Origin of the sequence: Paenibacillus typhae (assembly GCF_900099765.1) — a bacterium.
GTDB lineage: Bacteria > Bacillota > Bacilli > Paenibacillales > Paenibacillaceae > Paenibacillus_AQ > Paenibacillus_AQ typhae.
Window position 1 is genome coordinate 1 of the sequence record NZ_FNDX01000049.1, and the last position, 46,568, is coordinate 46,568.

The following is a 46,568-nucleotide window of genomic DNA, read 5'->3' on the forward strand; positions in this document are numbered from 1 at the left end:
ACCCCTTGAAGACGACGAGGTAGATAGGTTGGAGGTGGAAGTGCAGCAATGCATGGAGCTGACCAATACTAATCGGTCGAGGGCTTATCCAATAGTAATTCGCAGATTCGTTTCGGATTCAGTTTTCAGGAATCAAGTTCCTGAAAAACCTTGAATGTTTTTGAAGGTTGGTTATTTTCCTGAAGGATTTCAGAGAGTGACACGACCGGAAAAAACCTGTTTGGTGGCGATAGCGGAAGGGTTCCACGCGTACCCATCCCGAACACGACCGTTAAGCCTTCCAGCGCCGATGGTACTTGGACCGAAGGGTCCCGGGAGAGTAGGACGCCGCCAAGCACATGAAGCCATTGTTGAGCAATCGACGATGGCTTTTTTGTTGTCTATTATCCTAAGAATAAATGTGGCTTTCTCCCCGCCAAATGTCCACTGTGAATGGACTTAAGTCCAAGAATTCGCTTACGCGGCAAGCTTTTTTTGAAACCTTTCCAGGATGATGTAATATTCTTGACAGGCTAAAAGGCCTTTGCTAAGATGGCAATAATATATTTTTGGACAAGCATCTCAAACCTTAATTGAAGATATTTATTCATGCAGCTTCGCTACTCCTGACGGTGTCTATCGGATATGGACTCTGGCCTGACCGAAGTTTCTTCATTTATAAAGTTTGCGGACGTTTAGAATGACAATTCGAGGAGGAATGACCCAGGTGTGGGAAGATAAGTTTGGCAAAGAAGGACTGACTTTTGATGATGTGCTGCTGGTACCGCGTAAATCCGAGGTGCTGCCTAAAGAAGTGGACCTGAGTACGGTTTTGAGTAACAATGTGAAGCTCAATATTCCGCTTATCAGTGCAGGAATGGATACCGTAACTGAAGCAGCAATGGCCATTGCGATTGCCCGTGAAGGCGGAGTTGGCATTATTCACAAGAATATGTCTGTAGAGCAGCAAGCTGGCGAAGTCGATCGGGTAAAGCGTTCCGAAAGCGGCGTAATCACTAATCCTTTCTCCCTCACACCGGATCATCTGGTATCCGATGCGGAACGTCTAATGGGTAAATACCGTATCTCCGGAGTACCGATTGTCGATGATAACAACAAACTGGTCGGCATTATTACTAACCGTGATATGCGCTTTATTCATGACTACAGCGCGCCGATCAGCGAATATATGACCCGCGATAATCTGGTAACGGCTCCTGTCGGCACAACCCTGCAGGAAGCAGAGGTTATGCTGCAGCGCCACAAGATCGAAAAACTGCCGCTGGTTGATGACAATAACATTCTCAAAGGGCTTATTACTATTAAAGACATTGAGAAGGCAATCCAGTTCCCTAACGGGGCTAAGGATGCACAGGGCCGCCTGCTCGTCGGTGCAGCTATCGGTATTTCGAAGGATGCGGATGAACGTGCGAAGGCTCTGATTGAAGCCGGTGTCGATCTGCTTGTTGTGGACTCGGCTCACGGACACCATATCAATATTATTGAAGCAGTTCGCAATCTGCGCGCCAAGTACCCTGACCTCACAATTGTTGCCGGAAACGTAGCAACCGGTGAAGCTACCCGTGATTTGATCGAGGCAGGAGCATCTATTGTTAAGGTTGGTATCGGACCGGGTTCGATCTGTACTACCCGGGTTATTGCCGGTATCGGTGTGCCGCAGATTACTGCCATCTATGATTGCGCAACAGTCGCGCGGGAGTACGGAGTACCGATTATCGCAGACGGCGGGATTAAATACTCGGGTGAGATTACTAAGGCGATTGCTGCCGGTGCATCTGCAGTAATGATGGGAAGCCTGTTTGCCGGAACCGAGGAAAGCCCGGGAGAATCCGAGCTGTACCAGGGACGCAAGTTCAAGGTGTACCGTGGGATGGGAAGTATGAGTGCTATGAAGCAGGGAAGTAAGGACCGTTACTTCCAGGATGATGACAAGAAGCTCGTTCCAGAAGGAATTGAGGGAAGAGTTGCTTTTAAAGGGCCGCTTTCCGATACCGTTCACCAGCTGATCGGCGGACTACGTTCAGGTATGGGATACTGCGGTACTAAGACTTTGACAGAGCTGCGTAACGATACCAGCTTTATCCGGATTACGGGCGCAGGACTCCGTGAGAGTCATCCGCATGATGTGCAGATTACCAAGGAAGCGCCTAACTACTCCTTGTAATTGCGCTAATTCGCTAAAATACGGGCAGGCAGGGCATAATTCGCTCTGCCTGTCTTTTTTTGCAGATACCCCTGTGTTAGAATAGAACAAGCAATGGATATGAGGACCAAAGGAGAGTATTGATTTTGAAGCACAAGCGTAAATTCAGCAGCAAGCAATTTGTGATCAAGACAGCGACAGTAGGTCTGCTTTTAAATATGTTAGCTTCTCCTGTAAGTTCCGCAGTATTAGCCAGTGAGGTTCAGACTCCGGCTACAACAGAAGCAGGCACAACCGGTACAGGTACGGCGGCAACAAATACAGCAGTTGCCAAAATTCCTTCGATAGAATCTCTGGGACTTAATGTGAGCTCAGCTGTATTAATTGAGCCTACAACTGGGGAAGTTCTTCTATCATATAATGCCGATGAGGCGCTGCCTCCGGCCAGTATGACCAAGATGATGACAGAATACCTTGTGACCGAAGCTGTTAATAATGGACAGCTTTCCTGGGATCAGACGGTTACTATTCAGGAGAATGCGGCCCAGCAGGTCGGCTCCCGGATTTTTTTGGCGCAGGGTGACCAACATACGGTTAAAGAGCTTTACATAGCTATGGCAGTGGGCTCAGCCAATGATGCTACTGTTGCACTGGCAGAGCTGGTTTCCGGCTCGGAACAGCAATTTGTGACCCTAATGAATGAGACTGCCCAGAAGATGGGGATGAAGACGGCTTATTTCATTAATTCGACCGGTCTTGACCGGGCAGATATGCCTTCCAAATATCGTCCGGAAACGGACCGCGAAACGGTCATGTCTGCAATGGATGCAGCTATACTTGCTAAATATATAGTAACTGAACATCCTGATTTTACTGAGTTTACAACGATCCAATCCTATAAGTTCCGTGAGCGCGATGCCAAGCCGATGATTAACTACAACTGGATGCTCGAAGCCAATAAGGATATAGCGAACTTTAAGGCTTATGCATATCCGGGTCTTGACGGACTTAAGACAGGACACACTACCAAGGCAGGCAACTGCTTTACCGGCACGGCAGTGCGTGACGGTATGCGTCTTATCAGTGTAGTTATGGGAGCCGATTCGGAAGCACACCGCTTTACAGAGACAAAGAAGGTGCTTGACTTCGGCTTCAATAATTTTGAAATCAAGCAGGTAGTAGCCGCCAAGTCTGTGATCGCAGGAAACGAAACCGTACCTGTTCAAAAGGGTAAAAATGAGAGCGTACCTGTAGTTACAGACGCCGGTGTAACCTTTATTGTGCCAAAAGGAACGGTGAACCCGGCAATCGAGACGGCTGTTGCTGTCAACGACGCCTCCACTCTCGTTGCTCCTATTGCCAATGCTACCGCAGTCGGAAAGGTAACTTATACCTATAAGATTGAAGGCATGGAACAGGCTCAGCAGAAAACGGTCAATCTGATCACAGCAGAGGAAGCAGAGAAAGCAGGCTGGTTTAAGCTGCTGATGCGGGCAATCGGCGATTTTTTCGGTGATTTGTTTACAGGAATTAAGGATCTGTTCTAAGTATTAGCGGGATATAGTAAAAAAATCGGGGGGCCAGGACATGGAAACAGGAACATCGAGAGTAAAAAGAGGTATGGCAGAAATGCAAAAGGGCGGCGTCATTATGGACGTCATGAATGCTGAGCAGGCAAAGATTGCCGAGGCTGCAGGTGCAGTAGCTGTAATGGCACTGGAGCGTGTTCCTTCTGATATTCGCGCCGCGGGCGGCGTAGCACGTATGGCTGATCCTACTATTGTAGAGGAAGTCCTCAAAGTGGTAAGCATTCCTGTAATGGCCAAAGCCCGTATCGGCCATTATGTTGAAGCAAAAGTGCTTGAATCGCTGGGCGTCGATTATCTGGATGAGAGCGAAGTGCTTACGCCTGCTGACGAAGTATTCCATATCGACAAGCGCGAGTTCACTGTTCCTTTTGTGTGCGGAGCCAAAGACCTCGGAGAGGCGCTGCGCCGCATTAATGAAGGGGCATCCATGATCCGTACCAAGGGTGAGCCGGGAACAGGCAACATTGTTGAAGCTGTGCGGCATATGCGCTACATTAACAGCCAGATCCGCAAAGTAACCGGCCTGTCCAAGGATGAGCTGTACCATGAAGCCAAGACCCTTGGTGTCCCTTATGAGCTGCTGCTCGAAGTTCATGAGCTTGGCAAACTGCCGGTTGTTAATTTTGCCGCAGGCGGTGTGGCAACTCCTGCCGACGCTGCTCTAATGATGCACCTGGGGGCGGATGGTGTTTTTGTAGGATCGGGTATTTTTAAATCGGATAATCCCGAGAAGTTTGCCCGCGCCATCGTGGAAGCAACAACTCACTTTACCGATTACAGACTGATTGCCGAGGTATCCAAGAATCTCGGCACCCCGATGAAGGGGATTGATATCGCCACTCTGACACCGGCTGAACGCATGTCAGAACGGGGCCGTTAATAGAGAGAAGGTTGGCGGATGAGAATAGGAGTGTTGGCGCTTCAAGGCGCTGTAACGGAGCATATTGTCAGTATAGAGAAGACCGGAGCGGAGGGCCTTCCGATCAAGCGTGTTGAGCAGCTTGAGGAATTGGACGGCCTGATTATTCCCGGCGGCGAGAGCACTGCAATCGGCAAGCTGATGCGCAAGTATGGCTTTATTGAAGCCATACGCGATTTTTCAGGCCAGGGTAAGCCTATCTTTGGCACTTGTGCCGGGATGATTGTGCTGGCAAAGAGAATTGCCGGCGGCGAAGATTCTCACCTGGGGCTGATGGATATAACGGTGGCCCGGAATGCCTTTGGCCGCCAGCGGGAAAGCTTTGAATGCGACCTCGATGTAAAAGGAATTAGCGAGCCGGTCCGCGCTGTATTTATACGTGCTCCGCTTATCAGCGAAGTAGGTCCTGAGGTAGATGTGCTTACCGTTTATAATAATGAGATTGTTACAGCACGGCAGGACAATCTGCTGGTTTCCTCCTTTCATCCGGAGCTGACAGACGATTACCGGCTGCATCAGTATTTTGCCGATATGGTGAAGGCTAAGGCAGCAGCCACACAATAGAACTGCATATAAGAACAACCTGACTCTTTCAATGCTGCAAACGGCAATCTGAAAGAGTCTAGGCTGTTTTCAGGAGGGAAACTTTGTGCTAGATGTAAAAGTATTGCGCAGTGACTACGCTAAAGTAGAAGAAGCGCTTAACAACCGTGGTAAATCGCTTGATCTGATTGCCGGATTCCCGCAGCTTGACCTGCGCCGTCGGGAACTGCTGCAAGAGACAGAAGGACTCAAGAACCGCCGTAACATTGTTTCAGGCGATGTAGCCAAGAAAAAGAAAAACGGAGAGCCGGCTGATGACCTGATCGCAGAGATGCGTACCGTTTCTGACCGGATTAAAGAGCTGGATGATGAAGTCCGTGAGCTTGAGGCACAGATTGATGAGCTGACGATGAGCATCCCTAACATTCCCCACGAATCGGTGCCGGTAGGCAAGTCCGAAGAAGATAATGTCGAAATCCGGCGCTGGTCCCAGCCGCGCGAGTTCGGGTTCACTCCGAAATCCCATTGGGAGCTTGCGCAGCAGCTGGATATACTGGATTTTGAAGCTGCTGCCAAGGTTACAGGCTCCAGATTTGTATTCTATAAGGGGCTCGGAGCGCGTCTTGAGCGTGCGTTGATTAACTTCATGATGGATTTGCACAGCGGAGAGCACAACTACGAAGAAATGCTGCCGCCGCAGATTGTAAATAAGGACAGCTTATACGGTACGGGCCAGCTGCCGAAGTTCGAAGAGGATCTGTTCAAGCTGCGGGATACAGAGTATTACTTGATTCCGACGGCAGAGGTGCCGGTAACCAATTATTACCGTGAGGAGATCCTGACAGCTGCAGACCTGCCTAAGTATTTTGTCGCTTACAGCTCCTGCTTCCGTTCTGAAGCCGGTTCAGCAGGCCGTGACACCCGCGGTCTTATCCGCCAGCATCAGTTCAATAAGGTGGAGCTTGTAAAGCTTACTACGCCTGAGAGCTCCTATGAGGAGCTTGAGAAGATGACAGCAGACGCTGAACGCGTGCTGCAGTTACTGGAGCTGCCGTACCGGGTTCTGGGACTCTGTACAGGGGATATGGGCTTTACATCGGCAAAGACCTATGACCTTGAGGTGTGGCTGCCGGAGAGCGGTATGTACCGTGAGATTTCCTCCTGCTCGAATACGGAAGACTTCCAGGCCCGCCGGGCTAATATCCGTTTCCGCAAAGAGCCTAAGGCCAAGCCGGAATTTGTTCATACACTCAATGGATCGGCACTGGCAGTAGGACGGACTGTAGCAGCGATCCTGGAGAATTACCAGCAGGAAGACGGCAGTGTGCGGATTCCGGAAGTGCTTCAGCCATACATGCGTAACACAAAAGTAATCACTCCAAAAGTTTCTCAGTAGGACTTGCATATTCTTCACGAAATGTGGTACAATTCCTAATGCATGTGAAATTTAGATGCATTATGGAGAGGTACCGAAGCGGTCATAACGGGGCGGTCTTGAAAACCGTTAGGGTGCAAGCCCACATGGGTTCGAATCCCATCCTCTCCGCCATTTCTTTAATACAATGATCTGCATATAGAAGCTGTCTTCTCCGGAAGACGGCTTTTTTTATGCTTGCCGGTATTCATAGAGATCCATGCCGGATTCATGCACCTTTGCTGCGGACAGGAATAAAAAGCTCCGCTTCTCCGCAATGTAATAGAGAAGGAGGCTGATCATAACAATGAACCGAGAAATGCAATTGGACCAGAATACGCTGATTTCAGCCTGGCAGGAACGCCTGCCTGCGCTGATGAAAGACGGGGACAGCTTTAGCCTGCAGGGGGATGCGGCAGACCAGAACAGCCTGCTCATTCATTTTAACGCTGCCGGACATCAGGCGTACTCCCTGGATTTTCGCTGTACCTATGTGGACAGCCGGGAGGTTGCCGTTGATTTGGTTGATGTGGAGCAGGGGGGGCGTCATACGGATGAACGCACCGATGCTGTCCAGCAGCTGGCGCAAAAGTATACCAGACAGATTCACGAATGCGCCCAGGCGCTGCAGAATCTGACCAATCCTTAGGAGGAGATGTAAAATGAGTAAGCCAAAAAGCGTGCCGGTACCGGGAACGGAAACTAATCAGAAGTCCAGACAAGAGCATCATTCTTCCGGTCCCGAGCCGTTATCGGGCTCCAAAAAGGTAAAGCAGGCTAATCACGTGGACCATAATAACCCGCAAGGTTAGAGTGGAACCCGGGCAGTATCTGAAACGTAATGTTTCTCATATTTGCTAATTGGTTTATCATTAACATGGGGAAGTAATATTTTTACATGGGAGAGGAGAACAATAATGATTAAAAGATGGGGGCTTTCCGCAGCGGCTTTGCTGCTTACAGCTGCAGTTATTTTACCCGGATGTGCAAGTAAAGAGGAGTCACCGAAAGAAGCAATATCGTCGTCAGCAAAAGAGGCGTTAACGATGACTTCTTACGAAATGAAGAGTGTACTTACTATTAACAACCTGACGATTGATGCACCTGCAGGGGCTGGGGATGAGACTACGGGCATGGTGCTCAATATGCTCCAGAACGCTGATATCTCCATTAATGGCGTTCATCAGTCAGATCCGATGCAGACCGAATTAACAATGGTGCTGAATCTGAAGGGCGACATGGCCATGTCCTTCAATATTCCAATGGTGCTGACAACAGATAAGATGTATGTCAAGATCCCGTCGATTCCGTTCCTGCCGCTTCCGGAGACCATCGTCGGCAAGTTCCTGGAGCTTGATCCGAAAGAGCTTGCTGAACAGCAGGGAGTGGGTGTAACGCCGGGGACAGTGGATACCAAGAAAGTCCAGGATCTTTCCAATGAGGTAGTGAGCACGCTGCTGGGTGAATATGACGAAGAGACGTACTTCAAGAATGTGAAGCCTGAGGATGCGGGGCTGCCTGAGGGCGTAGATGCTAAGCAGGTTGTCCAGTTCCAAGTGACAAACAGCAATGTCAAAGAGGCGCTTACCATTTTGGTGAACAATGCACTGCCTAAGATCATTGATATCCTGGGCAAAGAAGAGTACAAGGAAATGCTGCAGATTGACGAAGCCAAGCTCGCGGATATTAAACAACAGCTGCAATCGGGTGAGGCCCGGGCAGAGTTCGATAAGGGCTTAGCTGACCTGGACTCCTATCTGACAGTTAACAACTTCCAGCTGAACACAGCCATCAACAAGGATGATTTCCCAGTGTATCAGAATCTGCTGATGGATGTGGTAGTTAAGGATCCGGAGCAAGGGCAGAATATTAATCTGTCACTAACCGGAACTAATCAGTACAGCAAAATCAATGAGAAGCAGACCTTCGTGATCGGTATCCCGCAGGGTGAGGATGTCGTTACAATGGAAGAGCTGCAGCAGCAATTTGGCGGAATGAGCACTTATTAATCTTTATCCTATTCAAAAACCTGCAGTGTGCACTCAGCACTCTGCAGGTTTTTTTGTTATATCTGAGCTATGAGCGGGCTGTCAAAAAATCATCGGCCAAAATTGCATAGGTCCGGTGGTCCTGCCATTCGCCGTTGATCTTGAGATACCGGCGGGCTATGCCTTCAGCCTGAAAACCGCTTTTCTCCAGCACCCGGCGTGAAGCATCGTTGTGGAGCAGGATGCAAGCCTGTACTCTGTGCAGTGCAAGGGCACGGAAGGCATATTCCAGGATCAGGCTCACTGCGGCGGTCATATGACCTTTGCCTTGAATAGCATAATCCATAAAGTAACCCAGATCGGCATACTGAGCCACTCCGCGCACCAGATTGGAAAGTGTAATCTGACCAATCAGCCTTCCGTCAGACAGGAAGATGCCGAACATATAAGCCCTGTCATGCTCCGAGTCGCTCAAGCGCTGGCTGAGCAGCTGCTGCTGGCTCTCCAGGGTGAAAAAATCAGCCTCGCGCAGCGGTTCAAACCGCTGATGATGCTCTTTGTTTCGCAGACGCAGCTCCAGGAGCTCCTGTGCGTCCTGCGGCTGCAGTAATGAAAGATAGATACCTTGTGCATGATTGTAGAGCTTAAATGACATAACAGGGTTTCTCCTTATCCCATAATAATTATAGAAACAAAATGGCAGTTGGACGGGTTACTAATGCCTCAGAGCTTGGGCTTCCGGCGCAGCCGGCGGAAGAAAGAAGTCAGCAGCTCTGCACATTCCTCCCGAAGAACATCTTGAATAATTCCGGTCCGGTGATTGAATCTCGGTTCTTCGAGCAGGTTCATAAGGGTGCCTGCACAGCCTGCCTTTGGATCGGCAGTACCGTATATGGTCAGCGGCAGCCGGGCCTGAACCATTGCCCCCGCACACATGGGGCAGGGCTCAAGGGTAACGTATAGCTGGCAGTCTAGCAGCCTCCAGGAATTAAGTGCAATACTCGCCTGGCGGATCGCGACCATTTCGGCATGTGCGGTAGAATCAAGTGTAGTTTCCCGCAGATTGTAGCCGCGGCCGATAATCTCCCCGTGACGAACGATTACCGCACCGATAGGCACTTCACCCAGGCTCTCTGCTTTACGCGCTTCGGCAATCGCCTCCTTCATCCAAAACTCATGTATGGCCAGCTCCTCAGGTGGCAGTTCATCCTTGTATTTATTCAAGCTCATCTTTCCTTTCCTCGAACAATCCTTGTACAACGAACAAATATTCGCTCTGAACAAATTGTGTATAACTCTGTGGATAACCGCCCACTTATACACAATTTTGTACACACTCAAGATTAATAACCTGTTTATATGTGTATATGCTGTGGATCGCATTCATGATTTCCTTCATTATTGTAGAGAAACTATCCTCAAAATTCAATGCTGTACGTGGATAACCCCCTTTGAAATCTCTTTTCAAATGAAGGGGCAGAAGGTATGATATTTATGAATGCTCTGCTTGATTTTTTTACCAGCTGATAAGAGGTGAACAAACAGCTTGTCCATTAAAACAAAATTATCGGCAATCATTTTCGGGTTGGTACTATTAATACTGGGACTCAATCTGATGCTGAATTTATATGCGGCCCGGAATAATTTGCTTACCGAGAGCAAGAATAATATGAAGACTACGGCCATGCAGATTGCTGTTTCTGTCGAGCAGAGCAATTACAGCTCCAATTACGTGCAGCAGCAGATGGCCTATAATCTTCGGCTCGCCGCTATTCTCGCTGCTGAGGAGCTTGACCCGGACATCAGCAATGTGAAAAACGCACAGCTGAAGCTTCTGGCGGACAAGCTAGGGGTGTCTAATATTTCGCTCCTTGTTCAGACTGAAGATGATATTATAGTAGCTAAGTCCTCAGATCCTGCCGAGCTTGGGATGTCTACCAAGGGTATGGGTTTTTGGTATGTAGCTTTTCTTGAGTTGTTTGCCGGCCAGAAGGTATCCGTTCAGCAGGGGCAGACGCTTGATAATTTCTGGTCCGGTCCCTTTGAATACTCCACCTCCAATCCGGAGTACATTGAGAAGTGGGGCTATTACCGCGATCCGTCAAGAAACTATATTATAGATCCGTATATCCGGAGTACAGCTGTCAGTGATTACGTGAGAATTATGGAGCCGGAAGAGATCGTCCGGCGCTCCAAGGAGGTCAACCCGGGGCTATTGGAGATTACGGGGATGAATCCCAAGACCTTTGGTTCTGAAACCATGCAGCCGGACGGTACGGACAGTGTCAATCATAAGCTGCGCAACCGTCCTATCCGTTTTGGAACTTACATTTTTGGCAATCCTGCCGAGGATAAGACTGCAATGATGACCGCCCTGAGGAAGGAAGCTCCGGTAACCATTGATACATCAGCCTTGGGCAAAAGAGTGCTTAAAAGCTTCATCCCGATTGCTCAGCCCGGCAATGATGATTATGTCATCAGCGTAGTCATGGATTACTCGGTAATCTCCTCCGTCATTAATGAGGAGCTGGTCAGCGATATTACGACATCGGTGCTGCTGCTGGTTGTTTTTTTCATATGCAGCTACGCGCTGTCCGGCATTGTTACAAGGCCGATTAAGGATATCCTGCGTAAGGTTGATGATGTGGCCAAGGGCAATTTCGAGTCCCCGCTAAATGTAACAAGCGGCGATGAGCTGGGCCAGCTGGCCAGCCGGATCAATGTAATGGCCGATCACTTGTATCAGCATACCAATCAGCTGGGACGGACGCTGGAGGAGAACCGGGCTGTGAAGGAGCACCTGGAATCGGTAATTAACGGGACTTCGGATGCAATCCATACTGTAGATATGGAAGGGCGGATTACCAGCACGAACAAGGCCTTTGAGAAGCTGTACGGCTGGAATGCTGACGATGCTGCAATCAAGCCTCCTTATCTTGTACCGGCTACCGTACAGCGGCAGGAGGATCTAAGACTTAAGGAACTTAAGGAAGGCGCCGTTCTGCCGCCTGTGGAGACCCTTAGGATGAAGCGTGACGGATCTTTAGTTGAGGTCAGTGTAAGCACCTCAATGATCCGGGATGAAGAGGGCCGTCCTCAGGCCTTTGTACATGTATCCCGTGATATGACCGAACGCAACCGGATCGAGGAGCTGCTCAGACGCTCGGAGAAACTGACGACAGTGGGACAGCTGGCGGCAGGGGTAGCCCATGAGATCCGTAACCCGCTGACCACTCTCCGAGGATTTCTGCAGCTTCAGAAGGAGAAGGGAGTGCTTATACCGCTGCATATTGATCTGATGCTGTCTGAGCTTGACCGGATCAATCTGATTGTGAGCGAATTTCTGATCCTGGCCAAGCCGCAGGCTGTCCACTTTCAGGAGAAGGATGTCCGGCATATTCTGAATGATGTCATTTCCCTGCTGGACAGCCAGGCGCATCTTTTCGGCATCGAATTTGAAGCACAGCTCTCCGTCCAGCCTGCAAGAGTACATTGTGAAGAGAACCAGCTAAAGCAGGTCTTTATCAATATCGTCAAAAATGCAATTGAGGCGATGCCTGCAGGCGGCACCATTACTGTTTTGCAGCGGATCGAAGGAAATTCTGTTATCATTGTAATCTCGGATCAGGGAGAGGGAATTCCGGAAGAGATGCTGCCCAAGCTGGGGGAGCCCTTCTTTACAAATAAGGAGACGGGAACCGGTCTTGGACTGATGGTCAGCCAGCGGATTATCCAGGCTCACAAAGGCAGCATGGAGATCCGCAGTGAATACGGGTGCGGAGCTGAGATTACGATTATACTGCCGGTTGCATAGAATCAGGCCTGAGTGAAGGAATGAATAAGGAACGGAGTGAGAACAGAAATGAGAATTAATAAGTTCATCAGTGATACAGGCTACTGTTCACGCCGTGAAGCAGACAAGCTGGTCGAAAGCGGAAGAGTTACAATCAACGGTGAACCTGCTGTACTGGGGAGCCAGGCTGTGCCGGGAGATCAGGTATTGATTGATGGCAAACCGCTTGAAACAGGTAGCCAGGTGGTCTATATTGCTTTGAATAAGCCGGTAGGCATCACCTCTACCACAGAGGCACATATTCAGGGAAATATTGTTGATTTTGTTGGGCATCAGGAGCGGATATTTCCGATTGGTCGGCTCGATAAGGACTCCGAAGGCTTAATTCTGCTTACAAATGACGGCGATATCGTCAACAAAATACTGCGGGCTGAAGGCAAGCATGAAAAGGAATACATAGTAACTGTAGACAGGCCGATTACGCCTTCCTTTATTTCTGCAATGTCGAGCGGGGTTAAGATTCTAGGCGGCAAAACCCTCCCATGCACAGTAACCCGGATCTCGGAGCGGGTATTCCGCATCATTCTTACTGAGGGCAAAAACCGGCAAATCCGCCGGATGTGCAGCGCATTTGGCTACGAGGTAAAACACCTGCAGCGTATCCGGATAATGAATATTCATCTGGGCGCGCTCAAGACAGGGGAATGGCGTGATTTGACCACGCAGGAGAAACAGGAGCTGGGGGCTATGCTCAGCTATGAGCTGCAATAGCCAGCCATACAAAGAAAGAGCTGCTTTCCCGGGTAATCCCGGGAGCAGCTCTTTCTTTGTATTCGTTGCGGAGTCCCGTTTATTGAGCAGGAGGAGCAACGCTTGTAGTATCTGCTGATTCTGTGTATTTCCGGAGAATGGAGACTTCCACGCGGCGGTTTTTGGCCCGTCCGGCAGCCGTGGAGTTATCAGCGATCGGGTGGTATTCACCGTAGCCGATCGGGCTGAATTTTACCGGGTCCAGATTCGGATTCAGCAGCAGGATCTTCATGAAATGAAGGGCCCGGTCTACACTGAGGTCCCAGTTGGAAGAATAGCTGCTGTTGGAAATCGGGACGTTGTCGGTATGCCCCTGTACAAGTACATTGTAGTCAGGAAACTGCTGCAGCATACTGGAAATTGATTTGGCCAGCTGCCGGGATTCATTCTTAACATCGGCCTCACCTGAAGCAAACAGGGCGTTGTCACTGATTGTAATCATCAGCTGCGACTGATTCAGCTTGGTGCTGAGCAGATCAGTGAGCCCGTTTTTCTCGATATACTGGTCGAACTGCTTCTTTAGCTTCTCCAGGTCCTCTTGCTCCTGCTTGCGCAGCTTGGCAATTTCGGATTCGCCTGTATTGGGAGCAACTACGTTATCCATTTTCTCGTGCTTGCCTTGATCCAGCTGTGACTCGGTGGGCGAAGCAGCCCGCTGGTCGAGAATACCTGTACCGCCGTTCAGCGCGGAGCTGAAAGCCTGACTCATCTCCTCGAACTTCTTGGCATCAGTGGCGCTCATAGCGTACATAACCAGGAACAAAGCGACAAGCAGCGTCATCAAGTCGGAATAGGGCAATAGCCAGGATTCGTCTGCATGCTCTTCGTGCTCTTCATGCCTAGTCTTTTTGCTCACTCGAGCCGCCCTCCTTTGCAATCAACTTGGCACGCTCCGACGGTGTAAGGAAGACGGACAGCTTCTGGTTGATCGCAATGGTTGAGACCCCGGACTGGATGGACAGCAGCCCCTCTACCATCATCAGCCTGAGCTGGATTTCTTTTTTGGAGATACGTTTAAGCTTGTTGGCCATTGGATGCCACATTACATAACCGGTAAAAATACCGAGCAGTGTAGCAATAAACGCCCCTGCAATCGCGTGGGCAAGCACTTCCATATCACTCATATCGGCAAGGGCGGCGATCAGTCCGACAACCGCTCCGAGTACCCCAAGCGTAGGGGCATACATGCCTGCCTGGGAGAAGATCAGGGCGCCGGCTTTATGTCTGTCTTCAGTTGCATGAATATCTTCCATTAATACATCACGGACAAACTCCTGATCGTTGCCGTCGATGATCATACGCATACCGTTTCTCAGGAAATCATCTTCAATTTCATCAACCTTCGATTCCAGCGCCAGCAGTCCTTCACGCCGGGTAATGGATGCCCATTCCATGAACGTGGTGATCAAATCGGATTTCTTCACCATCTTTTGCTGAACGAAGAGCAGCTTGAACAGCTTTGGGATCGTCTTGAGCTCCGCCATCGGGAAGGCCACAAAGACGGAGGCTACGGTACCCAGGAGAATGATGACATACGCCGCAGGGTTATTTAAGCTTGTGAGCGGGGCATTCTTCAGCACCATCCCGCCAAGAAAAGCAACCAGACCAAAAATCAAACCAAGTAATGTTGAAATTTCCATTATGCACCTCGTCCATGAGAATTAAAAAGTGATCCGTCACAGCCGCTTGTATCATCCTTGAAAAGCAGCGGGACACCCTGTGTGGAATGAAATCACGTATATTCTTATTTATCGACAGCATTCCCTTTTTTGTGAAGTCATTTTTTCGGCTATAATGGATAGGGTAAGTTATTATTCATCTGTGAAGAAAACGGAGTGATAGACGTGGGTGTTAAGCACGGCAGAGATTACAGTGAGATTCTGAAGGAACTGACGGAGGCCGTCAGCCGCATTTCAGACGGTTATGTATTTTTTGAGATGGAACCTGATGAGTGGCAGGAGCTGCCGCAGGAATCAAAGCTTGAGGTTTGGGAGGCCCTGGCCGAGGATCTGTTTTATGGGCTTGGCGATGAGCCGGTCATTCAGGTGGGCAGCGGAGTTGTCATCTACGACAAAGAGACCCACAGGATCAACATTCTGCTTGGTGAGGAAGATCTGGCCTCGGTAGTACTTGTCTAGCTGGACAGCAGAAATGGGCCCGGGTTTGCCCCTCTCCATGCAGCCATGGTAAAATTGAGCTGACGAGTGCTATTTGCCGGGATTTCAGAATACATTAAACCGAAAAAAAGCCTTTATCCTGGCGCATCCCTTGGACTTTCAGAAGCTGAGGGATGTTTTGTTTAAAATATCAGAAAGTATACGTCTAAAGACTTTACTGCTAATAAAGTAAGGGAGGATGCAAATTGCAATTATCAGTGGAAGAGCTGCATGAGCAGATAGGTAAGCTGGAGGGCTGGAAGCTGGAACAAGAAACGCTGGTACGCAAGTACATGTTTAGCGAGTATATGAAGGGCATTGCTTTTGTGGATGAGGTGGCAGCCATATCCGAAGCCTTTGATCATCATCCGCATATAACGATTGACTACAAAACCGTAACCCTGCGCTTATCGGCAAAAGAAGAGAGCGGCCTTGCTGCGCTAGATTTCCGCCAGGCTCATGAATTCAATGAAGCCTTTGACAAAGCACGTTAGGACACGGTCTAATATAACCGCTGTACACAAAAATGCCCGTATAAAGGACCTGCTGGAGTCCTAGTACGGGCATTTTAATGAATGAACAATCTTTTATTTTTTCTCTGCGAGCCATAAAGCAACGTTGGCGATCTCCTCTGGGGCCAGCTTATCTTTAAAGGATGGCATTTGTCCGCGTCCCTTGGTCACAATGCTGTAGATGCTCTCGGCATCCCGTTCGCTGCCTTCATGCTGCAGGCTTGGGCCTACACCGCCCTGAAGCTGATCGCCATGGCAGGATATACAGTTGGTTTTGACAGCGGCTTCCGCACTGGCGGCATCCAGGGTTACCTGGGGCATTGTAGGCTTATTTTCTTCCGCGACTTCCTCTTTGCCGGGCAATGTGAACAAGAGTACTACCGCAAAAGCACATGCGGCAAAAAACAAACCGCTCATGATCCATTTCTGCATCTCCATCGTCCCCTCCGTGTAAGCTGCTTCCTTCATTATACAGAAAGGTAAAGCGTTATCATAGAGTTTGTGTCAAAAAAATGAACGATTTTTGTGCGGATACGGGCTTCAACCTCAGTATGGAGCTATTTATTATAGACCATGCAATAAAATGGCTTATCTCCGCTTGGAGTACGACGTTCGTACGTATCGGTAATCGTAAATCCGCACTTCTGGTATGTCCGGATAGCCCGCTGATTCCAGGTGAGGACCTCCAGATCAATCTCCCGGTCAGGGTATCGCTCCAGAGCCGCCTGAACGATTGCATTCATAAAGGAATGCCCCCTTCCATGCCCGCACAGCTCGGGGCGCATGCCGATTCCCAGCCGGACCACGCCTTCCATCGGAAACAGCTGCGCAAATCCGCACAGATCCCCTTCTTCGTCTACAACAGATACATACTGCTCTGTCCGCAGCTGCGGGTCTCCGAATTCAATGCCAAGCGCCTGCATCTGCTCCCATGGTAGCCATCCGTAAATATTATAAGGCGGCCTGTACTCCCATCCGCAAATATCTTCGGCATGACTGGCCTCCATCGGCACCACGTAAAAAGTGACAGGGTAACTGCTCATAAGGCCACAGACCTCCTTTCAGGGGGAGCGGTACTATATCGTATACTTAATTATATACAAAACAGGGCGGGTTCAACTCAGGAAATTAGTAAGGACAGCAGAAACTTGACAAACCGCCAAAAATATTTTATGAAATTGCGGAAAAAAGGGATTTTGAGTGTTTTATGCGTTAGGGGAGGGGTAAGTAGTTTTATAGACAAAAAAACAGGAGCCCTCCAAGATTTCGGCAAAAATCCTGGAAAAGCACCTGTCTTATCATTGCTTATTGAACATCATCGTTGTCTTCAGCATCAGTTGCAACTGCATGGTAAGCATCTGTGCTCATGATCCGTTTGGCGCCAACGTAGCGGTTGACGTAGTAGCTGTCACTCAGCGAGCTGATGGTTACACCCTTTGAGCTTGAAGCATGTGCGAATTTACCTTCTCCAACATAAATGCCGACATGAGATACACCGCGGCCGCTTGTATTAAAGAATACAAGATCGCCTTCCCGCAGATTATCACGGGAGATGGCAGTACCCATCTGGTACTGGGAGCCGGACTGGTGCGGCAGGTTAATGCCGATCTTATCGAACACATACATGGTGAATCCGGAGCAATCAAAGCCGTTGGTCGATACTCCGCCGGACACGTATTTGGTTCCGATGGCTTTATCGATGACTTTATCCATTTTGGAATCCGCGAAAGCGCTTCCTGCTCCAATGGTAAGCATAATAGAAAAACTGAGTAGTGCGGCGGCTAACTTCTTCTTCAAAAGTAAATACCCCTTCCAAATGCCTACGAGGTTAGCTTAAGGGTTCGGTTGAAGGTCCCCTATGACCCCTCTGTGAATAGGAGGTCAATTCACCCAAAAATTGGTTCCCCCGTTTCCCTTATTTCGTAAGGGAACTCGGCACGACTGTTGATTAGGATTAGCTGGCAGAACATTATGACAAAACGTTTGAAAAACCCGGTTGATTAATTACAAAAATGTTACTATAAGCTCACTGCGATAATTGTAGCAAAGACAGAGGCCGTTGGCAATCACTTAAAACATATTAGTGCATAATATTTGCGTTTTTTAAGAGAGATTTCTGCTTAAAAAGACTCAAATTTATGTGAAAAGTAAGCTTTTTCTGAAACAATGTTGGAATTTTTATTAAGAGGGGTGTTTCATAAGCCCTGGTTGTGTGTAAAAGGTAGAATAAGGAAGTAAAAAGGAAAAACCCGGGAATGATTACGGCAATAATCAAATCCGGGCCAGTATAAGTTACAATTATGTGTAAGAGGTTAAATTGTGAGGGGAAGGTTCAATCGTAAGCGACAGCCTGGTAAGCTGTTGTGCTCATTACTCGTTTGGCGCCAACGTAGCGGTTGGCCCAGTAAGCCTGGCTCAGCGAGCTGATGTTTACACCCTTTGAGCTGGAGGACTGTGCAAATTTTCCGTTCCCGACGTAAATGCCTACATGGGAAACTCCATTACCCAGCGTATTGAAGAATACTAGATCACCGGCACGCAGATTGCTTTTGGAAACAGGCGTTCCAATGCTGTACTGTGCTTTGGAGGTGCGGGGCAGGGTAAGACCGATACTCTTGAATACGTACTTGGTGAATCCTGAACAATCGAAGCCCGAGGTACTTGTACCTCCTGTTTTGTATGAAACTCCGATGGTTTTGGAGATAACTGCGTCCATTTTGGAATCAGCTGAAACGCTGGTGGCGCCCATAGTGAATACCATCACAAGACCCAGTGCTGCTGCGGTGCATTTCTTTTTTAGATGCGTGCGGAACAAATTGTGACTTTTCAAAAGATGTACTCCTTCCAAGGCCTGCGAGGTTAGCTTAAGGATTCGGTAGAAGGTTCCCCTATGACCCCTCTAAAGCGAGATCAATTCACCCAAAATATGGTTCCCCCACTTCCCGGTGCTGGGAATTTGGCGTTTTATGCACCAGAACAGTGACTGTTGATTGACAATGTTGAAGTGTATAAGGTACATACGTTAGTCGAAATTGTTTCTAAAGATTACAAAGTTGTTACCAGTGGTACAGGCATCATTGTATCAGAGGTTCTGATGTTTTGCAAACTCTACGTTAAAACATTGTTAAGCACAAAAGAGTCACACCCCTGAAGCAGAGGCAGTGACTCTTTTAATATGTCGTTCTGGCGGAAAATTATTGTGGAAAAGTTTTGCTCCTCCATAGCTGGTACTGGGCGGCAATTCCCCACATTTTGAACAAGGTGGACGGGAGCGGTGCGAACTGGCGGAAGAGCAGCGCCGGCAGTCCCGGATAGAACAGGGCGGTTACAGCCGACAGCAGCCACGTCAGCAGCCCTCCTGCGCCAAGCACCAGTGAAGCACCGGTTGAAGGAGCAAGCAGCCTGAGATAGGCCAGCAGCGCGGAGAACATGCCTGTCCCGGCGGTATAGCCGAATTGCATGTAGAGCAGCACCGTACGGACGATGTAGAGATACAGCATCCAGGCCAGCAGATAGGGCAGAAGCTTCAGCAGGAGCTTATAATCTAATAAACCGCCTAATAGCAGCGTATACATTTTGGGCAGCAGCCAGTAAAGCGGGAGCGCAGACAGCAGCCATTCGGCCAGACTGAAGAGAAACACCGGCAGCCCGTAGAGTCTCATTCCCGGGAAAAAGAACAGTCCGCGTTCACCTATACGCTCCTGATGCAGCTCATGCAGCAGACCGGCGCGGATAAAGGGGGAAATCAGCAGCCGCAGCAGCGACAGCGCGAGCAGCAGCCAGAGCCAGTGCTGCACGGCCGGGTCACCTCCCAAGGCAGCCTGCCCCTCGATATAATACAGCAGTCTGCCCAGTCCGCTTCCGCCGGCATGGGTATCCGGATAGCGCAGCAGCACCGGAATGACTGCAGACCTGACGAACCTGTACAAAAAATACCCCCAGAGCAGCCGGTAAATAAACAGCAGAATCAGGATATAAAATTGCTCCTTCATGCTGATCCAGCTGCGGGAAATCGCGCTTTTCACTATCCATCACCTCACCAGACTAGAGTTCCGAGCAGAGTTTCAAGCAATTTGGTTACACTGAGTGTCCAGCGCGAGAGCGTCTTGGGCGCAAGCTCCGCCAGCATGAAATTGTTAAGATGCTTACTCTCCAGAAGGATGGAGTGTCCGGGGTCGATATCCACAGAAGCAAGAGGCGCCTTGTAGGATAGCTGAAAAGCAGTTGTTTTCTGTTCTCCGTTCCAGAACTGCTGTACGGTATAACCGTCGGTAAATGTGAATTTTACCGGAACATTGGCATAACCGCTGCCCTTATTGCTCACTTCCACCGTTGCCTCATAGCGGGCCTCTACTCCATCAGCACTATTTTTTCCACTACCGGTGGTGATGCGGTCTACAGAAAAGTCAGGCGCACCGCCGCTGTAGACATACTGGTCAAAATAATCCTGCCAAGACTGCTTGGTTACTTTTTCGACAATCTTCTGAAAATCGGCCGTGGAAGGATGCTTGAACCTGTATTTCCGGGCATAGGCGAGCAGGATAGCATCCATTGTTTTGGTGCCGACCTGCTGTTCGATATCCTTGAGGACCAGCTTGCCGCGGATATATACATTGCGGGTATACCCGTCTGCGGCGCTATATTTCCAGGTCTCCAGATTAAGCTGCTGGGGTACGGTGACCATGCTGGCCTGCAGGGCAGCGCTGGAGCTGACCCCGTACTCCTGCTCCATCAGGCGGTCCTCGGCATAAGAGGTAAAGCTTTCATCCAGCCAGGCCTCTTCAAATTCATTATTGGCCACCATGCCGTAGAAGTACTGATGGCCGATCTCATGAATGACAGTGCGCTCAAGCGACATGCCTGGGGAGCTTTCGGCTGCACCGAAGGCAGTGATCAGCGTCGGGTACTCCATTCCGCCAGCCCCATTCCCCTCTTTGGGCGGAACGACGATCGATAAGGTCGAATAAGGGTAGGGACCATACCATTTGCTGAATGCAGTCAGGGCAGCCTTGGTAGCCTGAAAATACCGCTCCTGCAGATCCTTGTGCAACGGGTCCAAATACAGCTTGATCCGTACGCCCGGCACGTTCGGGGCAGAGAAGGCCTCCTCGGCAACGACAAAATCAGGGGATGCAGCCCAGGCAAAGTCATGGACATCATCAGCGTAGAACTGGTAGATTTTCCGGTCCTGCTTGATCTGGGCACTTTTAACCGGAAAGCCGGTAGCGCCTACGATGTAGTTGGCAGGAACAGAGATCGTTACATTGTAAATGCCGAAATCGCTGTAAAACTCTGAAGTGCCGTGGTACTGGTGAAGATCCCAGCCCTCCTCCTGAACGCCTCTTGTTCCTTTGGGCTCATATACACTGAGCTTGGGGAACCACTGTCCGGCCATCACGAAATTTCCGGCAGTCCCCATACGGGCGAATATTTTGGGCAGCTTGACCTCAAACTGGATTTTAAGCGTTACACTCTCTCCGCCGTTTACCGGCTGCGGCAGATGAACCTTGACGAGGGTCTTGTCGTTGATATTGCCGTCATCGGGCTGCACATACTGCATCCGCTGCATGAGGGATACCCCCTCGGTAGTGCGCAGGTCGGTTATCGTCATGCTGCCGTACCCGTTCTCCGGCATGGTATCACCGCGCAGCTCACCGCCTGACTCCTTCATAAATGTTGTTTTTTCAGAGGTGAAAGCGTTCGGGTAGAGGTGAAAATAGAGCTCTTGTACGGGCTTTTGGCCGGGATGAATCCAGGTAACTGTTTCTGTAGCCTGGAGCGCCCGGGCATCCGCGTCCAGCTGCACATCGATATGATACTCGGTTACCCGCTGGCTTAATGCTTCAGAGACCGGAAGCGGCTTGCTCTCGGGAAGAACAGGCTGCACCGCCTTGGTCTGGGACACGGCAGCGGGGGACTTGGCCTCTTTTGGGGCAGCGGCTGACTGGGCGGCAGGGCTAAGCCCGCTCAGGAGCCAGAGGGACCCTCCCAGCAGGATGAGGGCGGCCAGGGCCGCAGAGATGATCATGAACCTTAATGACAGTGGCTTCATACTGTGATTCCTCCCGTGACAAGCATCTACGGGATGTATATGTTTGCAATCGCCGCATTATTAGCTAAAATTAAATTATTAGCGAAAGGGAAGGATGTGCACTTGTGGATAACGTACAACCGGAGGGCAAAAAGCAGATTGCCTTGAATATTGTAAATGCAAAAAGCAAGCATAAAGGCTTTGGTGCCGGCTCCATTGATCTCAACAATGTATCGCCGGTCATTATCGACGGCGGTGAAGCGGTTATCGACATTGGGGCCATGCATGCCAAGAGCAAGGTAGAGAAGGGCATCAAATTTTCGATGAACCGTGATGAGGTACCGGACGGAAGACAGGTTTGGGTAGTCTGGGTCGCAGTGGACCGCACGCCGGAAGGGCAATTCTACGGCGGAATAACGGCCTGTGAAATGTGGATTGATACTGAAGCGCGGCGGGGCTGGAAGATTCTTGCCGACCATGTGAACAAGCTGGATGCTGCCTTGAAGCGCAAGATCATTCTGGATGGTCTGGGACCTGTGGAGAAGGCGGCGCTGAAATCACTGCTGGTGTCCCATAATGCGGACTGGTGGGCAGCCACCTCTGATGAGCTGAAGAACGCGCTGAGTGAATAGCAGGCAGCCGCATACGGTTTAGACGGATAAAAGGGCTTGGACCTTCACAGCCGGAAGGTTCAAGCCCTTATTTTATTTCTTGAGGGATCATGGATGTAGGCAGTGCTTCTACTTGCCGGATGGACTGATTTTGCGCTTGAGCTGGCTTACTCTGGCCTGGCTGATGCCAAGCACCTCCGCAAGCGCCTTCTGGTTGGCATAGGGGTGATCGGCCATTGCCTTCTCCAGACGCTGGCTCATCTCCTCAGTCCTGGTCCGGCGGCCGCTGCGGGCAGGGTCAGAGCTCTCCCCATTAGCCTCCTGCAGAGGTTCGGCTTCTTCAGGAATACGGCTTGGATCGCCAAGCTCTTTAAGACAGGTATTACAGATAAACTGATCCTTGTAGTAAGTCACGTGGTCAAGGCTCCTGCAAAACGTACATTCGGTCGAAGTGTATTTCCGGAGTACAATAATCTCATCATTCAGGATAAAAAATTCGATGGGATCTCCAATTTCGATGTTGCGTGTCATGCGGATTTCTACAGGAACCACAATTCTGCCAAGACTGTCTAAACTCCGGATCATGCCTGTATCCTTCATCTCATGTCCCTCATTTACATCTATATATTTTTTTGCGGATATCTACGATTATAGCAGTAATTGTAAGTTTAGAGAACGGGGAAAGCGCATTCATTTATCAATTGGGTGAACAAAGGGAAGCCGCCTGCTCTGGTCAACCAGAGCAGGCGGCTTATTAGGGTTCTATTCCTTTTACCCAATATACGGGCACCGAAACAGGCGAAAACAAAGAGGCGGGATTCAGCTCAGGATAAAGGGTGTTTCCAGCTTGTCCTTGACTGAAATATAAGGGTTATTCCTAAGATAAAAGCGCCAGGGAAGCTCTGCATATTCTCCGGCATAGGGAATATTGATGCCCGGAGCCTGGACAATATCCAGGGCTTTGGGATGTTCAACCTGCTCCAGCCGCAGCGGGCTGCCTCCGCTGTCAATCCGGAGCCCGTTCAGGCTCTTGTCGATCCGCAGCGCGCGGCATAGCTTGCCGGGCCCGCCGGAGAGCCCGGAAGGATTGCGGCCGGCTTTACCGCGGTAAACGCGCATCAGGGCTGCATCGGCGTCAGTCAGCGGCTCCACAGCCCGGATCAGTACAGCATGGGGATCGCCTTCCCCGGCAGTAACGACATTAAGGCAGTGATACATGCCATAAATGAGATAGACGTAGATGGTTCCGCCCTCCCGGAACATTACATCCGTGCGGGCGGTGCGGCGGCCGCCAAAGGCATGGCTGCCCTTATCCTCTATGCCCCCGTAGCTTTCTGTTTCTACAATGCGGCAGCGGATCTCCCCGTCCTCTGTACGCCGCACCAGGTGCTGGCCCAGGAGAAGCGGTGCAGCCTGCAGAGCCGGAAGCCTGTACAGCTCAGGCGGAACAAGCCCGTACCCTGAAGGTTCGTTATCTTTACGGTTCATATCGGGATGGCACCTTTCCCGGCAAACACAGCTTGCCGCTTATGGGCTCATCGTACCCCAGAGGCGGGCCTGCTGCAACTGTCACTAGTTCAGCCACCAGCGCTTGATATCACTCCACAGGGAATGCTCTTCCTTGGCCGGGGCAGCCGGCGATTCTTCAACAGGGGCCGTTTCCCCGCCGGTGCTGTGCTCATCACAATATGCTGTTGGCTCCGTGCCGCTGATAAAGGTCTCCAGCTCCTTTTCCGGGCAGGCGGCTGTAGCCAGCTTGCCGGACTCCGGATTGATGTAGACACTTACCACTCCGTCAGGAATCGGAAATATCTTCGGCGGCACATTAGCCAGCGCTTTTTCTGTATACTCGGCGAAAATAGGTGCAGCCCGCCGGCCGTCAGAAGTAGCGATATCACGCCCCTTGTCATATCCTACCCAGACTGCAGTGGACAGCTCGGGTGTAAAGCCGACCATCCAGCCGTCGGTGTCCGTAGTTCCGGTCTTGCCTGCTACGGGGCGCTTGATAATAGAGGCTACCCGGTTACCGGTTCCGCCGCTCTCAAAAACGCCTTCCATCAGGCGGGTCAGGACATAGGCTGCCGCAGGCTCAACGACCTGCTCCCCCTTGGCCTGGGGGGCTTCATAGACCAGATCCCCATTGGCATCGGTAATCTTCAGAATAGCTGTTACCGGCTGCCGCACACCTCCTCCTCCGATTACCGCGAAGGCGGAAGCCATCTCGAGCGGGCTGACCGGTGAGGTTCCGAGCGCCAGGGAGGGCACGCGCTGCAGCGGGCTTTTTATCCCCAGCCGGGATGCCATTTCTGCGACATGGTCCGCGCCGATTTTCATAATCGTATTTACAGCATAAATATTGTCGGAAGCGGCGATGGCCTGGCGCATGTTAATCTCCCCCAGGTATTTATCGCCGAAATTTTTCGGCTGGTACGTTTTACGGTTGTTGTCGTAATGAAACAGCGTCGGCTGGCTGTTAAAAACCGACAGGCCGGTCATCGTTTTGGAGGATAGCGCGGTCAGATACATAACCGGTTTAAAGGATGAACCGGGCTGCCGGGTAGTGGCCAGGGCATGATTGAACTGGTTGGAACGGTAGTTCTTCCCCCCGACCATTGCTTTGATATAACCGGTGCGCGGGTCAATGGAGACAAGGGCAGTCTCCAGCTCACTGGCCGGGTCCATCCCTTTATCCACGGCTTCTTCCGCTGCCTGCTGCATATCCGGGTCTAGAGTGGTATACACATTCAGCCCGCCCAGCTCCAGTTCGTCATTGCTGATCCCCAGTGTGTCGGTTACCAGCCCGCGAATATAATCACGGAAATAAGGGGCAAGCACAACCGTGTCCTTTTGGCCCTGGGGCTTAAAGCTGAGAACGGTCCGGGCGGCCTCCTCGGCCTGTTTTTCTGTAATATCGCCTACCTGGGCCATAGCGTTTAAAATAATACTCTGCCGCTTTTTGGCGTTATCCGGATGAGTGTAGGGTGAATAATAGGTCGGGCCTTTGGGGATGCCGGCCAAGAGTGCGCTTTCCGCCAGATTCAGATCTGCCGCCGCTTTGCCGAAATACATGCGGGAGGCTGCTTCAATGCCATAAGCCCCGTGACCGTAGTAGATTTCATTTAAATACATATTAAGAATCTCTTTTTTGCTGTATTTCATCTCCAGCTGCATGGTGTAGACCGCTTCCTTGGCTTTGCGGGTCCAGGTTTTTTCATGGGTAAGGTACAGGTTGCGCGCCAGCTGTTGGGTCAGCGTGCTGGCCCCCTGGGAGCGCTCGCCCGTCTCCAGATTGGCCAGCACCGCCCGCGCCATCCCTTTGAGGTCAAAACCGGAATGACTGAAAAATTTGCGGTCCTCCACAGCCAGGGTAGCCTGGATAAGCTCAGGGGCGATCTGGTCCAGCGTTACCGGGTTACGGCTGCGACCGTCCGTCGTAAAGGTGCTCAGTACATTGCCTCTGGCATCCAGAAGCCGGGAGCGGATATCATCGCCGATCGGCGGAAGAGGTTTGTTATACAGATAGCCCAGCAGTGCTCCGGCAGCAAGCACCATCAGCACAGTCATGACAGCCGCCAGCCGGATCAGCCGGCGGAGGCGGTGTCTCTTGACTTTCGGGTTAGCAGAATCGCGCGGCATGGCTTCAGGCTCCTTGTCCTCAGGAATGTGAAACGGCCGGCGGCGTTCATCATAGTGCCGGTTAGTTTTCATTATGGGAAAGGAATCGTGCAGATATTCAGGCCCGGAGGCAGCGGTAACCAAATTGTCTTCTTTTTGTGACCTTCTCAGGGTAGATAGAACTGCGGACGGGGAAGTATAACAGAGTAGTGCTGACAGGAAAGGGTATATATACACAGGAGGTGTCATCATGAATTGGACTAAAAAGATACATCTAAAAGCACTAACCATTCTCTCCGCGGGATTGCTCGCGGTTTCGTCCGGGGGTGCAGCAGCTCCGGTACATGCAGCACCGGCGGGCGCCGGAGACCATGGTCTGCTGAAGCAGCTGCAGGCCAAGTATCTGGCTGCTGAAGAGACACCGCTCAGCTTCAATGATCTGGCGTTTCTCAGTGCAGATACAGGACGGGCTGCAGGCAAAGGCTTTATGATCGGCACATCGGACGGCGGCAGCCATTTCCAGAAAATTTATGAAGGCCAGTGGAACTTCCGGCAGATCTCCTTCCCGGACAATGTGCATGGATGGGCGTTAGCATCGGTTCAGGAGCAGAACGGGGCTTATCTTATCGGCACATCGGACGGCGGAAAAACCTGGAAGAGAATTTCGGAGTCACAGGTAGGCTTTGAACGGATTGCATTTACAGACAGCAAGCACGGCTTCGGTTATGTCCGTGCCTTTACGTATTATACGGAGGACGGGGGACGGAGCTGGAGCCAGATCAAAACTCCGGCTAACACGCGCGGTGCAGAGTTTACCAGCCGCAATAACGGCTGGGCAGTCGTGGTGGCACCGGGCGAAGGCTACCGGGTTATGAAGACAACAGATGGCGGATCGACCTGGAAGCTGGCACTCAAATCGGCTTTTGCTTACCCTGAGTACGGACAGGTATATGCCAAGGGTGATCAGGTATATGCACTCCTGTACGGAGGATCAGGCATGTCCCAGACCTCGTATTCGCTGTACGCCAGCGGCAATCAGGGAAAGAGCTGGACCCGCGTAATCGCCCAGGAGACGGCAGGCGGCGGCCCCGCGCCGGGCAGCGGATCAGCGCTGCTGAAGAAAGGCCCTGCCTCCGGCAGACCGGGCAACATGCAGCTGGCCGGCAGCAGCACAGCCTTTCTGGCCGGGTATTCGCCTGCAGGTGAACAGGTGGCTGTCGGCCGCACAGTGAACGCGGGCAAGCAATGGAGCAACCTGCCGGCGATTGCCGGATATGAAGCAAGGATCTCCTTCCCTGACAGCAAAGCGGGCTGGATGGCAGTCAAAGGCGCCGACACTTCATCCCTTTATGCCACTAAGGACGGCGGTATGACCTGGACGGAGAAGTTTGCATTTAAAGGGAAATCGCAATAGCAAAAATAACGACTATATACTGATGACGGGGCGGCTCCATGGGGGCCGCTTTTTTGCGGGCGGATAATAAGGTGACTTTTTTACGTTTTCCCGCCGAGTGTGATTTTGGCCGCCAGTATGATAAAATTTGATTTACTTTAACAGGAATGTGCCGTGTATCTGCGGAGCCTGTGGACAAATGCTAGGAGGAATGCAGAGTGGCCTTTCGCGTATCCGCGGTTCAATATCATTTGCATACGATAACTTCGTTTGATGAGTTTGCTGCCCGGTGTGAGCATTACATTAAGACGGCTGAAGAATTCAGCACCGATTTTATCCTTTTTCCGGAGTTTCTTACAACTCAGCTGATGTCCATCGGGGACGGGCAGGGGAACGCCCTGGGTATTGAGGACCTGCCGCAGTTTACGGAGCAGTACCGGGAGATGTTCTCCGGTTTTGCCCGCAAATATAATGTGCACATCATCGGAGGCACCCATGTGCTGCGCCGGAACGGCAAGCTGTACAATGTGGCGCACCTCTTTTATCCGGACGGAAGAATTGCCGAGCAGGCCAAGCTTCATATTACCCCCGCCGAGGTGGAAGGCTGGAATATGGGGGCCGGTGAAGGTTTGGAGGTCTTTAAGACGGACAAAGGAACCATTGCCATGCTGACCTGCTACGATATTGAATTCCCGGAAATTGTGCGGATGGCCAGAGCCAAGGGGGCTGACGTGATTTTTTGCCCGTCCTGCACGGATGACCGTCATGGTTTCCACCGGGTCCGCTATACCAGCCATGCGCGTGCGATCGAAAACCAGATTTATGTTGTGCTGACAGGAACCGTCGGTTCGCTGCCAACCGTTGATCTCATGCGTGCGAACTTCGGGCAGGCTGCGGTTATCACACCTAATGATGTTCCTTTTCCGCCAAAAGGGCTGCTGGCCGAAGGTGAGATTAACGATGACATGATTATTACCGCTGATCTGGACCTGGAGCTGCTGTACCGGGTGCGTGAGCGCGGTTCGGTAACCACCTGGCGCGACCGGAGAACGGATCTATACACAGACTGGACATAAAGGAGTCAGGCAAGGATGTATACTAAAAGCTTTTATGCCTTTGACGGCAAAGTGCCGGTTCCTGCGGTTATCCGGAATTATACGGCGGCGGATTTTGACGAGCTGATTACGATACAATCGGAAGCCTTCCCGCCTCCCTATCCGGCAGAGCTGCTGTGGAACCGGGAGCAGCTGAACAAGCATGTGGAGCTGTTTCCGGAGGGGGCGCTCTGCGCCGAAGTGAATAGTGAACTGGCCGGTTCGGTTACGAGCCTCAAAATTCATTTCAATGAAGAATCGGCACATCACAGTCATACCTGGTCTGAGGTAACGGCAGACGGATATATCACCACACATCAGCCTGACGGTAATACGCTGTACATAGCGGATCTGTGTGTACGCCCCAAATTCCGCAAGCTGGGACTGGGCAAGGAGCTGGTACAGTCCCTGTATCATGTGGTCGTAGAACAGAAGCTTGAACGGCTGCTGGGTGCGGGAAGAATGCCCGGCTATCATAAGGAAGCCTCCCGGCTATCGGCTGAGGCGTATCTTGCTGAGGTTATCGGCGGACAGCTGGCTGATCCGGTCATAACGTTCCTTCTGCGCTGCGGACGGTCGCCGCTTGGTGTGACAGCGGACTACCTGGAGGATGAGGAGTCCTGCAACTACGCTGCGCTGATGGAGTGGCGCAATCCTTTTTTATAGAAAAGACAGGCTAAAAGCAGAACCCAATCAGAATAACACTGGAGGAGATTCTACTATGGAATATGTAAGAATTACGAGCCTTTCTGATCCGCTATTCAGACAAGTACATAATCTGCTGAGTGAGGTGTTCCCGCCGGAAGAGGTGCTGGAATACAGCCTGTGGCAGGAGCCGCTGGAGGATCCGGGAATCCGTGTGTTCGCAGCCGTCCATGAAGGCAACGTTGTCGGGACGACAGAATACCGTTACTATCCGGACTGGAATGTAGCGATGACCGACTTCACCGTAATCGGCCGTGAGGGCCTCGGGATCGGGCGTTTTCTGGCCGAGAGCCGCCTGAAGGATCTGAGGAAGCTTGCAGCAGATAACGGCAAGGAGCTCTACGGCATGTTCGCGGAGATATATGATCCCTACCGGGTGGGGGATTTCGGCTTCGGCGGTGTTAAGCCGATGGACCCGTTTGTCCGCCGCGAGGTATTGTCCCATCTCGGGTATGAGCGGCTCGATTTCCCTTATGTCCACCCGTCCTGGCAGGGCGACGGCGAAGCTGTAACCGGTCTGGATCTCTGTTTCATGCCTGGACAAGAGGGACTGGAGTCGGTAGAGGCTGCGCTGGTAGCCGACTTCCTGACCCGTTATTATGCGGTGCTCGGGGATAAGCCTGCAGCCTGGCATGCCATGGTGGAGCAGCTGCGGGTCAAGGATAACGTGCGGCTGCTGCCGTTGTAATTAAATAAATTGATGAAGAAAATAAAAGTTCAATAGAGATAACAATTATTCATTGTATTGCTCACCCGGACTGGATATAGTGTACAATGGGTAAGCGAATATGCCTTGAATTTATGAATAGAACGATAAGCGGGGAGTAGAGCATGTCTGAAATACAGTCCGCCAAATACGGTGTTACGGTTACTCTGGAAAGCCGGCAGGACGGGCAGAAGAATGTGATCAAGGCTGCCGGTGAAGCTTTTTCCAAAGGGGAGCAGCTGTTTATCCGTTATGAAGAAGCGGAGCAGGGTCCGCAGGGAGAGGCTGTGTCTGTCCGTACGATGATCAAGATTACGGGCCGTGAACTGAAGCTTATCCGGCACGGGAGCATTGAGTCTGAGCAGTCCTTTGAGACAGGACGGCGCCTGCCGGGCTTCTACCGGTCCCCGTACGCCCAGTTTAATCTCTCTACCGACACGCGGAAGCTGGATATTATGCGTAATGGACGTTCGCTAGAGGTCTCGTGGGAGTATGACTTGTACGTCTACGGGGAGCTATCAGGACAGTTCGCTATCAGTTTGTATATACAGGAGGAACCACAATCATGACACAAAGTTCAAATCCGCTGCAGCTTGCCAATGAGCGGGTCAAAGAAGCGGTTGCTAATGCTATTCTGGCAGCCGGTCTCGTAACACAGGAAGAGCTTCCGGCCATTGCGCTGGAAGTGCCGAAGGACAAGGCTCATGGAGATCTGGCGACCAATGCCGCTATGCAGCTCACCAAGATTGCCAAGCGCAATCCGCGGCAAATTGCGGAGGCTATTATTGAGCATCTGGACACTGCTTCAGCCTCTATCGAAAAAGCGGAAATCGCCGGTCCGGGCTTCATCAACTTCACGCTCTCCAAGAGCTACCTTTATCCGGTCATCGGTCTTGTCACAGAGCAGGGCGACAATTACGGCCGGATTGAGACAGGCAAAGGCAAAAAGGTGGAGATGGAGTTTGTCAGCGCCAACCCTACCGGCAGCCTGCATCTCGGACATGCCCGCGGCGCGGCTGTCGGCGATGCTCTCTGCAATGTGCTTGATTTTGCCGGTTACCAGGTAACCCGCGAATACTACATTAATGATGCCGGCAACCAGGTGAACAATCTGTGCAAATCGATCGAGGCCCGCTACTTGCAGGAGCTCGGCCAGCCGGCGGAAATGCCGGAGGACGGCTACCACGGTGAGGACATCAAGGGCTTTGCCAAGGAGCTTGTTGCCGAAAAGGGCGACACCCTGCTGGAGATGACTCCGGGAGACCGTGCGGCATTTTTCCGTACCTACGGGCTTACGAAGGAACTGGACAAGATCAAACGCGACCTTGAACGCTTTCGCGTCAATTTCGATATCTGGTTCAGCGAGACCTCGCTGTACGAGAACGGCCAGGTGCTGCGCTCGCTGGATGAGCTGCGTGACCGCGGCGAAGTGTACGAGCAGGACGGCGCTACCTGGCTGAATACGACTAAATACGGTGATGACAAGGACCGCGTGCTGATCAAGAACGACGGCACTTACACCTACCTGACACCGGATATCGCTTATCACAACGATAAGTATGAGCGCGGCTACGATACCATGATCAACATCTGGGGCGCCGACCACCACGGCTATATCCCGCGGATGAAGGCAGCGATGTCTGCGCTTGGCAATGACCCTGAGAAGCTGGTCGTGCTGATCGCCCAGATGGTCAGCCTGTTCCAGAACGGCGAGAAGGTCAAAATGTCCAAGCGTACCGGCAAGGCCGTTACGATGGAAGACTTGATGGAAGAAGTCGGCCTCGACGCGATCCGCTATTTCTTCACCATGCGCAGCATGGATTCGCATCTTGATTTCGACATGGATCTGGCGATTTCCACATCCAATGAGAATCCTGTCTATTATGTGCAGTATGCGCATGCGCGGATCTGCAGCATTTTCCGCCAGGCTGAGGAGCAGGGCATCACCGTGCCGGCTATCGATCAGATTGACTTCAGCAAGCTGACAGCCGTTCACGAATATGACCTGCTGCGCAAGATCGGCGAGCTTCCTGCCGAGATTGCAACTGCCGCTGACAGCTATGCGCCGCACCGCCTGATCCGCTACGTGTACGATCTGGCTGCGCAGTTCCACAGCTACTACAAGGCTGAGCGCGTCATCACTGACGACGCCGCCCAGACCGTGGCCCGCCTCGCCCTGCTGGGCGCGGCCCGCACCACCATTGCCAACGTCCTGCGTCTCGTTGGCGTAACTGCTCCTGAGCGGATGTAACACCCGCTCAGCACACCAAGCACCGCCCCCCCGTTCCCCGGGGAGGCGGTGCTTTTTGGTGCCGCCGGCGCTGCGCCCGGCGGCTGTTCCCCGCCGCAGTGTGCGGCGGGGACCTACGGGCCTACGCCTTCGCGGCAGCGGCGGCGGCCCGTTTGGCTCTTGCGCCTGCGCGCAGCAGGCGCAGGGCATCGGCTGCGCCGCCGCCGAGGGCGGCGCGGCGCTGGCCCTTGCGCAGCCGCACCGGCAAGGCCGTGCGGCGCAGGAGCTGCTTCAGCTCGCGCGGCGTCAGCGCCGGACGGAGCGCGAGCAGCAGGGCCGCGGCACCGGTGACATGGGAGGTCGCCATGGAGGTGCCGCTCATTTCTTTGTAGCCCTCCCGCAGCCAGCAGGAGGGCACGCCCTCGCCGGGCCCGTATACGTCGATATACGGTCCGCGGTTGCTGAAGGCCGCGACGCGGTGCCTCCGGTCAAGGGCGCCGACGGCAATCGTCTCGGGATAGCGGGCCGGGTAATCCCCGCCCCGTTTGCCGTCGTTGCCGGAGGAGGCGATGATGGCGATTCCGGCCCGGTAGGCCTTGATCACCACATCATGCAGTGCCTTGCTCCGCGTTTTCATGCCGAAGCTCATATTAATGATGTCGATCTTGTTCTGGACGCACCAGTCGATGCCAAGCACAATGTCGGACACATAGGCAGAGCCGTTATGGTCAAAAGCCTTGACCGGATAGAGCAGGGCCCGCGGCGCCACGCCCATCATGCCGCGGGTGCCGCCTGCTGCTGCCAGTGTGCCTGCAATGTGTGTCCCGTGCCCGTTGTCATCCAGCGGCAGCATGCCGCGGTGGAGCAGATTGACGCCGGAGGCAAGCGAATGCTTCAGATCGGGGTGCCGGTAATCGACCCCCGTGTCAATGACACCGATTTTCACATGGACGCCGGTGGATTTGGACCAGGCCTGGGGGGCATGAATCGCCTTCACGCCCCATGGCATCATTGCGGCGCCTGTTTTTTCTTCCGCCAGGGAGTGAACCTGGATTTTGAGATCTTCTTCTATGCTCAAGGAGGCGGCGAATTTGTCCATCAGCTTCTCCGCTCCTGCGGCCGGTACAAAAAAAGCCTTGATCAGACTTGAGACCTGAATCTGACGCAGCCCCGGGCGTTTCGCCTTCAGGGATTTCCACTGTGACAGGGCCCCGGCATACTGGCGGTGATCATTGAAGGTTACAATGCGCCGCTCCGCATTTCTGGGGGCAGCCGAAATCTCCTCAAGCAGCAACTGCCAAAATCCGTAATAATCCATAGGTTACGCCGTCCCCTCCTCGCTGCCGTGCTGCCATATTGTATGAGGGGAGGCAGACGTCCGAATGGGAACTTGCCCTTTTTTAGCGAAATAGGCTGCCCATCGTGTCAAAAAGCGGTGCATCACATAAAATAAACAGAAGAGATCTTCAGTTCTCTTTGCAACATCCCGTAAGGAGCCGATCCTTGGCGTGGATACAGTCATGTGCGGAGGAATATCCTCCGCCTTTTTAATGACTGCAGGCATATTACATATTATTCCTGTCCATTTCCTTCTTCCTGCCGCATTTGACTTGCATTTTGCACTCAAATAGGTTTTACTTAGTTTTGTTAATATGCGTGAGAGGAAGTGTCCTTTAGTGAGTACGCCACTCAATTTAAAGCTGGACCCTGAGAAAGTTAAAGAAATGCCGATGGTCGACCTGGCCTTCCTGGTGCTCAAGGCGGCTAATACGCCTTATTATTACCGTGACCTTATGGTTGAAGTGGCCAAGCTGCGCGGTATGACCGAAGAACAAACCAACGATACGATTGCCCAGTTATATACCGAGATCAACATCGACGGGCGTTTTGCCTGTGTCGGAACCAACCTGTGGGGACTCAAACGCTGGTATCCGCTTGAGCGCTCCGATGATCCAGTCGGCAACTCCAAGCGTCCGCGTATCATCAACGATGAGGACGATGATCTGGAAGACGATGACTTCGCCGAAGAGGATGATAACTACTCTGCTGAGGAAGAGGATTTCGATGCGATCGACGAAGACCGCGACGACCTCTATTCCGACGACGACAGCGAAGAGGAAGTTGACGACGATGTGGTTATTGATGATGACGACATCGACGAAGACGAGGACGAAGAGGATTCCGAAGAAGATGACAATGGGGATGCTGACGGCGACGAAGACGACGATTATTAATATCGTAAGAAGGCATAATTCCTCCCTTGACACGGGTGGTACCGCCAGAGTAAACTATTGCATGGGCTTCTAATGAAAGTTAATATGTTTTCTAAAATAAAAAGTGCCCCGGCTCTACGGGTGTCACTTTTTTTATTTTTTTAAAAGATAAGAAAGTATATGTTTCACGCCATCCTTTAGCCTTATCTTTCGCGCAGAAACGGATACCGTCCCTTTAAGGACGGCGTAGCCGTTTCAACTTGGATGGTTTTTCCGTGTTTTTCAAAATATCAGCAGTATAAGTCTAGGGACTTACACAGGTCTGATATTTCTTGCAGAAACGGATGCCGCCTTCCCTGAAGAACGTCGAAGCCGTTTCTACTTGGGATGATCGCCTTCATTTTGGGCGGCGGAAGTAACTTTGGTTTCCCCCGGTTTGATGATGGAAAAAAGGGTTACGATAAACAGAAGCGTCGCCTGAATTTCTGGACTTTATTTAGGAGGGTTTTACAGTGACAAAGTATATTTTTGTAACGGGTGGCGTCGTGTCCTCCCTGGGCAAGGGCATTACAGCCGCTTCGCTGGGCCGGCTGCTCAAAAACAGAGGTCTTAAGGTGACAATCCAGAAATTCGATCCTTACATTAACGTAGACCCAGGGACAATGAGCCCTTATCAGCACGGGGAAGTATTTGTAACGGATGATGGTGCGGAGACAGACCTTGACCTTGGACACTACGAACGGTTTATTGACATTAATCTGTCCAAGAACAGCAACGTGACGACAGGTAAAATTTATTCCTCGGTCATCAGCAAAGAGCGTCGCGGTGAATACTTGGGCGGAACGGTTCAGGTTATCCCGCATATTACCAATGAAATCAAGGAGCGCGTATTCCGTGCCGGACGTGAGACAGGCTCTGACGTAGTTATCACTGAAATCGGTGGTACCGTTGGGGACATCGAGAGTCTTCCGTTCATGGAAGCGATCCGTCAGATCAAGAGCGACATCGGCCGGGAGAATGTAATGTACATTCACGTTACCCTGATTCCTTATATCAAGGCTGCCGGTGAAGTGAAGACCAAACCGACACAGCACAGTGTAAAAGAGCTGCGCAGCATCGGTATTCAGCCGAATGTGATTGTATGCCGTACAGAATATCCTCTGACTGATGACATGAAGGCTAAGCTGGCCCTGTTCTGTGATATTGACAAGAATGCCGTAGTAGAGTGCCGCGATGCCTCCACTTTATATGAAGTTCCGCTGAATCTGCGCGACGAGGGCCTGGACGAAATCGTGGTCAACCACCTTAAGCTGACTACGCCGGCGCCGGATATGCGTGAATGGGAGAGCATGCTGAGCCGGATTCAGCAGCTTGAGCGCACGGTTGAAATTGCTATTGTCGGTAAATATGTTGCACTGCATGACGCTTATCTGAGTGTTGTGGAGTCTCTGTCCCACGCCGGCTTTGCAGCCAACGCAGAAGTCAAAATCCGCTGGGTAGACGCCGAGCTGATTACGGATGAGAATGTGGACGAGCTGCTTGGCGGCATCGGCGGTATCCTTGTTCCTGGCGGCTTCGGGGACCGCGGGATTGAAGGCAAGATCTCCGCAATCCGTTATGCGCGTGAGCAGTCTATTCCATTCTTCGGCATTTGCCTTGGGATGCAGGTTTCAGTAATTGAGTACGGCCGTTCCATTCTGGGACTGGCTGGTGCGAATAGCTCGGAGATCGATCCGGCTACACCGCATGCGTTGATCGACCTGCTGCCGGAGCAGAAGGATATTGAAGATATGGGCGGAACCATGCGCCTTGGCCTGTATCCATGCAAGCTGCTGCCGGATTCCCTGGCAATGTCTTGTTATGATGATGAGCTGGTGTATGAGCGCCACCGTCACCGGTATGAGTTTAACAATGCTTACCGCGATGAGATTGAAAAAGCGGGCCTGGTTATCTCCGGAACATCACCGGACGGACGCCTGGTCGAAATTGTAGAGCTTCCGGGACACCCTTGGTTCCTGGCAGTGCAGTTCCATCCGGAATTCACTTCCCGCCCGAACCGTCCGCAGCCGCTGTTCCGCGAGTTTGTCAAAGCTTCCCTGACGCATTCAGAGCAGCTCTAAGTCATAAACCAACGATACGTATTGTTATACCGGCACTAATGGCCGGCTGAGGGCCTCCGCAAGGGGGCCTTCTTTTGGATATAGAAGCAGAGCTTGCCGAACCGTTGACATCGAATCCCACCATTTAATGGAATGTATTTACCCTTTTTATCCAATTAGCAGGATTTTGGCAACAAAGCACGAATTATAGGTTTCGTATAGACTGAACAGTCATAACGGGCCGCCAGCTGTGAGAGGGCGCGGCATAGACAATCTGCCTTATATCTGGGAGGGTATGATATGGAAAAGAGAAAAGTGTTAATCGTCGATGATCAGAACGGAATCCGGATTCTCCTGATGGAAGTATTTAATAGTGAAGGGTATATCACTTATCAGGCTGCTAACGGAAAAGCGGCGCTTGAAATCGTCCAGAAGGAATCCCCGGATCTGGTTCTGCTGGATATGAAAATCCCGGGTATGGACGGACTGGAAATCCTCAAGCATCTGAAGGAGCTCGATCCGGCTATAAAGGTTATTATGATGACGGCATATGGAGAGCTCGATATGATCAAGGAGGCAACAAAGCTTGGCGCATTAATGCATTTTACCAAACCGTTTGACATTGATGAAATGCGGGTGGCGGTGAATACGCACCTCCAGGGGCAAGCCGGTTAATATGCCTCAGTATTGTTGGTGTTAATGGTTTGGTGAGGGTCTTCTATGGATATGCTAAATCAGCATAAGTCGACCTTTTCAAGGGTTGGATAAATATCGTCCCACCGGGACATTTTTTTGTGTGCCCTATTTAGTATTTGACACAGGATGTGCTATAATAAGCCTGTATGTGATGTGGGCTTATATATAAGCAACCAACATTCTTAGGAGGATTGAAACCATGCCATTAGTATCGATGACTGACATGTTAAACAAAGCACTTGAAGGAAAATATGCAGTAGGCCAGTTCAACATTAACAACCTGGAGTGGACTCAGGCGATTCTTGGTGCAGCTGAAGAAGAGAAATCCCCGGTAATCCTTGGTGTTTCTGAAGGCGCTGCGCGTCACATGGGCGGATTTACTACTGTAGTGAAGATGGTTGAAGGACTTATTCACGACATGAAGATCACTGTTCCTGTTGCTATTCACCTTGACCACGGCTCCAGCTTTGACAAATGTAAAGACGCTATTGATGCCGGATTTACTTCCGTTATGATCGATGGTTCCCACCATCCAATCGCTGAGAATATCGAAATGACCAAAAAAGTTGTTGAATACGCACATGCTAAAGGCGTTTCCGTTGAAGCCGAAGTTGGTACTGTAGGCGGACAGGAAGATGACGTTATCGGCGGCATTCAATATGCTGACCTGAACGAGTGTATCGCTCTGGTTAAAGAAACCGGCGTTGACACTCTGGCTCCGGCGCTTGGTTCCGTACACGGCCCTTACCATGGCGAGCCTAACCTCGGATTCAAAGAAATGGAAGAAATCCGCGATGCTGTTAAGCTTCCGCTCGTTCTTCACGGCGGTACCGGTATTCCATTGCACGATATCCAGAAGTCCATCTCCCTGGGAACTTCCAAGATCAACGTAAACACTGAGAACCAGATTGCATTCGCAAAAGTGGTTCGCGAAGTGCTGGCTGCTAAACCGGATGCTTACGATCCTCGTACATTTATTGCACCAGGCCGTGAAGCTATCAAACAGACCGTTATCGGCAAAATCCGCGAATTCGGTTCCAGCAACAAAGCCTAAGCTGACTCGCCCCAGGCGGACAAGCTGTTCAATATTGTAGACCGTCTAATATGGATATTTTTTTAAAGAAACGTGTGCCGTCCTTATTCAAAGGGCGGCGCAGCCGTTTCTTCTTCACACTAATAAGCCACAGCAGGTATTGCCAGGGCAAGCTGCAATACACGTAGGGGGAAACAGATAATTCTATGGAAAAATTAATGATTGGCGGTGGACGTCCGCTAAAGGGCGTTGTGACCATCAGCGGAGCGAAGAATAGCGCGATCGCGCTTATTCCTGCGGCTATTTTAGCTGAATCTGAAGTTGTTCTGGATAATTTGCCGTCCCTAAGTGATGTAGCCGTTTACTCCGAAATTCTTGAAGAGCTTGGCGCGACTGTCTCCTGGACAGGCAGCCAGATGAGAATCGACCCCTCCCGTATTGTTTCCATTCCCATGCCTAACGGACCAGTCAAAAAACTTCGTGCTTCTTATTATATGATGGGAGCGCTGCTCGGAAGATTTAAAGAGGCGACTATAGGTCTGCCTGGAGGCTGTAACTTCGAGCCCCGTCCGATTGATCAGCATATCAAAGGCTTTGAAGCACTTGGGGCAACCGTGACCAATGATCATGGTTCTATTCATCTGTATGCCAAGGAGCTGCGCGGTGCAAAAATTTATTTAGACGTATCCAGCGTCGGTGCAACCATTAACATTATGCTGGCGGCTTCACGGGCCAAAGGCTCTACAATTATCGAAAATGCGGCCAAAGAGCCTGAGATTATAGATGTAGCTACCCTGCTGAACTCAATGGGCGCTGTTATTAAAGGCGCCGGTACAGAAACCATCCGGATTGAGGGCGTTACCGAGATGCATGGCTGCCGCCATTCCATCATTCCTGACCGGATCCAAGCTGGAACATACATGATTGCTGCGGCGGCAACGCGCGGCAATGTGCTGATAGATAATGTGATCCCCAAGCACCTGGAGGCGCTGACCGCTAAGCTGCTGGAGATGGGGGTTGGTATCGAGGAGCTGGATGAGAGCATCCGCGTTATCGGCAGACCCAAATATGAGCATGTCGATGTAAAAGCGCTGATCTATCCGGGCTTTGCCACAGATCTGCAGTCCCCGATGACCAGTATGCTTACCCAGGCTGAAGGGGTCAGTGTATTAAGTGATTTTGTATACAGCAACCGGTTCAAGCATGTTCCCGAGCTGGTGCGCATGGGCGCAAAGATCCGTGTTGAAGGGCGTTCGGCGATTATTGAAGGCGGCAGGCTTAATGCAGCCAAAGTAAAAGCGGCTGATCTGCGTGCAGGTGCAGCGCTTGTTATTGCCGGATTGACTGTCGAAGACGGAATTACGGAAGTCACAGGCGTAGAGTATATCGACCGCGGGTACGACAATCTGGTAACGAATATGCGTGACCTTGGCGCTGAAATTTGGCGCGAGGAAGATTAAATCATAGGATTATCTGATTTTTGAAGAGGATTTTTGTGAATGCACTGCATATCTCCTTCCAAATCGGGTAATCCTATCCTAATGAGCAATTTAATAGATTTATATTTTATAAAAATTGAATAGGTGGTTATTACATGGATCTTCAAATTTCCGATCTGGAAGAAATGAAGCTGACCGAGCTGTATAAGCTGGCCAAGAAATACCAGATTCCTTACTACGGACAGCTGAAGAAACGGGAGCTGATCTTCGCCATTCTCCGGGCACAGGCGGAGCAGAGCGGGCTGATGTTTATGGAGGGCGTGCTGGAAATTCTGCCGGAAGGTTATGGGTTCCTTAGGCCAATCAACTATTTGCCCAGTCCGGAGGATATTTACATTTCAGCCTCGCAAATCCGTAAGTTTGATCTTAGAAGCGGCGATCTTGTATCAGGAAAATGCCGCACACCGAAAGAAAATGAACGGTACTTTGGTCTGCTTCAAGTCAATGCCGTCAACGGCGAGAATCCTGCCAGTGCAGCGGAACGCCTGCATTTCCCGGCGCTTACACCTCTTTATCCGCAAGACAAGCTGCCGCTTGAGACATCCCCTACCCATCTGTCTACCCGAATAATGGATTTGCTTGCTCCTGTAGGCCTGGGGCAGCGCGGTTTGATCGTAGCACCTCCCAAAGCAGGGAAAACGCTCCTCCTGAAAGAAATTGCCAACAGTATCTCCACTAACAATCCCGAGATTGAACTGTTTGTACTGCTGATTGATGAACGCCCCGAGGAAGTAACGGATATGCAGCGCTCAGTAAAAGGTGAGGTAGTTGCCTCTACATTTGATGAGCTGCCTGAGAATCATATCAAAGTTGCTGAGCTTGTGCTGCAGCGTGCTCTCCGTTTGGTTGAGCATAAGAAGGATGTTGTCATTCTGCTGGACAGCATCACACGGCTGGCACGTGCTTATAACCTTGTGGTTCCCCCATCCGGACGTACTCTCAGCGGAGGTATTGATCCGGCAGCTTTCCATCGTCCTAAACGGTTCTTTGGTTCTGCGCGCAATGTGGAAGAGGGCGGAAGCCTGACAATACTTGCTACAGCGCTGATTGATACCGGATCACGTATGGATGATATTATTTATGAGGAATTTAAAGGTACGGGCAATATGGAACTTCACTTGGACCGCAAGCTGGCGGAACGCCGTATTTTCCCGGCTATCGACATCCGGCGTTCCGGAACACGCCGCGAAGAAGTGCTGCTGAGCAAGGAAGAACTGGATACCATCTGGGCTATCCGCAAGAATATGAACGAGTCATATGACTTCGTGGAAGGCTTCCTCAAAAAGCTGCGTGACAGCAAGACCAACGCTGAATTCCTGGCCTCGTTCGATGTGGCCGGAGGCAAGGATGCGGCACCAAACGGTACTGCCAGCAGCGGCGGAACCTCCAATAGCGGTGCATCTGCCCGGCGTACTTCGCGGCCCAAGACACCTTCTGTCCCTACAACCTGAGAATAGAGAATAAGAGGAGATTAACATGTATCTGGTATATGCCGATGAACAAGGAAATGTATATGATCATCCGGAGCTGTATGGCCTTGCCCGCAGCGGCGATATGATCGTTGAGATGCTGGAGGAGGAGCTGATTCCGCTGCCGGAAGGAGCTACCCTCGTAGGGTTGCCAAGCACCCGTGCAGTAGGCATGAATCCTGAGACGGGTGAAATGCTGCCGCTTCCGGAGGGTTCACAGGCAGTCGGTGCGCTGCTGCCGCAGGGTTATACGAGACTGTGCCTTCCCGGCTATGTCAAGACAGACAAGTCGTATAAGCTTCCGCTCTTCGGCTATTCAGCTGTAGTGTGGAAGGACGGCGGCTTTTATGTTGCTGCAGATCCGACGGATGATCCGGAGAAGTGGAACCCCCTCAACTGTGACCGGGGAGAAGTGGAAGTAGGCGTAGGTGATCTGCGGGCTAAATACCCGGATAACCGCCTGTATGACCATCTCTCGAATTGTGCGCTCGGCTACGAATGCCTTACCTCCTCCAATACCTTTTTGGGCCGTTGGGAAGGAGCTGTCCCGGTTTCCTACTCGTGTAATGCCGGCTGCTTCGGCTGTATATCAGAACAGCCTGACGACAGCGGATTTGTCTCTCCGCAGACCCGGATGAACTTCCGGCCAACCGTTAGCGAAATCTCCCAGGTCATGCTGGAGCACCTGAAGACACCTCAGTCCATTATCAGCTTCGGGCAGGGCTGCGAAGGTGAGCCTTCCACCCAGGCTAAACTGATTATTGAAGCGATCCGTGAAGTTCGGGCAACTACAGATATGGGATACATCAATATCAATACAAATGCCGGACTCAGCGACCATATCCGCGGAATTGTGGATGCTGGGCTTGACCTGATGCGGGTCAGCACCATCAGTGCACTGGATGATCACTATAACGCGTATTACAAGCCGCGCGGGTATACACTCGCCAATGTAGAGAAGTCTCTGAAATATGCTGCTTCCCAGGGTGTGTATACGTCAATTAACTATCTGATCTTCCCGGGAGTAACAGACCGGGAGGAGGAGATTGAAGCGATGGTTGAATTTTGCCGGCGCACCGATCTCAAGCTGATTCAGATGCGTAATCTTAATATTGACCCTGAGAGCTACCTGGGACTTATTCCTCCTGCCCGGGGAGAGATTCTGGGAATGAAGACCATGCTTGATATCTTCCGCGAGGAGCTGCCGGATGTAGTAATCGGCTCTTATACACATGTGCCTCCAGCAGAGCTCGCCCGGGTGAAGGAACGCCGCATCACACTCTGATCAGAATCCCGGACGGATGCTGTGTTCCAAAGATATTGCAGTGTCCGCAATTTCGTGCTAAAATGTCGTTGTATGTCTAATAACTCTGGGTCCGCATGAGGCCTAGGGCAAGAGAGGTGAAATTGAAATGCAAGAAGCCATTCAACCGAAGTACCACGTTACTAATGTGACATGCGCTTGCGGCAACACTTTCGAATCCGGTTCTGTTAAGCAAGAACTGCGCGTCGAAATTTGCTCCAACTGCCACCCGTTCTTCACTGGCAAGCAGAAATTCCTGGATGCTGGTGGTCGTGTCGATAGATTCAAGAAGAAATACGGTATCTAATAACCAGCGCTGGGCTGCGGCTTAGCATTGGATGACTCCCCGGATGAAATATCCGGGGAGTTTTTATTTGCCACTTCAAGGGAGAGGTTGATTTTTGCCGGGGTGTGAGCTATACTTATCTTCGCCGTGCTAGACGGGGAGGTAGCGGTGCCCTGTAACTCGCAATCCGCTGTAGCGAGGTTGAATTCCTGTTAGAGGTGCTGTCGATGTGAGGCCTTGGTTCCTATGGGCTGTGTTGACGGTTGGGTCCTCCGCAATGAGTGCTTGTGAACCTGGTCAGGTCCGGAAGGAAGCAGCCATAAGCAAGTTTACTCTTGTGCCGGAGGGTGGCCTAGCCCGAGCAGATCCGTAGGGTTGCCGCTTGGATCGCAGTCATCAATAACAGGTGCACGGTTTAATATCAGCTGATAACAGCATCTTTGCCACAAGCGAAGATGCTTTTTTGTTTTTGGTCAAAGTCTGGTGAATATAGTATAATAAATTAGCGACAAATGCCGGAAAGCGGCAGTCTAAGAGAGGGTAATGCATAGTGGAACATATCGCGCTGTACCGTGCTTGGCGGCCGCAGTCGTTTCAGGACATGGTAGGGCAGCAGCACATTATCCAGACGCTGCAGAATGCAATCCGTGAACAGCGGGTCTCTCATGCCTATCTGTTCAGCGGCCCGCGCGGAACCGGCAAGACCAGTGCGGCCAAGGTGCTCGCCAAAGCGGTCAACTGTGAGCGCGGGCCGGGTCCGGAGCCGTGCAATGAATGTCCTTCCTGCCTAAGGATCACCTCGGGCAATATCATGGACGTTCAGGAGATTGATGCGGCGTCCAACCGCGGTGTTGAGGAAATACGCGACCTGCGGGATAAGGTGAAATACGCGCCTACCGAAGTACGCCGTAAAGTGTATATTATTGATGAAGTGCATATGCTGACAACAGAGGCGTTCAATGCCCTTCTGAAGACTTTGGAGGAGCCGCCTCCGCATGTAATGTTTATACTGGCCACGACAGAGCCTCATAAATTGCCGGCTACGATCATATCCCGCTGCCAGCGTTTTGATTTCCGCCGGGTATCTCTGGAGGAGCAGAGCGGCCGTCTGGCTGAGATCTGCCAGAAAGAGGGCATTACCGCAGATGCCGATGCGCTCCAATATATCGCCAGGCTCTCCGACGGGGGGATGCGCGATGCGCTCAGTATACTGGATCAGATATCGTCCTTTACAGACGGCCAAGTGACCTATCAGCAGGTGCTCGGCATGACCGGCGGCATACCTTCCGAACAGTTTGCAAAGCTCGCCACTTCCATTCTTGAAGGAGATATGGGGCGGCTGCTGGAACTGGTGGAGCAGCTTATGCAGGAAGGCAAGAGCGCTGATAAGTGTCTGGAGAATCTGCTATATTATTTCAGGGATCTGCTGATGATCAAGATGGTCCCGGGTGCCGACAAGCTTACGGACCGTGTGCTTAATCCTGCAGAGTTCCGTGATATGGCCAATGGTTTCTCCCGTGAAAGACTGTTTCAGATCGTGGAGACTTTAAACCGCTATCTTGGTGAAATGAAATACGCAACCCATCCCCAGACGCTGTTTGAGGTAGCCCTGATGAAGCTGTGCACCATGCAGCAGGAAGCTGTACCGCCGTTAGCAGCTTCTTCATCAGCGGTTTTGCGGGAGACGGGGGCAGACGGCCAGCCTGCAGCTGCTGGCGAACTGGAAGCCTTGAAACGTCAGATAGCCGCGCTGGAGAAGAAGCTAGAGCAGGCTATTCAAGCGGGAGGAGTATCCGGGGGCGGACGGGATCAGGGCGGTGCGCAGCGCCAGACCCCTGCTGCAAGCCCGGCTCCGCGTGTCTCGTCATCCTCCAAGCTGCCTCCGCAGCTCGATAAATTCATCGCCAGCAAGGATAGCTCTGACTCTAATGCTGTTTATAAACAGTGGAGTACTGTGCTCCAGGCCGTGAAGGAAGAGCGGGTTACGGTTCATGCCTGGTTTGTTGACGGGGAGCCGGTATCGGTGATGGATGATGCGGTGCTGGTGGCTTTTAAGAATACTATCCACCGGGATACTACCGAGAAGCCGGCTAACAGGCAGGTAATCGAGAATGTGTTTGCTTCGCGTCTGGGCAAGCCGTATCGCCTGGTAACCATGATGCTGCGTGACTGGAATGAGGCCTCGCAGAAATCAGCTGCCAAACCGGGCAGTGAGGAGCTGCGGCTGGAGCATGAGCACGATGCCGCGGAAGATAAGAGTGAACCATGGATTGACGAGGCGATCCAGCTGTTTGGGGAAGACCTTGTTGTCATAAAGGAATAACCTTTAAGCCTATCAGCGCATAAGCGCATCCCAAAGGAGAGACGACCAATGAATAATATGAATCAAATGATGAAACAGGTTAAGAAAATGCAGGAGCAAATGCTCAAGGCACAGGAAGAGCTGGGCAGCAAAACGATCGAAGGAACATCCGGCGGCGGAGTAGTTACCGTACAGGTTAACGGACACAAAAAAGTACTGTCCATTCAGATCAAACCGGAAGCTGTAGATCCGGATGATGTTGAAATGCTGCAGGATCTTGTGATCACTGCTGTTAACGATGCGCTTACCAAAGCGGAAGAGCTGGCTAACAATGACATGGGCAAATTCACTGGCGGAATGAAGATCCCGGGACTGTTCTAAGCCCGCTACACTCTAGCCTAAAGGAGAATCATCACTTTGTATTATCCAGAACCGCTAGCCAAGCTGATAGATGCTTTTACGCGCTTGCCCGGAATCGGGCCGAAGACAGCAGCCCGGCTGGCTTTTCATGTGCTGCACATGAAAGAGGACGAAGTTATTGATTTTGCCAAGGCGCTGGTCAGCGTCAAACGAAATCTTCACTATTGCTCGGTCTGCTGTAATATTACCGATACCGATCCTTGCCGGATTTGCCAGGACAAAACCCGTGATTCCTCGGTCATATGCGTGGTTCAGGAGTCCAAGGATCTTGTTGCTATCGAGCGGACTAAGGAGTTTGACGGCTATTATCATGTTCTGCAGGGGGCAATCTCTCCGATGGAGGGGATTGGTCCGGACGATATCCGGCTTAAAGAGCTCCTGACACGGCTGAGCGACGAAAGGGTCAAGGAGCTTATTATGGCGACCAACCCGAATATCGAAGGGGAAGCTACAGCTATGTACATTTCCCGTCTTGTCCGGCCGTTTGATATCAAAATCACGAGAATAGCCCACGGATTGCCCGTAGGCGGCGACTTAGAGTATGCGGATGAAGTAACCTTGTCCAAAGCTCTGGAGGGCCGACGCGAGCTGTGAGGCGTCTTGTAACAGATATGCTATAGCTATATGCAGAAGAGAAGCCCGCGGGGCTTCTTCAGGCTGTCGAGAAAGTCTCGACAGCCTTCTTTATGTGATCTTGGTTTCACACGACACCGCGTTAATGTTGTATAATATAGGTAACTATTTATAGAACGGATGGTGTGTCAAAGATGCTGCGTTCCAATCGAGAAAAACAACAAGCTTTCGAATTTGTTTCCATTGAAGATTTGGTTCCCCAAGACCACTTGCTTCGCAAGGTGGATAAATATATAGATTTTTCGTTTATTGATGAGAAGGTTAGATCCCTGTACTGCTCGGATAACGGGCGCCCTGCAATTGATCCAGTCGTGCTGTTCAAGATGATTTTCCTAGGGTACTTCTACGGCATTCGTTCCGAAC

The 46,568-nt window shown here is 51.4% G+C and carries 45 protein-coding genes, 1 tRNA gene, 2 rRNA genes, 1 other RNA gene and 2 riboswitches; of the genes, 35 read left to right on the forward strand and 14 right to left on the reverse strand.

The window, feature by feature from the left end; translation table 11 throughout:
• The 11 genes from BLR64_RS25570 to BLR64_RS25620 all read left to right on the forward strand — a co-directional run.
• Positions 1 to 92, forward strand: a 23S ribosomal RNA gene (locus BLR64_RS25570); the annotation flags it as partial.
• 127 nt (positions 93 to 219) lie between these two features.
• A 5S ribosomal RNA gene (rrf, locus tag BLR64_RS25575) occupies positions 220 to 336 on the forward strand.
• 370 nt (positions 337 to 706) lie between these two features.
• Positions 707 to 2,164, forward strand: a complete 1,458-nt coding sequence (guaB, locus tag BLR64_RS25580) for an IMP dehydrogenase (RefSeq protein WP_090718950.1) — start codon at positions 707 to 709, stop codon at positions 2,162 to 2,164.
• 119 nt (positions 2,165 to 2,283) lie between these two features.
• A complete protein-coding gene (locus BLR64_RS25585; protein WP_415841187.1) occupies positions 2,284 to 3,690 on the forward strand; it encodes a D-alanyl-D-alanine carboxypeptidase family protein in 1,407 nt (468 codons plus the stop codon).
• A gap of 40 nt (positions 3,691 to 3,730) precedes the next feature.
• On the forward strand, positions 3,731 to 4,612 hold the full coding sequence (gene pdxS / locus BLR64_RS25590; protein ID WP_068728796.1) for a pyridoxal 5'-phosphate synthase lyase subunit PdxS: 882 nt from the start codon (positions 3,731 to 3,733) through the stop codon (positions 4,610 to 4,612).
• An 18-nt stretch (positions 4,613 to 4,630) separates the two neighbouring features.
• Positions 4,631 to 5,215, forward strand: coding sequence for a pyridoxal 5'-phosphate synthase glutaminase subunit PdxT (gene pdxT, locus BLR64_RS25595; protein WP_090718952.1), 585 nt, complete (start codon positions 4,631 to 4,633; stop codon positions 5,213 to 5,215).
• 85 nt (positions 5,216 to 5,300) lie between these two features.
• The gene (gene serS / locus BLR64_RS25600) at positions 5,301 to 6,590 is read left to right on the forward strand and encodes a serine--tRNA ligase (RefSeq protein WP_090718954.1); all 1,290 of its coding nucleotides are present in this window, start codon (positions 5,301 to 5,303) and stop codon (positions 6,588 to 6,590) included.
• 64 nt (positions 6,591 to 6,654) lie between these two features.
• Positions 6,655 to 6,743, forward strand: a tRNA-Ser gene (locus tag BLR64_RS25605).
• A 172-nt stretch (positions 6,744 to 6,915) separates the two neighbouring features.
• Entirely contained in the window at positions 6,916 to 7,257 is a 342-nt protein-coding gene (locus tag BLR64_RS25610) for a hypothetical protein (RefSeq protein WP_090718956.1), read from the forward strand.
• A 13-nt stretch (positions 7,258 to 7,270) separates the two neighbouring features.
• Positions 7,271 to 7,420, forward strand: a complete 150-nt coding sequence (locus BLR64_RS25615; RefSeq protein ID WP_090718958.1) for a small acid-soluble spore protein P — start codon at positions 7,271 to 7,273, stop codon at positions 7,418 to 7,420.
• Positions 7,421 to 7,525: 105 nt separating this feature from the next.
• The gene (locus BLR64_RS25620) at positions 7,526 to 8,617 is read left to right on the forward strand and encodes a hypothetical protein (RefSeq protein ID WP_090718960.1); all 1,092 of its coding nucleotides are present in this window, start codon (positions 7,526 to 7,528) and stop codon (positions 8,615 to 8,617) included.
• Positions 8,618 to 8,684: 67 nt separating this feature from the next.
• Here BLR64_RS25620 and BLR64_RS25625 read toward each other — a convergent pair whose 3' ends face one another.
• Together BLR64_RS25625 and tadA are read right to left on the reverse strand one after the other, a co-directional pair.
• A complete protein-coding gene (locus BLR64_RS25625) occupies positions 8,685 to 9,251 on the reverse strand; it encodes a GNAT family N-acetyltransferase (protein WP_090718961.1) in 567 nt (188 codons plus the stop codon).
• A 68-nt stretch (positions 9,252 to 9,319) separates the two neighbouring features.
• On the reverse strand, positions 9,320 to 9,826 hold the full coding sequence (gene tadA / locus BLR64_RS25630) for a tRNA adenosine(34) deaminase TadA (protein ID WP_090718963.1): 507 nt from the start codon (positions 9,824 to 9,826) through the stop codon (positions 9,320 to 9,322).
• A gap of 316 nt (positions 9,827 to 10,142) precedes the next feature.
• Here tadA and BLR64_RS25635 point away from each other — a divergent pair, with 316 nt between their 5' ends.
• Positions 10,143 to 12,410: an ATP-binding protein gene (locus BLR64_RS25635; protein WP_090718965.1), complete on the forward strand. Its 2,268-nt coding sequence runs from the start codon at positions 10,143 to 10,145 to the stop codon at positions 12,408 to 12,410.
• Positions 12,411 to 12,458: 48 nt separating this feature from the next.
• Positions 12,459 to 13,160 carry a 23S rRNA pseudouridine(2604) synthase RluF gene (gene rluF / locus BLR64_RS25640; RefSeq protein WP_090718967.1) on the forward strand — a complete coding sequence of 234 codons (702 nt, stop codon included), beginning with the start codon at positions 12,459 to 12,461 and terminating at the stop codon, positions 13,158 to 13,160.
• 79 nt (positions 13,161 to 13,239) lie between these two features.
• Here rluF and motB read toward each other — a convergent pair whose 3' ends face one another.
• Both motB and motA read right to left on the reverse strand, forming a co-directional pair.
• Positions 13,240 to 14,055 (reverse strand): flagellar motor protein MotB, encoded by an 816-nt coding sequence (motB, locus tag BLR64_RS25645; RefSeq protein WP_090718969.1) that lies wholly within the window; start codon positions 14,053 to 14,055, stop codon positions 13,240 to 13,242.
• Positions 14,039 to 14,839 (reverse strand): flagellar motor stator protein MotA, encoded by an 801-nt coding sequence (gene motA, locus BLR64_RS25650; RefSeq protein ID WP_090718971.1) that lies wholly within the window; start codon positions 14,837 to 14,839, stop codon positions 14,039 to 14,041. The genes motB and motA overlap by 17 nt, the downstream gene beginning before the upstream one ends.
• A 204-nt stretch (positions 14,840 to 15,043) precedes the next feature.
• On the opposite strand from motA, the gene BLR64_RS25655 reads away from it, so the two are divergent.
• Both BLR64_RS25655 and BLR64_RS25660 read left to right on the forward strand, forming a co-directional pair.
• A complete protein-coding gene (locus tag BLR64_RS25655; RefSeq protein ID WP_090718973.1) occupies positions 15,044 to 15,337 on the forward strand; it encodes a hypothetical protein in 294 nt (97 codons plus the stop codon).
• 224 nt (positions 15,338 to 15,561) lie between these two features.
• Positions 15,562 to 15,849 carry a 4a-hydroxytetrahydrobiopterin dehydratase gene (locus tag BLR64_RS25660; protein WP_090718975.1) on the forward strand — a complete coding sequence of 96 codons (288 nt, stop codon included), beginning with the start codon at positions 15,562 to 15,564 and terminating at the stop codon, positions 15,847 to 15,849.
• A gap of 93 nt (positions 15,850 to 15,942) precedes the next feature.
• Here the strand turns inward: BLR64_RS25660 and BLR64_RS25665 are convergent, their stop codons facing one another.
• The 6 genes from BLR64_RS25665 to BLR64_RS25690 form a co-directional block, all read right to left on the reverse strand.
• Positions 15,943 to 16,299, reverse strand: coding sequence for a c-type cytochrome (locus tag BLR64_RS25665; protein ID WP_068728857.1), 357 nt, complete (start codon positions 16,297 to 16,299; stop codon positions 15,943 to 15,945).
• Between the two features lie 125 nt (positions 16,300 to 16,424).
• Complete coding sequence (locus tag BLR64_RS25670) at positions 16,425 to 16,910, reverse strand: GNAT family N-acetyltransferase (RefSeq protein ID WP_090718977.1); 486 nt, start codon at positions 16,908 to 16,910, stop codon at positions 16,425 to 16,427.
• 262 nt (positions 16,911 to 17,172) lie between these two features.
• The gene (locus BLR64_RS25675; protein ID WP_376744662.1) at positions 17,173 to 17,664 is read right to left on the reverse strand and encodes a C40 family peptidase; all 492 of its coding nucleotides are present in this window, start codon (positions 17,662 to 17,664) and stop codon (positions 17,173 to 17,175) included.
• Between the two features lie 5 nt (positions 17,665 to 17,669).
• Positions 17,670 to 17,815: riboswitch (cyclic di-AMP (ydaO/yuaA leader) on the reverse strand.
• A gap of 384 nt (positions 17,816 to 18,199) precedes the next feature.
• Complete coding sequence (locus tag BLR64_RS25680; RefSeq protein WP_068728861.1) at positions 18,200 to 18,628, reverse strand: C40 family peptidase; 429 nt, start codon at positions 18,626 to 18,628, stop codon at positions 18,200 to 18,202.
• A 72-nt stretch (positions 18,629 to 18,700) separates the two neighbouring features.
• A riboswitch (cyclic di-AMP (ydaO/yuaA leader) is annotated at positions 18,701 to 18,839 on the reverse strand.
• A gap of 222 nt (positions 18,840 to 19,061) precedes the next feature.
• Entirely contained in the window at positions 19,062 to 19,892 is an 831-nt protein-coding gene (locus BLR64_RS25685; RefSeq protein WP_090718979.1) for a hypothetical protein, read from the reverse strand.
• 11 nt (positions 19,893 to 19,903) lie between these two features.
• Positions 19,904 to 21,919 (reverse strand): M1 family metallopeptidase, encoded by a 2,016-nt coding sequence (locus tag BLR64_RS25690; RefSeq protein WP_090718981.1) that lies wholly within the window; start codon positions 21,917 to 21,919, stop codon positions 19,904 to 19,906.
• 104 nt (positions 21,920 to 22,023) lie between these two features.
• Here BLR64_RS25690 and BLR64_RS25695 point away from each other — a divergent pair, with 104 nt between their 5' ends.
• Positions 22,024 to 22,530, forward strand: coding sequence for a YwhD family protein (locus BLR64_RS25695; RefSeq protein WP_090718983.1), 507 nt, complete (start codon positions 22,024 to 22,026; stop codon positions 22,528 to 22,530).
• Positions 22,531 to 22,638: 108 nt separating this feature from the next.
• On the opposite strand, the gene BLR64_RS25700 is transcribed toward BLR64_RS25695, so the two are convergent.
• The 3 genes from BLR64_RS25700 to BLR64_RS25710 form a co-directional block, all read right to left on the reverse strand.
• Positions 22,639 to 23,109, reverse strand: coding sequence for an AbrB/MazE/SpoVT family DNA-binding domain-containing protein (locus BLR64_RS25700; RefSeq protein WP_090718985.1), 471 nt, complete (start codon positions 23,107 to 23,109; stop codon positions 22,639 to 22,641).
• A gap of 219 nt (positions 23,110 to 23,328) precedes the next feature.
• Positions 23,329 to 23,997: a DNA-3-methyladenine glycosylase gene (locus BLR64_RS25705; protein ID WP_090718987.1), complete on the reverse strand. Its 669-nt coding sequence runs from the start codon at positions 23,995 to 23,997 to the stop codon at positions 23,329 to 23,331.
• A gap of 84 nt (positions 23,998 to 24,081) precedes the next feature.
• Positions 24,082 to 26,145 carry a transglycosylase domain-containing protein gene (locus BLR64_RS25710; protein WP_090719021.1) on the reverse strand — a complete coding sequence of 688 codons (2,064 nt, stop codon included), beginning with the start codon at positions 26,143 to 26,145 and terminating at the stop codon, positions 24,082 to 24,084.
• A 229-nt stretch (positions 26,146 to 26,374) separates the two neighbouring features.
• Between BLR64_RS25710 and BLR64_RS25715 the strand changes: the two genes are divergently transcribed.
• The 6 genes from BLR64_RS25715 (at position 26,375) to argS (ending at position 32,273) form a co-directional block, all read left to right on the forward strand.
• Complete coding sequence (locus BLR64_RS25715; RefSeq protein WP_090718989.1) at positions 26,375 to 27,538, forward strand: beta propeller repeat protein; 1,164 nt, start codon at positions 26,375 to 26,377, stop codon at positions 27,536 to 27,538.
• A 197-nt stretch (positions 27,539 to 27,735) separates the two neighbouring features.
• A complete protein-coding gene (locus BLR64_RS25720) occupies positions 27,736 to 28,593 on the forward strand; it encodes a carbon-nitrogen hydrolase family protein (RefSeq protein WP_090718991.1) in 858 nt (285 codons plus the stop codon).
• A gap of 15 nt (positions 28,594 to 28,608) precedes the next feature.
• Complete coding sequence (locus BLR64_RS25725; RefSeq protein WP_090718993.1) at positions 28,609 to 29,277, forward strand: GNAT family N-acetyltransferase; 669 nt, start codon at positions 28,609 to 28,611, stop codon at positions 29,275 to 29,277.
• Positions 29,278 to 29,332: 55 nt separating this feature from the next.
• Positions 29,333 to 30,004, forward strand: coding sequence for a GNAT family acetyltransferase (locus BLR64_RS25730; protein ID WP_090718995.1), 672 nt, complete (start codon positions 29,333 to 29,335; stop codon positions 30,002 to 30,004).
• 143 nt (positions 30,005 to 30,147) lie between these two features.
• Positions 30,148 to 30,591, forward strand: a complete 444-nt coding sequence (locus BLR64_RS25735; protein ID WP_090718997.1) for a YwiB family protein — start codon at positions 30,148 to 30,150, stop codon at positions 30,589 to 30,591.
• Complete coding sequence (argS, locus tag BLR64_RS25740; RefSeq protein ID WP_090718999.1) at positions 30,588 to 32,273, forward strand: arginine--tRNA ligase; 1,686 nt, start codon at positions 30,588 to 30,590, stop codon at positions 32,271 to 32,273. The genes BLR64_RS25735 and argS overlap by 4 nt, the downstream gene beginning before the upstream one ends.
• A 121-nt stretch (positions 32,274 to 32,394) precedes the next feature.
• Here the strand turns inward: argS and BLR64_RS25745 are convergent, their stop codons facing one another.
• Entirely contained in the window at positions 32,395 to 33,570 is a 1,176-nt protein-coding gene (locus BLR64_RS25745) for a S8 family peptidase (RefSeq protein ID WP_090719002.1), read from the reverse strand.
• 358 nt (positions 33,571 to 33,928) lie between these two features.
• Here BLR64_RS25745 and rpoE point away from each other — a divergent pair, with 358 nt between their 5' ends.
• From rpoE to BLR64_RS25810, 13 genes are all read left to right on the forward strand, one after another.
• Positions 33,929 to 34,486 carry a DNA-directed RNA polymerase subunit delta gene (gene rpoE / locus BLR64_RS25750; protein ID WP_090719004.1) on the forward strand — a complete coding sequence of 186 codons (558 nt, stop codon included), beginning with the start codon at positions 33,929 to 33,931 and terminating at the stop codon, positions 34,484 to 34,486.
• A 491-nt stretch (positions 34,487 to 34,977) separates the two neighbouring features.
• Entirely contained in the window at positions 34,978 to 36,585 is a 1,608-nt protein-coding gene (locus BLR64_RS25755; protein WP_068722291.1) for a CTP synthase, read from the forward strand.
• A 279-nt stretch (positions 36,586 to 36,864) separates the two neighbouring features.
• On the forward strand, positions 36,865 to 37,239 hold the full coding sequence (locus tag BLR64_RS25760; RefSeq protein ID WP_090719006.1) for a response regulator: 375 nt from the start codon (positions 36,865 to 36,867) through the stop codon (positions 37,237 to 37,239).
• Positions 37,240 to 37,459: 220 nt separating this feature from the next.
• Positions 37,460 to 38,314: a class II fructose-1,6-bisphosphate aldolase gene (gene fba, locus BLR64_RS25765; protein ID WP_068722295.1), complete on the forward strand. Its 855-nt coding sequence runs from the start codon at positions 37,460 to 37,462 to the stop codon at positions 38,312 to 38,314.
• Positions 38,315 to 38,499: 185 nt separating this feature from the next.
• Positions 38,500 to 39,753 carry a UDP-N-acetylglucosamine 1-carboxyvinyltransferase gene (locus BLR64_RS25770; RefSeq protein ID WP_068722296.1) on the forward strand — a complete coding sequence of 418 codons (1,254 nt, stop codon included), beginning with the start codon at positions 38,500 to 38,502 and terminating at the stop codon, positions 39,751 to 39,753.
• Positions 39,754 to 39,887: 134 nt separating this feature from the next.
• Positions 39,888 to 41,243: a transcription termination factor Rho gene (gene rho / locus BLR64_RS25775; protein ID WP_090719008.1), complete on the forward strand. Its 1,356-nt coding sequence runs from the start codon at positions 39,888 to 39,890 to the stop codon at positions 41,241 to 41,243.
• Positions 41,244 to 41,268: 25 nt separating this feature from the next.
• Positions 41,269 to 42,546: a radical SAM family protein gene (locus BLR64_RS25780; RefSeq protein ID WP_090719009.1), complete on the forward strand. Its 1,278-nt coding sequence runs from the start codon at positions 41,269 to 41,271 to the stop codon at positions 42,544 to 42,546.
• Positions 42,547 to 42,673: 127 nt separating this feature from the next.
• Entirely contained in the window at positions 42,674 to 42,871 is a 198-nt protein-coding gene (gene rpmE / locus BLR64_RS25785) for a 50S ribosomal protein L31 (RefSeq protein WP_068722301.1), read from the forward strand.
• Between the two features lie 124 nt (positions 42,872 to 42,995).
• Positions 42,996 to 43,264: signal recognition particle sRNA large type (gene ffs, locus BLR64_RS25790), an RNA gene on the forward strand.
• 136 nt (positions 43,265 to 43,400) lie between these two features.
• A complete protein-coding gene (gene dnaX / locus BLR64_RS25795) occupies positions 43,401 to 45,173 on the forward strand; it encodes a DNA polymerase III subunit gamma/tau (RefSeq protein WP_090719011.1) in 1,773 nt (590 codons plus the stop codon).
• 48 nt (positions 45,174 to 45,221) lie between these two features.
• Positions 45,222 to 45,533: a YbaB/EbfC family nucleoid-associated protein gene (locus BLR64_RS25800; protein ID WP_090719013.1), complete on the forward strand. Its 312-nt coding sequence runs from the start codon at positions 45,222 to 45,224 to the stop codon at positions 45,531 to 45,533.
• A 36-nt stretch (positions 45,534 to 45,569) separates the two neighbouring features.
• A complete protein-coding gene (gene recR / locus BLR64_RS25805; protein WP_090719015.1) occupies positions 45,570 to 46,166 on the forward strand; it encodes a recombination mediator RecR in 597 nt (198 codons plus the stop codon).
• Between the two features lie 173 nt (positions 46,167 to 46,339).
• On the forward strand, positions 46,340 to 46,568 hold a 229-nt coding region (locus tag BLR64_RS25810; protein ID WP_167360782.1), incomplete at its 3' end, for a transposase.

Excerpts from the sequence above, each read along its gene's own strand:
- pdxS (WP_068728796.1), top strand. The coding sequence starts at position 3,731 with ATGGAAACAGGAACATCGAGAGTAAAAAGAGGTATGGCAGAAATGCAA.
- pdxT (WP_090718952.1), top strand. The coding sequence starts at position 4,631 with ATGAGAATAGGAGTGTTGGCGCTTCAAGGCGCTGTAACGGAGCATATT.
- BLR64_RS25610 (WP_090718956.1), top strand. The coding sequence starts at position 6,916 with ATGAACCGAGAAATGCAATTGGACCAGAATACGCTGATTTCAGCCTGG.
- BLR64_RS25615 (WP_090718958.1), top strand. The coding sequence starts at position 7,271 with ATGAGTAAGCCAAAAAGCGTGCCGGTACCGGGAACGGAAACTAATCAG.
- BLR64_RS25620 (WP_090718960.1), top strand. The coding sequence starts at position 7,526 with ATGATTAAAAGATGGGGGCTTTCCGCAGCGGCTTTGCTGCTTACAGCT.
- BLR64_RS25625 (WP_090718961.1), bottom strand. The coding sequence starts at position 9,251 with ATGTCATTTAAGCTCTACAATCATGCACAAGGTATCTATCTTTCATTA.
- tadA (WP_090718963.1), bottom strand. The coding sequence starts at position 9,826 with ATGAGCTTGAATAAATACAAGGATGAACTGCCACCTGAGGAGCTGGCC.
- rluF (WP_090718967.1), top strand. The coding sequence starts at position 12,459 with ATGAGAATTAATAAGTTCATCAGTGATACAGGCTACTGTTCACGCCGT.
- motA (WP_090718971.1), bottom strand. The coding sequence starts at position 14,839 with ATGGAAATTTCAACATTACTTGGTTTGATTTTTGGTCTGGTTGCTTTT.
- BLR64_RS25665 (WP_068728857.1), bottom strand. The coding sequence starts at position 16,299 with ATGCAGAAATGGATCATGAGCGGTTTGTTTTTTGCCGCATGTGCTTTT.
- BLR64_RS25670 (WP_090718977.1), bottom strand. The coding sequence starts at position 16,910 with ATGAGCAGTTACCCTGTCACTTTTTACGTGGTGCCGATGGAGGCCAGT.
- BLR64_RS25680 (WP_068728861.1), bottom strand. The coding sequence starts at position 18,628 with ATGGTATTCACTATGGGCGCCACCAGCGTTTCAGCTGATTCCAAAATG.
- BLR64_RS25690 (WP_090718981.1), bottom strand. The coding sequence starts at position 21,919 with ATGAAGCCACTGTCATTAAGGTTCATGATCATCTCTGCGGCCCTGGCC.
- BLR64_RS25700 (WP_090718985.1), bottom strand. The coding sequence starts at position 23,109 with ATGAAGGATACAGGCATGATCCGGAGTTTAGACAGTCTTGGCAGAATT.
- BLR64_RS25705 (WP_090718987.1), bottom strand. The coding sequence starts at position 23,997 with ATGAACCGTAAAGATAACGAACCTTCAGGGTACGGGCTTGTTCCGCCT.
- BLR64_RS25710 (WP_090719021.1), bottom strand. The coding sequence starts at position 26,145 with ATGCCGCGCGATTCTGCTAACCCGAAAGTCAAGAGACACCGCCTCCGC.
- BLR64_RS25715 (WP_090718989.1), top strand. The coding sequence starts at position 26,375 with ATGAATTGGACTAAAAAGATACATCTAAAAGCACTAACCATTCTCTCC.
- BLR64_RS25725 (WP_090718993.1), top strand. The coding sequence starts at position 28,609 with ATGTATACTAAAAGCTTTTATGCCTTTGACGGCAAAGTGCCGGTTCCT.
- BLR64_RS25730 (WP_090718995.1), top strand. The coding sequence starts at position 29,333 with ATGGAATATGTAAGAATTACGAGCCTTTCTGATCCGCTATTCAGACAA.
- BLR64_RS25735 (WP_090718997.1), top strand. The coding sequence starts at position 30,148 with ATGTCTGAAATACAGTCCGCCAAATACGGTGTTACGGTTACTCTGGAA.
- argS (WP_090718999.1), top strand. The coding sequence starts at position 30,588 with ATGACACAAAGTTCAAATCCGCTGCAGCTTGCCAATGAGCGGGTCAAA.
- BLR64_RS25745 (WP_090719002.1), bottom strand. The coding sequence starts at position 33,570 with ATGGATTATTACGGATTTTGGCAGTTGCTGCTTGAGGAGATTTCGGCT.
- BLR64_RS25760 (WP_090719006.1), top strand. The coding sequence starts at position 36,865 with ATGGAAAAGAGAAAAGTGTTAATCGTCGATGATCAGAACGGAATCCGG.
- fba (WP_068722295.1), top strand. The coding sequence starts at position 37,460 with ATGCCATTAGTATCGATGACTGACATGTTAAACAAAGCACTTGAAGGA.
- BLR64_RS25770 (WP_068722296.1), top strand. The coding sequence starts at position 38,500 with ATGGAAAAATTAATGATTGGCGGTGGACGTCCGCTAAAGGGCGTTGTG.
- rho (WP_090719008.1), top strand. The coding sequence starts at position 39,888 with ATGGATCTTCAAATTTCCGATCTGGAAGAAATGAAGCTGACCGAGCTG.
- BLR64_RS25780 (WP_090719009.1), top strand. The coding sequence starts at position 41,269 with ATGTATCTGGTATATGCCGATGAACAAGGAAATGTATATGATCATCCG.
- rpmE (WP_068722301.1), top strand. The coding sequence starts at position 42,674 with ATGCAAGAAGCCATTCAACCGAAGTACCACGTTACTAATGTGACATGC.
- BLR64_RS25800 (WP_090719013.1), top strand. The coding sequence starts at position 45,222 with ATGAATAATATGAATCAAATGATGAAACAGGTTAAGAAAATGCAGGAG.